The organism is Mesorhizobium comanense, assembly GCF_005503535.1.
Taxonomy (GTDB): domain Bacteria; phylum Pseudomonadota; class Alphaproteobacteria; order Rhizobiales; family Rhizobiaceae; genus Mesorhizobium; species Mesorhizobium comanense.
Map to the genome: position 1 here is coordinate 624,239 of NZ_SCNN01000001.1, position 57,671 is coordinate 681,909.

Consider the following 57,671-nt stretch of genomic DNA (forward strand, 5'->3'; position numbering starts at 1 on the left):
AAAGCCTCGACCAGATGCTGGCCCGCATGGACATCATCTCGGTCAACTGCCCGTCGACGCCCGCCACCTTCCATCTTCTGTCGGCGCGGCGGCTGGCGCTGTTGCAGCCCACGGCCTATGTCGTCAACACGGCGCGCGGCGACATCATCGATGAGGAAGCGCTGGTCAAGCTGATCCAGGACGGCAAGATCGCTGGCGCCGGCCTCGACGTCTACGAGCACGAGCCGGCGCTGAACGGCAAGCTGCTCAAGCTCGCCGCCAGGAACAAGGTCGTGCTGCTTCCGCATATGGGGTCGGCCACGCTCGAGGGCCGCATCGACATGGGCGAAAAGGTCATCATCAACATCAGGGCTTTCGTGGATGGCCATAGGCCGCCCGATCGCGTCCTGCCGCTCCGAACCTGACGGTCCAAGAAGGTAAGTGGAAACTTACGAAATGGACTTGCGCATGGTTATCGAGGTCGGCTTGTCGTAGCCTTCATGCGCCGTCCTACCGGTTTCCTGAAAGCCGAGCCGGGCAAAGGTGGCGTGATTGGTGACAAGCTCGATGCGCGTCTCGAGTTCCAGTGCCGGCTTGCCGCGACCGGATGCGAGAACTTCGGCCGCCCGCATCAGTTTTCGACCGATACCTCGGCCATGTCGATCCGGGGCTACGGCAAGCTTGCCGACATAAAAGTCGTCAGCCCTCTCAAGAGCAAACAGGCAACCGACGATCCGGCCTTTGTCGAGCGCGAGGAAGCCTGTTTCCCGATCGGCCTTCATGCGCAATGTATCGACGCTCAGGCGGTGGGCCGACGACGGCGGATCGATGACGCCGTCCATGAAGGCGAAAGCCTCCAGGATCAGGGCAAGCACCTCGTCCCAACGCGCGAAGCCGGCCGGTATCCTCGTGATCGAGACACTAGACCGTCCTGACATCAGCGTCTCTTGTAGCGGATCGTTTCGAAGCGCGCGGCGAGCGCATCATAGAGCAGCAGACGGCCAATCAGCGGCTCGCCGATGCCGGTGATCAGCTTGATCGCCTCCATCGCCTGCAGCGTGCCGACAACGCCGGTCAGCGCGCCAAGCACGCCGGCTTCGGCGCAGGACGGCACAAGACCCGGCGGCGGGGCTTCAGGAAAAAGGTCGCGGTAACCCGGGTTCGGTTTGCCGTCCTTGTCTCTTTCGAACGGCTTCAACACCGTCAGCGAACCATCGAAGCGCCCCACCGCCCCATGCACCAGGGGCTTGTGTTCGCTCTCGCACGCATCGGCCACCGCATAACGGGTCTCGAAATTGTCGGAACCGTCGACCACGAGGTCATAGCGGGCGACGAGGGCAGGGGCATTGTCCTCGGTCAGCCGGAACATATGTGTTTCGACGCCTGTGCCGGGATTGATGCGGGCGATAGTCGCCCTGGCGCTCTCGGTCTTCGGCATGCCGATACTGTCGGTGCCGTGAATGACCTGGCGCTGCAGATTGGACAGCGACACGGTGTCGTCATCGACAATGCCGAGCGTGCCGACGCCGGCGGCGGCAAGATATTCGAGCACCGGCGCGCCCAACCCGCCAGCGCCTATCACCAGCACCCGCGCCTGTTTGAGCTTCTGCTGGCCGGCACCGCCGACTTCCGGCAGCACGATATGGCGGGCATAACGTTCGATCTCGTCGGCGGTGAGCGTGGTGGTCATGTCTGGACAATATCGCGGCTGAAAAACCTTGTCATTGGCGCTTGGAGATGCGGGTCGACATACGTACCGCCCATCAGGCCGTCGGCCCGACCATGCCGTGGTCGACCGTCAGGAACTGGGCGCGGCCGGCCAGGCTGGAGAACAGCGCCGCGTCGGTTCCCGTCATGAAGGCCTGGCAGTTCAACTCCTCCAGGATCGAAAACAGCGCTGCGCGCCTTCCGCCGTCGAGATGAGCGGCGATTTCGTCAAGCAGCAGGATTGGCGTCATGCCCGACATCTCGCCGGTCAGCCGTGCATGCGACAGCACGATGCCGACCAGCAATGCCTTCTGCTCGCCAGTCGAGCAGAGTTCGGCCGGCATCGCCTTGGGCCGGTGCCTGACCACGAGATCGGAGCGGTGCGGGCCTTCGAGCGTGCGCCCTGCGGCGCGGTCGCGGTCACGGCCGGCCGCGAGCGCCCGCCGGAACCGTTCCTCGACATCGACCGCCGGCGCATTGGCGATTTCCGCCTCCAGATCGCCCGAGAGGCCGATGTCGGCCTGCGGAAACGGCCCGGAACCGGGGAGCCTGTCGATCATGGCGGCCAGCAGGCGCACCATTTCGGCGCGCGCCGCGGCGATCGCCACGCCTGTTTCGGCCATCTGGCTCTCGATCGCCTCGAACCAGCTGGTATCGCGCGAGCCTTCCGTCAGCAAGCGGTTACGGCCGCGCATGGCCTTTTCGTAGTCGAGCGCACGCTGGCCGTGGCCAGGGTCGATCGACAGCACCAGCCGGTCCAGGAAGCGCCGGCGATCGCCGGCCGGTCCGGTGAACAAGGCATCCATGGCCGGCGTCAACCACATCACGCGCAGCCATTCCAGCATGTCTTCGGCCGAGCGCGCGGTGGCGCCGTTGATGCGCACCCGCCGGCCGCCCTCGCTTTCGCTGCCGGAAATGCCCGTGCCGATCTCGATCTGGCCGCCAGGTCCGTCGAGCCGGGCATGCAGTGCGAACCCGCCGTCGCCACCTTCGCGGGCCACGTCCCCGTAAGGCGCGCGGCGTAGGCCGCGCCCGGGTGTCAGAAAGGAAATCGCTTCGAGAAGATTGGTCTTGCCGGCACCGTTGTCGCCGGAAAACACTACGGCGCCAGGGGCGAGATCGATCGCCAGTGTCGCGTAGTTGCGAAAATTCGTAAGCGTCAGCTTACTTATATGGGTTTGTTCCGGCAACCGCTATCCGCCTGTAGAAGTCGCCGCGGCCAGAGCTTGTCGCCGCGAGGCCAACGCCGCGCGGGCTATACGCGCATCGGCATCAGCACGTAAAGTGCGGTCTCGTCGGCCATGTCGTGGATCAGCGTCGGTGAACCGGCGTCGGCCAGCATGAATTTGGCCTCGGTGCCGGTCAGCTGCGCGGCGACGTCGAGCAGATATTTGGCGTTGAAGCCGATTTCGATCGGGTCGGCGGAATAGTCGGCCGCCAGTTCCTCGGTGGCGCTGCCGGAATCCGGATTGTTGACCGCGAGCATCACCTGACCCTCGCTGATCGAAAGCTTCACGGCGCGGCCGCGTTCGGAAGAAATGGTCGAGACGCGATCGACCGCCGCCGCGAAGCTCTGGCGGTCGAGGATCAGCTTCTTGTCGTTGCCGGTCGGAATGACGCGCTGATAGTCCGGGAAGGTGCCGTCGATCAGCTTCGAGGTCAGGACGACGCTGCCGATGGTGAAGCGGATCTTGGTGTCCGACAGTTCGGTGGTCACGGCGACATCCGGATCGTCGACCAGCTTCTGCAACTCGCTCACCGTCTTGCGCGGGATGATGATGCCCGGCATGCCTTCCGAACCCGCCGGCGCGTCGATCTCGGCGCGGGCCAGGCGGTGGCCGTCGGTTGCCACGGAACGCAGCTTGAGCTTGCCGCCAACCTCGTGCGTGTGCAGGTAAATGCCGTTGAGATAATAGCGCGTCTCTTCCGTGGAGATGGCGAACTGCGTCTTCTCGATCAGGCCCTTGAGGGCGAGCGAGTCGATGCGGAAGATATGCGAGAAGGATCCGGCGGAAAGCTCGGGGAAATCGGATTGCGGCAGGCACTGTAGACGGAAGCTCGAGCGGCCCGACGTCACCGTCATGGCGTTGCCGTCCTCGTCCGTCTTCAGCATCACCTCGGCGCCGTCCGAGAGCTTGCGCACGATGTCGTAGAGCAGATGTGCCGGAACCGTCGTCGCCCCGCCGCGTTCGACCTTGGCGGGCGTGGCTTCCGTCACCTCCAGATCGAGGTCGGTGGCCTTCATTTCGAGGCTGGCGCCCTCCGCGCTGAGCAGCACGTTGGACAGGATCGGTATGGTGTTGCGCCGTTCGACCACGCGGTGGACGTGGTTGAGCGACTTGAGGAGATTTGACCGTTCCAGAATAACACGCATGACGAAACAGGCTCGCTTGAATGGATGAACGGGTCTCCGGCTGGCGGCGCCCCGCGAAACGTCTGAACTGACTTCAGAATCTGCGTAAACTGACAGGAAAAAGCCAGCAAACGCAAGCCCGCGCCACCGGTTCGGGCCGGCGACGCGGGCTTTCTGGGGATAAAGCCGGCGACACGCGCCGCCTGGCGTTTTCGAACCCGCTCAAGCCTGGTCGTTGATCAGCCGCCGCAGCAGCTCGAGTTCCTGCGCCAGCGTGTTGTCGGCACCGGAAAGGTCCTCGATCTTGCGCACCGCGTGCAGCACCGTGGTGTGGTCGCGGCCGCCGAAGCGGCGTCCGATTTCAGGCAGCGAACGCGGCGTCATCACCTTCGACAGATACATGGCGACCTGCCGCGGCTTGACGATGGTGCGCGTACGCCGGTTCGACAGAAGTTCCGTCTTCGACACGTTGTAGTGGCGCGCCACGATGCGCTGGATGTCCTCGATGCGGACCCGCTTCGGCTCGCCTGTGCGGTAGATGTGGCCGAGGATCTCGTCGATACGGTCGATGGTGATCTGCGGCTCGAACGACTGGCGAAACAGGAGCTGATTGAAGGCGCCTTCCAGTTCGCGTCCGCTGCCGGTCACCGTGCGGGCGACGTGATTGAGAATTTCGTCTGAAATGTCGAGCGACGCGTCGTCGTGCCTCGCGGTCGCCAGCCGCAGCTTGAGCATGCCGAGACGCATGGCGAAGTCGGGTGCCGACATTTCGAGCGCCACGCCGCCGTTCAGGCGCGAACGAACGCGCGGCTCGAGCGATTCCAGTTCCGACGGCGGCCTGTCGGCGGCGACGACGACCTGCTTGGCGCTGTCGAGCAACATGTTGATCAAGTGGCAGAATTCATGCTGGATCGACTTGCCCTGCAGGAACTGCATGTCGTCGATGATCAAAAGGTCGATGTCGCGCAGTTGCTCCTTCAGCGTCAGCGCGTTGTTGTCGCGGATCGCGGTGGCGAAGCGCCACATGAAATACTCCGCCGTCAGGTAGACGACGCGTGACTTGGGATTCTGCTTCAGCGATTCCGCCGCGATGGCCTGCAGCAGGTGCGTCTTGCCGAGCCCGACGGTCGCGTGCAGGAAAAGCGGATTGAAGCGCACGGCGCTCGACTGCGATTCCGCCACCGCCTTGGCGGCGGCGAAGGCCACCCGGTTCGACGGGCCTTCGATGAAGGAGCCGAACGTGTAGCGCGGGTCGAGCGGCGATCCGAGCACGTTGTGGCGGAATTCGCCCTCGGCCGCGACGCCCGGACGCGGCGCGGCTGCCCGCTCCACCCTGCCTGGGCTCGCCGTGCCGGCGGCAAGTGCTGTCTGGGTCTGACGCGTCATCTTGCGCGCGGGCGCCAGCTCCGGCTCGGCGTTGCCGCGACCCTGGCGGGTGGCGGTGCGCACGACGATCTCGATCTTGAGGAGGTCGGCATCCTCCTGCTTCCAGAGTTCGGAAATCAGGTCCAGATAGTGGCCGTTGATCCATGAGCGCAGGAAAGCGGTGGGCACCGAGATGCGGACAATGCCCTTCGAGGCCTCCGCGACCTTCATGCGGCCGAACCAGCTCGAATAGACCTCGGTTCCCAGGCGTGCCTTCAGTTGGGCCTTGACCCGGTCGAACTTCTGCTCCGCGTCGCTGGAGACCGCCATCTCGCTCGCTCCGATCAGATTTCCTGGAAATGGGATATCATTTGTATGCTCCCTTTCGACGCCGCTCTGCATGATCGAGTTCCTTGTCTTTGTACCTGTTTTTCCGCTGGGGATGCGCCTCCTGCATCCGTGCTCCAGCGACTGTCATTTGCTACGATGCCCGCTGCCGCCGCTGGCAGATGAACGTCGCCCACTATCTCAGGGAACCGGTGCCGGCCCATGGAAGCCAGTCCGCGTTGGGTATGTCAGGCAACACGATACCGTCCGGCGAAAACGCCGGCGCGCCATCGACCTGCCATGTTCTAGTTTACGCCAGTCCCCTACCGTATCGAAAAAGACCAAACAACCCCATCCACGGACTTGATCCGCGTTGCAAATCCCGCCAATTTAAGCTGGCCGATTGAGGCTGGGTTAAGGGCCAGAGCCCGTCCCTTTCGATGGATGGACATTACCGAAATCGCTGTGGATAGGGCAAGGCCACGTCTAACCGATTTTTAAGGAATCTGGTTACTTCGGGCGAGCCGGCGCCGCATGCCCCTACGGCATATTTTGACAAAGCCATTGTGAATCAAAACCTTTTCCGGCGAATATGAAAAAGCCGGGCCGTCCTGAAATTTTCTGAAATAATTCGCTTGACAGCCAGTTGTCCTACCGTCCCCTTGGCACGGTGTGGACAGGCTGTGGACGACCATGGATAAGCAATTGGAAAATATAGCTTATTTCTGATGATTAAGAATCTTTGGGGCGCCGTTTTTCAAGCGCGTCAACCATCAGCAGGCATGCATGTGCCGGCAAAACATTTCGAAGCTCGACATCCGCCCGGGACGCCGTTTCCGGGCGTTCTTTTTAAGTACTTGCCGGCAAACGAAAAAACCCGGCGTGATCGCCGGGTTTCAAGAAAGATCAGCCTAGTGGGGCGATCTCAGGCCGACAGCACCTTCAGGCGCTGAGCCAGACGCGACACCTTGCGGGACGCGGTGTTCTTGTGGATGACGCCCTTGGTCGCGGCACGCATCAATTCCGGCTCGGCAGCCTTGAAAGCGGCCTGAGCGGCGGCCTTGTCGCCCGAGGCAAGCGCCTCCTCGACCTGGCGGACATAGGTGCGGACGCGCGAGCGGCGGTTCTTGTTGATCGCCGCGCGGCGGGCGATCTTGCGCGTTGCCTTTTTGGCCGAGGATGTGTTGGCCATGATGCCTCTCTTCTGATCTGGTCGGCGCATGCGGCGTGCCGCAGGGCGCAAAAAACAAACGGGCAGCCACGGGGCCGCCTCGGTTGGTGCGGCTTATAGTTCAGCTTTTCCGGCGCGTCAACGCCGGCTGGCGTTCTTTTTGGTCGACGCCACGGCTTTCGCGCGCCGGCCGGCTCCGTCTCACCGGTTGGTGAAATTCGGCTTCCGTTTTTCGGCGAAGGCCGCCATGCCTTCCTTCTGGTCGTCGAGCGCGAAAAGCGAGTGGAACAGGCGGCGTTCGAAGCGCAATCCCTCCGTCAGCGTCGTCTCATAGGCACGGTTGACGGCCTCCTTCGCCATCATCACCGAGGGCAGCGAGAAAGCCGCGATCTTGGCGGCCGCCTTGACGGCCTCCTCGATGAGTTCCCCCGCCGGCACGACCCGCGACACCAGGCCTGAGCGCTCGGCTTCCGCAGCGTCCATCATCCGCCCGGTCAGGCACATGTCCATTGCTTTCGACTTGCCGACAAACCGGGTGAGGCGCTGCGACCCGCCCATGCCGGGAATGACGCCGAGCGTGATCTCGGGCTGACCGAACCTGGCCGTGTCGGCGGCGATGATGAAATCGCACATCATCGCCAGTTCGCAGCCGCCGCCCAGCGCGTAGCCGGCGACAGCGGCAATGATGGGCTTTCGCGCCCGCGTGAACTCCTCCCAGCCGGCGAAGAAGTCCTGCGTGTAGGCGTCCACATAGGAGATGGACTGCATCTCCTTGATGTCGGCTCCTGCGGCAAAGGCCTTGTCGGAGCCGGTTATGACCATGGCGCCGATGCCGGCATCGGCGCCGAAACCGTTCACCGCCGTGACCAGTTCGGCCAGGATCTGCGAATTCAGCGCGTTGAGCGCCTGCGGCCGGTTCAGAGTGATCAGCCCGACCTTGCCGCGCGTCTCGGTGATGATCGTTTCATAGGCCATGCCTGCTTCTCCTTGCTTGGGCCGATCTACTCTTCTGTTCGACGCAATTCTCGGGGGAAAACGCTGCGCGTCTTCCCGGGCTCTAACTCAGCTCTGACATGTCCGGCAATAGAAGGTCGACCGTCCGCTCTGCACGATGCGCTCGATGTGGCCGTCACAACCCGGCTTCGGGCAAGGGGCGCCCTCGCGGTCGTAGACGGCGAAGGAATGCTGGAAATAGCCTAGCGACCCGTCGGTGTGCATGTAGTCGCGCAAGGACGACCCGCCGGCGGCGATGGCGTCCGATATGACCGAGCGGATTGCCTGCGCGAGGCGCTCGCTCTGTTCTTTGGCCTTCTTGCCCGGTTTGGCGATCGTGCCCGCCTCGCGCAAGGGCGACAGGCCGGCCCGCCACAGCGCCTCCGCTACATATATATTGCCAAGCCCCGCGATCAGTCTCTGGTCGAGAAGCGCCGCCTTCAGCGGCGACCTGCGGCCCTTGAGCAGCGACGCCAGCAACGCGCCATCCAGTGTATTGCCCGTGGGCTCGACGCCGAGGCCGGCCAGCATCGGATGCGTCTCCGGCGGCGCCTCAGCGAACAGCATGAAACCGAACCGGCGCGGATCGTTGAAGATCACGCGCGAATGTGTTCCTGCGGGCGACTCGACATGGAACACGACATGGTCGTGCGCCTCGCTTTTCGAGCGTTCATGGTGGAACACGCCCGGGGTCTCGTTGCCGTCGCCGGTTTCGATGCGGAAGGAGCCGGACATGCCCAGATGGCAGATCAGCACCGGGCCGTCCTGGATGTGCATGGTCAGATATTTGGCCCGGCGGCCAAGCGCCGTGACCGTCTTGCCGGTGAGCCTTTGCGAAAACTTCTCGGGAAACGGAAAGCGCAGATCGGGGCGGCGCGCCTCGACCTTGGCGAGGCGGGCGCCTTCCAGGACGGGCTGCAGCCCGCGCCGTACCGTTTCGACTTCGGGCAATTCAGGCATGGTTGACTATCGTCTTGTGGAATGACGTGCCGTGGCGGCCGCGCGCCAACCGCAGATGCTCGGCAACGGTTTCGCCGATATCGGCGAATGTCGTGCGCAACCCGATGTCGCCGCCTTTGAGGCCGGGGCCGGTGCCGATCACCGGAATGCGTTCTCGCGTGTGATCGGTGCCGCGCCAGGTCGGATCGTTGCCGTGATCGGCCGTCAATATGAGAAGATCGCCCTCTTTCAGCCTCGCCAATGCCTCCGGCAGCCGCCGGTCGAAGGCCTCGAGCGCGGCGGCGTAGCCGGCGACGTCGCGGCGGTGTCCGAATTCGGTATCGAAATCGACGAAATTGGCAAAGACCAGGTCGCCGTCGCCCGCATCGTCCATCGCGCCGAGCGCCTGGTCGAACATGGCCATGTTGCCGGGAGCCTTGCGCACATGCGAAATTCCGCGATGGGCGAAGATGTCGCCGATCTTGCCGACGGCCAGGACACGGCTTCCGCGCGCCGTCAGCCGGTCGAGCAAGGTCGGCTCCGGTGGCGGCACGGCGTAGTCATGCCTGTTGTAGGTCCGTTCGAAGGTGGCGGTGGTTTCGCCGACGAACGGCCGTGCGATCACCCGCCCGATGCGCAAGGGATCGACCAGCCGGCGCACCACCTTGCAGAATTCATACAGCCGCTCGAGGCCGAAATGGACCTCGTGCGCGGCAATCTGCAGAACCGAATCGACCGACGTGTAGCAGATCGGCTTGCCGGTGCGGATGTGCTCCTCGCCGAACCGCTCTATGACCTCGGTACCCGGCGCATGGCAATTGCCGAGAATGCCAGGCACCTTGCCCTCGCGGATCATCGCTTCGGTCAGGTCGGCCGGAAAGGCGGGAACCGTGTCCGGGAAATAGCCCCAGTCGAATCGCACCGGCAGGCCGGCGATCTCCCAGTGGCCGGAAGGCGTGTCCTTGCCGCTCGAAACTTCCTGCGCCGCGCCATGGAAGGCATTGGCGAGCAGATCCGTCCCGAAATGGGCAAACTCCAATCCCGTCGCCGTCCCGGCCGCCTTGCCAAGTCCGAGCGACGCCATATGGGGGACGAAAAGCGGCCCTTGGCGAAGTCCCTCGCGATCGGCGCGCCCTTCCGCGCAGGCCTCGGCGATGTGCGCGAGCGTGTTGGCGCCGGTGTCGCCGTAGCGCTCGGCATCGGCCGCGCCGCCTATGCCGAAGGAATCCAGGACGAAAAGGAAAGCACGCGCCATCGGGTCATTGTTGCCAGTGTAGACGACCAGACATAGGGTTCCCCGGCAGCGTTGGCAATTCGGAAACCAAACGGCAACGGCTTGGCGCGATAGTCGGGGATCAGCCGAACGCCGCGGATCGAAGAACAGATGACGGTGTTTTCATGAAAGTCGCGTGGGCAGCCCTCATGATTGTCCAGGTCGTCGTCTGGTCCGGACCGGCGCGCGCCGACTGGCGTGACGACATCGGCACGTTTCGCATCGGCGTCGTTGCCGAGCCCGGCCGCGGCAATACCGTTCCAGGTCTGGCGCAGTTGACGGAGGCCTTCACCAACGCCCTTGGCATGAAAGTGGAGTTCTTCGTCGCCCGTGACTACGCCGCGCTGATCGAGGCGCAGGCCAATGCCAGGATCGAGTACGCCATCTATTCATCGACAGCCTATGCCACGGCGCTGCAGCGCTGCGGATGCATCGAGCCGCTCGTGGCTCCGGTCGATTCGGATGGCGCGGCCGGCATACGCTCCGTGTTGCTGACCAGGGACGGCCAGTTGCCCGGCCTTGCGGCCATGGCAAGCCATCGGATCGCGATGGCGCCCCCCGACAGCGTCGGCGGCGCGCTTTTGCCGCTGGCCGGACTGGCCGCCGAACATGTCGACATCGCCCAGAATGCAGCCTTTCTGATCCATGCGGATTCGGCATCCGCCGCTGAAAAGATGTTCTTCGACCGCCAGGCCGACGCCTTGTTCGGCTGGGTGAGGGCGTCGGCTGACGGGCAGCCGCTCCTGTCCGGTGGCACGCAGGCAAGGCTCGAGGCGTCAGGCCTTTCGGCGTCGGCTCTCCAGGTCGTATGGACGTCGGCCTTGCTCAGATACGGTCCCCATGCCGTGCGCAGCGATCTCGATCCGGAGGCCAAGCGCCGGCTGACCGTGTTTCTTACCAATCTGAAGTCCACGACGCCGGATATCTACGATCTCCTGGAGGCGAAACATTCCGGTGGGTTCCTCACCGTCGCGCCCAGGGATTACGCCACGGCGCAAGACATTGTCCGCCTGGTGTCGGCCGGTGGCGGGCAGCAGTAACCGTTTCAGCAGTCGCTGCAGGGGATCGTCAGGCTTCTGCGCGGGCGCAGATAATATGTCTCGCCCATGCCGATCGTGGTGGTCAGGGACTGGGTCAATCCGAGCTTCTGCTGGGTGTCCGTCGTCCAGGTGATGATCGGCGCATAGCTGAGATTGCTCTGGACGCGGATGAGGAAGGTGCCGGCCACCCTAAGCGTCGTCGGAACCGTGGTGGTCGCGGGCAGGCTGGTGGCGATGCTGGCGACGCCGTTGACCATCTTGCGTGACCAGACGACGTTGACCCTCGGCGGCGTATCGGTGGTGACCTGTATAGCCGTGATCGTGATGCTCGGCGTCGAGCGGTTGTAGGGCTGGATGGTCGAGGTGCCGATCTGCATGATGGCGTCGAGATCCGCCTTGACGATGGTCGGCTGCTGCGTGACGAGGTCGGCGACCATGCTGCCGATACGGCTGACCTTCTTGCTGGTCTCGATGGCCTGCGAAGCCTCCATGGTCATGAAGTAGAGGACCAGCAGGATCGGCACGATAAGAGCGAATTCGACCGCCGCGACGCCGCGCCGGTTGGACCAGAATCCGGCCGTCTTTTTCCTGATCCCCGCAATTCCCAGATGTGCCCCCGCACGCATCATAGCCGCTGCCTTTTTTCTTGTTGTGTGTTCGTGCCCGCAAGATCAGTTGTCGAACGGTTCGTTCTGCCAGGTCACGGACGCGAAGTGCAGCGTCCTGCCGCCGCTCAGATTGGCCATCGACTTGGCCATCAGGTCGGTCATCACGGGCCATTTGTAGAAGACCCGCAGCATGTTCTTCGATTCCGCCAGGCCAGGCGAGTTCGCGAAAGTCTGTGAGCTGGTGCCCTGCATCAGCACGACATCGCCGTTCTGGATCTGGAAGCCCGCCTGGGCCGCGTCGGCGAAAGTCGTATACTGGCGAAGATCGACCAGAAGCTGCTGCGGGCAATCCGTCGAAACGATGATTTCCAGCCTGTCGCAGATCAGGTTCGTCAACTTGTTTCCCGCGACGTCGGCCGGCCTCAGTTGCCCGGTGCGCAACTGGCGCGCGACATCGTCGGTGATGTTGGCCATCACTTCCTGGCCGGCAAATGAGATGCAGCTTTCGAGGATGGCGAATACCAGCATGGCGAATGGCAATGCGAGCAGCGCGAACTCCAGCGCTGTGCTGCCGCGCCGGTCGCGAACGAAGCGCCTGAAGAAACTGGTGCGCTCCATCTTGCGCTGATCCGTCGAGCCGAATTCCTTGCCCATGCCCTGTTCCTGCCATCCCTGGACGGTGCTGACAGGTGTATTAGCGCAAACCAATTGAGGTCCGGTTTGAATGATCGTTAAAGTCGCCGCGGCTTTCTTAACCGGCTGGTAATCTGTACGGCCCGGGTCTTACTTGCTGACGCTCATTTCGGCTTCGGAGGACTTCTCCGCCTCGCTCTTGTAGGAACTTTCGCAATAGGGCGTGCACGACATGGTCTGGACCTCGGCACGCCGGTAGATGCGAACCGACGAGGCTGCCTGCCTCACCACGGTAACCTGCGCGTCGACGATCGGGCTGCCTTCCTGGTCGAGAACGACGAGATTGGTGACCCCGAAACCCTTGCCGGTGAGCACGATCGTCGAGGCGTCCTGGACGGAGGCGTCGGCGATCGCCGGGTTGCCGACGACGATGGTATCGGCCGGACGCGACAGCTTCACGATCTTGGCCTGGTTCATGGTGACCTCGATGCCGGCGCCTGCTTTCGCGGGCGCGCTGAAGCTCATGGCGGCCAGAAGCACGGCAATCAGGATTGACGATCTCGACTCGGCCATCAAGGCGCTCCACGCAGGCGGACTGTTCAACGGAACATGAACGAGATTGGTGAACCAACGGTTAAGCGGGCTTGCCGCCCCCGGCCATTGCGGTAAGTCTGTCGGCTCGCATCATCATATCCGCGTGAAGCCTGCAAACCTTCCCCGGCCCTTGCCATTTGCGGCATTGACCCGGGAGACCGAACTTTAGCCGACGCTTAGGAGGCAGTTAACCACGCAATGTCTTCAGACCGGGAAAGGAATCGGTAAGGCTGTTTATTAAGCCGATCGAAAGAGCTTCTCCCTAGATTGCCAGCATCCGATCAACCACCACAGAAGTTGACGGAAGTGCTGTAAACACCACGTGGAGTAGGAGCTCTCGAATGTCTAATCTCATTGCACGTTTCGTGAAGGACGAATCCGGCGCGACCGCCATCGAATATGGTCTGATCGCCGCTCTCATCGCGCTCGCCATCATCACCGGCGCCGGCGCGCTCGGCAATGCCATCAACGGCAAGTTCACCTCGATCGGCACCACCCTGAACAGCAGCGGCGGCTGATCCGCTTACTGCTGAACGCTGGGGTTACGTTCCTGACAGGGGCCGCCATCTGGCGGCCCCTGTTCTATTGCGCCCGTCCGCTTGCTCGACGGGACTGCGAAACACAATCGCCTTTTCCCGTTGAACCTCATCAATCGTTAATCGAACCGGCCTAGATTAGGCCCCTGTGCACAATAGGCATGAGCGCCGATGCTTGAAGCCCTGATCTTCGTCGTCTTCCCGTTCTGCATGCTGTTTGCCGCGATCTCCGACATGCTGTCGATGACGATCGCAAACCGCGTGCCGGTGCTGCTTGTCGTCGTCTTCGCGCTGGTCGCGCCGCTGACGGGCATGGAATGGGCTGCCTACGGCTGGCACTTCGCCGCCGGCGCCATCGTGCTGGCCGTGACGTTCGGTCTCTTTGCCATGGGCGGCATGGGCGGCGGCGACGCCAAGCTTCTGGCCGCCACGGCCGTGTGGATGGGGTTCAACATCAACTTGGTCGAATATCTGGTCGTCTCGACATTCATCGGCGGTCTTCTGACCGTAGCCATTCTGGTCTACCGCAAGTCGCCGCTGGCGGTCGTTACCGGCCGCAATCCTTTCCTGCGCCATTTCGCGGACGAGAAGACCGGCATTCCCTATGGGATCGCGCTTGGCCTGGGCGGTTTGATGACCTACCCGGATTCACCCCTGGTGGTGTGGGCGCTGGCACAGCTGGCAGGCTGAACGAATTCCATCCTTTACCGATCGCGTTCTCACCGGCTGCGAAGGCAGCCGGTGACGTGCTTTGGGCTGAAGGCGGCACGATCCTTCTAATTTATGTAAACCTTAAATTAATCACGATCGTAAGCATTGCATTAACCTTGTTTTGACGATTGCCGCTGCAAAGTCCGGCCTGGCTACGTGGTTTGCCAAGGGCGAGGGTTCGGACAGATGCCAGCATCCCGATTGATTATTCTGAGCGTGGCGGTGGCCGCGGCGGGCGGTGCTGGTTATGTCGCCAAGAACATGGTCGCCGCGCCGCCGCCCCAGATCGTCGTCGATTCAGGTCCCAAGGCTCCCGAGGTGCCTCTGCAGGATGTGCTTGTGCTGTCGGGCGATGTCGGCATGGGCAGCCAGCTCGAGAACAACATCACCTGGCAGTCCTGGCCGGCCGACGGCATCAACGCCAATTTCATCACCAAGGCCAATGCGCCCGACGCGCTGGAGAAGCTGAAGGGGTCGACTGCCCGTGTGGCGATGTATGCGGGCGAGCCGGTGCGGCGCTCCAAGCTGATCGGCGAGGGGCAAAGCTTCATGTCGTCCATCCTGCCTTCGGGGATGAGGGCAGTCGCCACGACCATCTCGGCCGACACGTCGGCCGGCGGCTTCATTCTTCCGAACGACTTCGTCGACGTCATCATGACCCGCAGGGCGGACGCTGCCAGCGGCACCACCGGCTTCAACACCGAAACCATTCTCAAGAACATCCGCGTCCTGGCGATCGACCAGACCATCCAGGAAGACGAGGAAGGCAAGAAGACCAGGGTGGGCCAGACCGCCACGCTGGAGCTGACCCCTCGCCAGGCGGAAATCATCACGGTCGCCCAGCAGATGGCGGATCGCCTGACGCTTGCGCTGCGGGCGATCACGGACACCCAGGAAAAGAATCTGGGCGAGGCCGACTATCTCGTTTCCGGCAATGGCCGCAGGGGAACGGTGAGGCTCATCAAGTCGGGTGAAGTTTCCGAAGTAGGGGCAAGGAAATGAGGCTAAGCGCTAAACTGCCGGCAATCATGGCCACGACGCTCAGCCTGCTGCTTGCTGGCACGAACATTCAGGGTGTCGTCCAGGCCAAGAGCACGCAGGTGACGGCCACGACGGCCAACCAGCGCGTCAAGCTAGGCCTCAACAAGTCCGTCGTCATAGACTTGCCCAGCGACGCCTATGACATTCTCGTCGCCAACCCGTCAGTTGCCGATGCGGTGACCCGCACGGCAAGGCGCATCTACCTCTTCGGCAAGGCTGTCGGCGAAACCAACATCTTTGTCTTCGGTCCGAACGGCGAACAGATTGCCAGCCTCGATCTTGCCGTCGAACGCGACGTCGCCGGCCTCGAGGATTACATCAAGCGCTTCCTGCCGACCTCGGCCATCAAGGTCGAGTTGCTGAACGACAACGTCATCCTGACCGGCACCGTCGACACGCCGCTGGACGCCAAGCGTGCGGTCGACCTGGCGACGATCTTCGTGTCAGGCGGTGAAGCGACGACGGGACAATATTCGCAGACCGCCGCCGGCGGCTCGGCCCAGAGCGGCGTCGACATCAACAACCCGGACCAGGAACGCCGTACCTCCAAGATCGTCAACCTGCTTCAGATCATCGGCGACGATCAGGTCACCCTTAAGGTGACCGTCGCGGAAGTCAGCCGATCGGTGATGAAACAGCTCGGCGTCAACATGATCGGCAACGGCGGCAGCAACGGCATCAGCTATGGCGCGATCAGCGACAACTTCACGGGCCTCGGCAAGCAGCTGTCGAATTCGGGCTTCAGCATCGGCAACTCGGCGCTGATGGCCTACATCAACGCCATGGAGGAGTCGGGCGTCATGAAGACGCTCGCCGAGCCGACCTTGACCGCGGTGTCGGGCGAGAAGGCGACCTTCAAGGTCGGTGGCGAATACAATATGGTGAGCGGCGTCTCCCAGAACGTCTCCACCGACAACCAGACGGGCCTCAAGACCTACACGATCGACAAGATCGAGTATGGCATCGGCCTGGAATTCCAGCCGGTTGTGCTGTCCCCGGGCCGCATCAGCCTCAAGGTCAGGACGTCGGTTTCCGAGCCGACGACCGAAGGGTCGGTGTCGTTGTCGTCGGGGGTTACCAGCCCCGGCATGAATGCCCTGTCGCTGCGCAAGCGCCTTGCCGACACAACGGTGGAGTTGCCTTCCGGCGGATCCATGATGATTGCCGGCCTTGTCCGCGACGACGTCAGGCAGTCGGTCAACGGGCTGCCCGGGCTGACGAAGATTCCGGTGCTCGGCGCGCTCTTCCGCAGCAGGGACTTCGTGCGCAACGAGAGCGAACTCGTCATCATCATCACGCCGTATCTGGCGCGGCCGGTGGCACGCAACGATCTCGCCAAGCCGGACGACAATTTCAATCCAGCCAGCGATGGCGCCGGCATGTTCCTGGGCAAGGTAAATCGCGTCTACGGCACCATGCAGACCGACAAGCCCAACGGCCGGTATCACGGCGTTGTCGGCTACATCTACAAGTGAATGGGGAAGCGGACATGTCTCAGTCAGCCTTGAAGGCACGGACCATCGCCATGGCGATCCGCTCCGGCCGTTCGCGCAGCTACCGGCGGGCCCTACCGGTTCTGGCGATGGCGGTGACGGCCCTGCTGGCCGGTTGCGCGCAACGCGACAGCATCACTGTCGGCGCCATTCCGGACGATTATCGCACCAACCATCCCATCGTCATCGCGGAGAAGAACCAGAAGATCGACCTTCCGGTCGGCGCCGGCGACCGTGGCATGACCGGGTCGCAGCGCGACACGCTTCTTGGCTTCCTCGACAGCTATGACAAAAGCGCTGCACCGACACTGACGATCCAGATTCCCCGCGGCTCGGCCAATGAGGTTGCCGCGACGGCGGCCGGCCGCGATTTCGCCCGGCTGGCGGTCGCCAGCGGCGTCAAGCGCAACCGGATCGTCGTCGTGCCCTATCAGGCCGGCTCGAGTGAGGCATCCGCCCCTATTCGCGTCTCCTACATCGCTGTGAGGGCACAGACCGACAAATGCGGACGCTGGCCCGATGACCTCGCCGATACATCGGAAAACAAGCATTACGCCGACTTCGGCTGCTCCTATCAGAACAATCTTGCCGCCCAGATGGCCAACCCCGCCGATCTGCTTGGGCCGCGCAAGTCCACCACGATCGACGCGGAAAACCGCGGCGCGGTGATCGACGTCTATCGGGCCAGGGGCATTTCGACCGAATTCCTCGGCAATTCGGAAGTGACTTACTGAGCCGCGCCCCGGAGAAAGACTTGGGCAAGTGAAGCCAGGCGAAGAACAGGCCACGGAAAGAGCATGACGATGAGCAACCTTGCCTATGACGCCACCGTGGACGGCGGCGATATCTCGCCGCAGGACATCGCCGCGATGCAGGCGTTACGGCCGGTTCCGCGAATCTCGATCCAGGCGTTCTGCGAGACCGAGGGCGTTGCCAATCCAGTCGAGCGCGCCGGCGAGGACCGCCGCATGACCAAGGCCCATCTCAAGGTCCACATGGGTGGCGTTCCCACCGCGATCGAATTCTACCAATCGGCGCCAACGCCGAACCTGATCCTGCTGGAATCACGCGCCGAGCCCAAGCAATTGCTGGAGCAGCTCGCGCAGCTTTCGGAATATTGCGATCCATCCTCGAAGGTGGTGGTGATCGGCCACTACAATGATGTCGGTCTCTATCGCGAACTCATTCGCTCGGGCATTTCCGAATACGTCATCGCGCCGGTGTCGATGGCCGACATCGTCAGCGTCGTGTCCTCGATTTTCGTCGATCCGGAGGCCGAGCCGCTCGGCCGCTCGGTTGCTTTCGTTGGCGCCAAGGGTGGTGTCGGTTCTTCCACCATCGCCCACAATGTCGCCTGGGCGATGTCCTCCCTGTTCAAATCCGAAGTCGTCGTTGCCGATCTGGATCTCGCCTTCGGCACGGCCAACATCAATTTCGACCAGGATCCGGCGCAGGGCATCGCCGAAGCGGTGTTTTCGCCCGAACGCATCGACGAGGTCTATCTCGACAGGCTGCTGACCCAGTGTGCCGAGCACCTGTCACTGCTGGCGGCACCTTCGACACTGGAGCGCGTCTACGACTTCGATCCCGATGCCTTCGCACAGCTCGTCGATACCGCGCAGCGCAGCGTGCCGCTGCTGGTGCTCGACGTTCCCCATGTCTGGACCGGATGGGCCAAGAACACGCTGGTCAAGGCCGACGAGGTCGTCATCACGGCAACGCCGGAACTGGCCAATCTGCGCAACACCAAGAACCTCGTCGACATGTTCAAGCGGCTGCGTCCCAACGATCCGCCGCCGAAGCTGATCATCAACCAGGCAGGCGTGCCGAAGCGTCCGGAAATATCGCCCTCCGACTTCGCCGAGCCGCTTGGCCTGACGCCGATGTCGGTCATCGGCTTCGATCCGGTCCTGTTCGGCAATGCAGCCAACAATGGGCGCATGCTCGGCGAGATGGATGCCAAGAACCCGGTCGTTGCCACGATCAACGAGATCGCCCATGTGCTGACCGGCCGCAGCGAACTGAAGGCGAAGAAGAAGCCTGGCCTGGGCAGCCTGCTCGGCAAGCTCTCGCGCAACAAGAAATAATGCAGTGGGATCGGTAGTCGATCATGTTCGGTAAAAGAGGCAACGACGACGGCAACCGGTTCAAACCGGAATTTCGCCAGCCCGCACCGGCACCGGCGGCAGTGCCGGCCGCACCGGCTGCCGCCGATACGGCCGTTCTTGCCCGTCCTCCGGCAGCGCAGCCGAGCGCACCAGCCGCACCGCCGGTCCGCCGCGCGGTAGAGGCTCCGCCCATGGCGCCGGAGCCCAAGCGGGGCCGCGAGAAGAGCGAAACCTACTACGACACCAAGAGCCAGGTTTTTTCGGCGCTCATCGACACGATCGATCTGTCGCAGCTCGCCAAGCTCGACCCCGAAAGCGCGCGCGAGGAAATCCGCGACATCGTCAACGACATCATCGCGATCAAGAACTTCGCGATGTCGATCTCCGAGCAGGAGGAACTGCTCGAGGACATCTGCAACGACGTACTTGGCTATGGTCCGCTCGAACCGTTGCTGGCCCGCGACGACATCGCCGACATCATGGTCAACGGCTCGAAGAACGTCTACATCGAAGTCAACGGCAAGGTCGAGCAGACCAGCATCCGCTTTCGCGACAACCAGCAGCTTCTCAACATCTGCCAGCGCATCGTCAGCCAGGTCGGACGCCGCGTAGACGAGTCCAGCCCGATCTGCGATGCCCGTCTTCCCGACGGCTCGCGCGTCAACGTCATCGCCCCGCCACTCGCCATCGACGGCACCGCACTCACCATCCGCAAATTCAAAAAGGACAAGCTGACGCTCGATCAGCTGGTCAAGTTCGGCGCCATCTCGCCGCAGGGCGCCGAAGTCCTCAAGATCATCGGCCGCGTCCGCTGCAACATCGTCATCTCGGGAGGCACTGGCTCGGGCAAGACCACGCTGCTCAACTGCCTGACGAACTACATCGACCGCGAGGAACGCGTCATCACCTGCGAGGACTCGGCGGAACTGCAGCTGCAGCAGCCGCATGTCGTGCGCCTTGAAACCCGTCCGCCCAATCTCGAAGGCGAGGGCGAGGTGACGATGCGCGACCTGGTCAAGAACTGCCTGCGCATGCGGCCCGAACGCATCATCGTCGGCGAAGTGCGCGGACCCGAGGTGTTCGACCTCCTGCAGGCGATGAACACCGGCCATGACGGCTCGATGGGAACGATCCACTCGAACAGCCCGCGCGAATGCCTGAACCGTATCGAATCGATGATCGCCATGGGCGGCTATTCGCTGCCGCAAAAGACGGTGCGTGAAATCGTCGTCGGCTCCGTCGACGTGATCATCCAGGCGGCGCGCCTGCGCGACGGCTCGCGCCGCATCACCCACATCACCGAGGTGATCGGGATGGAAGGCGACGTCATCATCACGCAGGACATCGTCCTCTACAACATCAAGGGCGAGGACGCTAACGGCAGGTTGCTGGGAGAGCATGTGTCGACCGGCATCGGTCGCCCGCATTTCTGGGACCGGGCCCGTTATTATGGCGAGGAACAGCGCCTCGCCACCGCGCTCGAGGCGATGGAGAAGCGCGCTGACTGACGCATCCGCAGGCGTGAAGGTTCTGGTCGATGTTTGGAATTGACGGCACTGTATTGGCGTTTGTCGTGCTCGCCGGCTTCAGCGCCGGCGCGATCGCTTATGCATTGCTGTTCAACCAGATCAGCAACGAGAAGCAGACCGGCAAGCGGCTTGAGACGATCAAGTCGGCCGAAACGGACCGCTCCATCGTCAAGGCCACGCGAGACCGCGCCGCGGACGCCGCCAAGCGCCGCAAGTCGGTCCAGGATTCGCTGAAGGAGCTCGACGAGAAGCAGAAAACCAAGGACAGCGCGATCAAGAAGCCGCCGCTGAAAGCGCAGCTTCGGCAGGCCGGCATGAAGGTTTCGATCGAGCGCTTCTATATCTATTCCGCCATATGCGGCCTTGCGCTGACGGTTGTCGCGTTCGTGGCGGGAACGCCCCTGCTGGTCTTGCCCGGGGTGCTGGTGGCTGGCGGACTCGGCCTGCCGCGCTGGTTCGTCTCGTTTCGCCGCACCCGGCGCGTCAAGGCATTCCTCAACGAATTCCCGAACGCGCTCGATATCATCGTGCGCGCGGTCAAGTCCGGTCTGCCGCTGAACGATGCGGTGCGTCTGATCGCCAACGAATCCCCCGAGCCGGTGAAGACCGAATTCCGCCGCATCGTCGATTCGCAGCAGATGGGACTGTCGATCCCTGACGCGACCTTGCGCATGCCCGAAACCATGCCCTGCACCGAGGCCAGTTTCTTCGGCATCGTCATCCAGATCCAGTCGCAGGCCGGCGGCAATCTATCCGAGGCGCTGGGCAACCTGTCGCGCGTGCTTCGTGACCGCAAGAAGATGAAGGCCAAGGTCCAGGCCCTGTCCATGGAAGCCAAGGCGTCCGCCGCCATCATCGGCGCTCTGCCCTTCATCGTCGCCTTCCTGGTCTATCTTTCAAGCCCGAACTACATGCTGCCGCTGTTCACCACCAGCGTCGGCAATCTGATCCTCGGCGTCGCGGGCGTCTGGATGTCGATCGGCATCTTCGTGATGCGCAAGATGATGAACTTCGAAGTCTAGGGCCGCGGCATGAGCGAGCAAGTCATCAAGTCACTGACCGATCCCGGCCTGCTGATCGCGATGCTGGTCGCGATCGCCGTGTTCGCCACCGTCTTCACGCTGCTGCCGGCTCTTGGCGGCAACCAGCTGAAGTCCCGCATGAAATCGGTGGCGCTGGAGCGGGACGAACTGCGCGCCAAGCAGCGCGCCAGGCTCGCGACCGAGGCCGACCGCCGCCGCAAGGGCCTGCGCGAACAGCAGTCGGTCGGCATGCGCAACATCGTCGACCGGCTCGATCTGCGGCGCGCCCTGGCCGACGAGGCCACCCTGCAGAAGCTCAAGGTTGCCGGCTTTCGCGGGCAGAATCCGCTGACCCGGTTCCTCTTCTTCCGCCTTGTCCTGCCTTTCGTCGGCTTCGCGCTGGCCCTGGTTTACATCTTCGTGCTCGGCGGATTGCCTGACAAGCCGCTGGTCATCCGGCTGTTCGTCTGCGTCCTCGTCGCCTATGGCGGCTTCTACGCACCGGTGCTCTACGTCAACAACCGAGCCACCAAGCGCAAGCAGTCGATCCAGATGGCATGGCCGGATGCGCTCGACCTGATGCTCATCTGCGTGGAATCGGGCATGTCGGTGGAAGCCGCGTTGCGCAAGGTCGCCGACGAAATCGGCGCGCAGTCGGTGGCTCTGGCAGAAGAATTCATCCTGACCAACGCAGAGCTTTCCTATCTGCAGGAACGCAAGCAGGCCTATGAAAACCTGGCCAGCCGTACCGGTCTGGAATCGGTCAAATCGGTCTCGCAGGCGCTCGTCCAGGCCGAGCGCTACGGCACGCCGGTGGCGCACGCGCTGCGCGTGCTGGCCAGCGAGAGCCGGGACATGCGCATGAACGCCGCCGAGAAGAAGGCAGCCGCCCTGCCGCCCAAGCTCACCGTGCCGATGATCCTGTTCTTCCTGCCGGTGCTCTTCGCCATCATTCTTGGCCCCGCCGGCATCCAGGTCAGCCAGCGCGGCATTTTCGGCGATCATCACTCCACGAGCGCCCAGTAGAGCCAATCGGCACGATCCGGATGAGAAAAGCCGCGCAACGGATGTTGCACGGCTCTCATGTCTGACGCGATCGGGTATGGCGCTACGCGATCAGTTGGTCGCGGCCTTCTTCGTCTTGTCCTGATCCTTGAGCTGGCTCCAGGCATTCTGCTGGGCCAGCATCTGCCTGAGATAGGCGACGTTGGCCTGCGCCTGCTCGGGCGAAAGCTCTTGCGAGGCGATCTTCTCGGCTTCGTCGAAACGACCCTGCAGACCGACGACCAGCGCAAGGTTCTGTCGCACCCGGCTATCGGCGTTGGGCTGCTGGGCGGCCGAGCGCAGATAGGTCTCGGCGGTACGCAGATCTCCCTCCAGCACATAGGACATGCCGAGGTTGGACAGCACCGAGGGTTCGTTCGGCTTGAGTTCGAGGGCCTTTCGGTAAAGCTGGCGCGCCTGGTCCTTCTGGCCAAGCTGATCGAGGATGGCCGCCTCCGCCGACACCAGCTTCCAGTCGGGATACTCCGGTGTCTGCGCGCGGCGCACGGCGTCGAGCGCGGCCTCGAACTGGCCATTGGCAGCCAGCGCCTTGCCATAGGCGGCGAGCACGTCGCGGTCCTTGGGATAGGCGATCGCCAGCTTGCGCATCACGGCGAGCGACTGGTCGGCGTCGCCGTCCATCTGCAGCGCGGCGGCGAAATTGGTCGCTATGCGCTTGTCGTTGGGGTTCTTCGCATAGGACTGGCCGAGCGCGGCGGTGGCATTGTGCAATTCGCTCGCCGACATCGTCTCCAGTGGCTTGCCGCTGGTGCGCCCGATCGAGCCGGTGCTCATCCTGTCGGTTCCGCAGCCGGCGACACCGGCGGCGAGCGCGAGCACGAAAGCCGTGGTGACGAGCCGCTTTCCCTTGACGGTCATCGTGCGGTTGATCGGCATGGGCATTGGCCTCCATTCCTGCGCGTGGCCATTGCACGGCCATCTTCCCTCCCGCAGAAATATTCTGTTAACCCTAACGGATGGTTAAAAGCGCCGACTCGTGAAGCCTCGGCCCGGAGAAGATTGAATGCCTTTCGAATTTGCCGAGAAGAAATTGCAGGGTGCGTTGCCGGTACACCTGATCGCCAGGGACGGACTGGAAGCAGCGGGCCTCGCGCCCTCCACGATCGCCTGGGCAAAGGCCAACGGCTTCTCCGGTGAAGCGGGCCGCACGCTGGTCCTGCCCGGCGAAAACGGCGCGCTGGCGGGCGCCTTGCACGGCATCGGCGATGGCGAGGGCACGCTTGGCCTTGGCTTGCTTTCGAAAGCCCTTCCGGAAGGCGATTGGCATCTTGCCTCGGTGCCTGCCGAGCCGGAACTGGCGGCAATCGCCCTGGCGCTCGGCTCCTATGTCTTTACCCGGTACGGCAAGAAGCCCGGCAAGGCCCTGCGTTTCGAACTGCCGGCCGGGGCTGATGCCGGCCGGGTCCGGCGGGTCGCCGATGGCGTCTTCCTGGCGCGCGACCTGGTCAACACGCCGACCAGCGACATGGGGCCGGACGATCTGGAAGCAGCGGTACGAAACCTCGCCACGATCCACAAGGCCGAGGTGTCGGTGATCAAGGGCGACGATCTCATCGAGCAGAATTTTCCCATGATCCATGCCGTCGGCCGCGCCTCCTCGAGCGCGCCGCGTTTGATCGACATGGTCTGGGGACGGCAGGACACCCCCAAGGTGACGCTGGTCGGCAAGGGGGTCTGCTTCGACACGGGTGGCCTCGACATCAAGCCGTCATCGGGCATGCTGCTGATGAAGAAGGATATGGGCGGCGCCGCCAACGTGCTGGGTCTCGCCTCGATGATCATGGCCGCGGGCCTCAATGTGAGATTGCGCGTGCTGATCCCGGCCGTCGAGAACTCGATCGCAGGCAATGCTTTCCGGCCCGGCGATGTGCTGGCGAGCCGCAAGGGCATCACGGTTGAGATCGGCAACACCGATGCCGAGGGGCGGCTGGTGCTCGCGGACGCGCTGGCGCTGGCCGACGGCGAGGAGCCCCAACTGCTTGTCGACATGGCGACGCTGACCGGCGCTGCCCGCGTCGCGCTCGGCCCGGACTTGCCGCCCTTCTACACCGATGACGAAACGCTCGCCTCCGACCTTGCCGGCGCCTCATTGGCGCTCGAGGATCCGCTGTGGCGCATGCCGCTATGGCGGCCTTACGATGCGAAACTGTCGTCGAAGATCGCCGACATCAACAACGTGACCACGGACGGCTTCGCCGGGTCGATCACGGCGGCGTTGTTCCTCAAGCGCTTCGTGGAGAAGACGTCGTGCTGGGCGCATTTCGACATCTTCGCCTGGAATCCCGCGGATAGGCCCTATGGTCCGGCCGGCGGCGAGGCTCAGGGCATCCGGGCGCTGGAGCACGTGATTTCGAGCCGTTTCGGCTGATTGCCGCAAGCCGGCAAATTGCAGAAACTGAAACGGAACCGAAACAATTTGCCGTCATGCTGGCGCGATGTCGATTGCGATGCGCCCGAGCCAGGCCTTGCGACTGTGGCAGCAGGTGATGCTGTCGCAGGTGCGCGAGGACGCGCCCGACCTCACCATGCGCCAGACGGCGATCCTTTTTACCATCTATCTCGATCCGCCGCCGCACACGGTGCGCGGGCTCGCCGCGCGCCTCAACGTCACCAAGCCGGTGATCACCCGCGCGCTCGATACGATGGGCGCATTGAAGCTGGTGTCGCGCCACCGCGACGAACTCGACAAGCGCAATGTCTTGATCAAGCGCACCGTCGAGGGTGCGCTCTTTGTCGAGCGCTTCGGCGATGGTATCATCGCCAAGGCCCACGAATTACCGATGTAGAGCATGGCCCCGAAAAGTGGGAACCGGTTTTCGGATAAGCTCACGCTCCTTCAAAAAACGACTGGATTGCCGATTTGACCGCCAGGGATGCCCGCCTTCACGCCTTCCGTGCCGACCTTGCCGATGCGCGCCTGAAAGGCGAGGTCGAAGCGGACCGTTTCGTCGCCGGCCGGCCGGCGCGGATAACCGTGCCGGTGGCCGATCTGCGCAAGGCGCCCCGCGCGGATGCCGGCATCAACACGCAATTCCTGTCCGGCGACGATGTGCTGGTCTTCGAGGACAGCCAGGGCTGGGCCTGGGTTCAGGGCGAACGCGACGGCTATGTCGGCTATGTCGCCGCTGCGGAACTTGGCGAACGCGGGCAGGCGCCGACGCATATTGTCTCTGCACCGCGCACCTTTGTGTATCCGGGCGCTGATCTGCGGTTTCCGATCGCCGGCAGACTGTCCATGGGATCGACCGTGACTGTCACGGGCGCAGCCGAAACGCGCGGCACGCACTATGCGCTGCTGCCGTCCGGCGAAGCCTTGATAGAAGGGCACCTGCGGCCGCTCGGGGCGATCGAGGCGGACTATGTGTCCGTGGCAGAGATGTTTGTCGGCACGCCCTATCTCTGGGGCGGCGTCTCCGGCTTCGGCATCGATTGCTCCGGCCTGGTGCAGCTGGCGATGCGGATGGCGGGCAGGGATGTCCTGCGCGATTCCGACATGCAGGCGCAAAGCGTCGGCGAACCCTTCGAGCCCGGCCCGGATTACTCCGGCCTACGGCGCGGCGACCTGGTGTTCTGGAAAGGTCACGTCGCCATCATGACCGACGCCGAGGCTATGATCCACGCCAACGGCCACACCATGCTGGTGTCGCGCGAGGGGCTCAGGGATGCCGTGGCTCGCATCGGCTACCTCTATGGTGGCCCGACAGGATTTCGGCGGCCATAAGTTTCTTCCCTTCTCCCCGTAAACGGGGCGAGGAACGCTGCGATCCCCTTTTGTTCCGATTTTTCTTGGCGATTGACCGCCGCCGCGCTACCTCTGGCGGGTGACAGTTGAGCCGCGCCTTGCCGACCAGAATGCCGCAGTAGCCCTGCCCGAGCCGTTCGTCAGATGGTTCGGAGAAAAAGGCTGGTCGCCGCGCGCCCATCAGATCGAATTGCTGGCGAGGGCTCAGGCCGGACAATCGGTACTGCTGATCGCGCCAACCGGCGCGGGCAAGACGCTCGCCGGCTTCCTGCCGTCGTTGACCGAACTGGCCGTCCGGCCCAAGCGAAAGCCCGGGCAAGCGCATCGCGGCATCCACACACTCTACATCTCGCCCTTGAAAGCGCTGGCCGTCGACATCGAGCGTAATCTCGGCAAACCGGTCGAGGAGATCGGCCTGCCGATCTCGATCGAGACGCGCACCGGCGATACGCCCTCCCACAAGCGGCAGCGGCAGAAGCTGGTGCCGCCAGACATCCTGCTCACCACACCGGAGCAACTGGCGCTGCTGATCGCCGCCCCGGACGCCAGGCGGTTCTTCGAAGATCTGCGCTATGTCGTGCTCGACGAACTGCATTCGCTGGTGACATCCAAGCGCGGCCATCTGCTTGCGCTCGGTCTGGCGCGCCTGCGCAACTATGTGCCGGATCTGCAGACGATCGGCCTCTCGGCGACGGTCGCCGAACCGGACGAATTGCGGCGCTGGCTGGTCAGCCAGAATGCGCCCAAGGGCCTGGCATGGCCTGACATGGCCGGGCTGATCACCGTGGCCGGTGGCGCGAAGCCGGATATTTCGGTCCTCGATTCACGCGAACGCGTGCCGTGGTCTGGGCACTCGGCCCGCTACGCCATTCCCGAAATCTACGAGGCGATCAAGCGCCATCGCACGACGATCCTGTTCGTCAACACGCGCAGCCAGGCCGAGATGCTGTTCCAGGAACTGTGGCGCGCCAACGAGGATTCGTTGCCGATCGCGCTGCATCATGGCTCGCTCGATGTCGGCCAGCGCCGGCGCGTCGAGAAGGCGATGGGCGAGAATGCGCTGCGCGCCATCGTCGCCACCTCGACGCTCGATCTCGGCATCGATTGGGGCGACGTCGACCTCGTCGTGCATGTCGGCGCGCCAAAGGGCGCCAGCCGTCTGGCGCAGCGCATCGGCCGCGCCAATCACCGCATGGATGAGCCATCCAAGGCCATCCTCATTCCAGCCAACCGTTTCGAGGTGCTGGAATGCCGCGCCGCGCTCGATGCGAACTATCTCGGTGCGCAGGACACGCCGCCATTGATCAAAGGCGCGCTCGACGTCCTGTCGCAGCATGTGCTGGGCGTTGCCTGCGGCGGGCCGTTCGACGCCGATCTTCTGTTCGAGGAAATCCGCGGTGCGGCCCCCTATGCCGCGCTTGAACGCGAGACCTTCGATCGGGTGATCGATTTCGTCGCCACCGGCGGCTATGCGCTGCAGAACTACGAGCGCTACGCCCGTATCCGCAAGACCAAGGATGGGCTCTGGCGTGTCTCCAATCCGCGCGTCGCACAGCAATACCGGCTGAACGTCGGCACCATCGTCGAGATGCCGGAGCTCAATGTCCGCTATGTCAGGCAGGGCCGGGGCATGGCCGGGCGCGGCGGGCCGGTGTTGGGCAAGATCGAGGAATATTTCGCCGAGACGCTTCGGCCCGGCGACAATTTCCTCTTCGCCGGCAAAGTACTGCGTTTCGAAGGCATCCGCGAGAACGAATGCGTCGTCTCCAACGGCGCGGGCGCCAACATCATCGTGCCCTCCTATGCCGGCGGCAAGTTTCCGCTGTCGACCTATCTCGCCGACCAGGTGCGCGGCATGCTTGCCGATCCCGATCGCTGGCAGGCCTTGCCCGAACAGGTCGCCGACTGGCTGCGGATCCAGAAGGAGAAATCGGTGCTGCCCAAACGCGGCGACCTTCTGGTGGAGACCTTTCCGCGCGGCAACCGCCACTACATGGTCGCCTATCCCTTCGAGGGTCGGCTCGCGCACCAGACGCTCGGCATGCTTTTGACACGGCGGCTGGAGCGGGCCAATGCAAGGCCGCTCGGCTTCGTCGCCACCGACTATTCGCTGGCCGTCTGGGCGCTCGACGACATGGCGGCTCTGTTCAAGGCCGGGCAGCCATCGCTCGGCCAATTGTTCGACGAGGACATGCTGGGCGACGATCTCGAGGCCTGGCTGAACGACAGCTGGATGCTGAAGCGCACCTTCCGCAATTGCGCTGTCATCGCCGGTCTGATCGAGAAGCGCTTTCCAGGCCAGGAGAAGAGCGGCCGCCAGGTCACGGTCTCGGCCGACCTGATCTACGATGTGCTGCGCAGCCACGAGCCGGACCATATCCTGCTGCAGGCGACGCGCACCGACGCCTCGGCCGGATTGCTCGATGTCAGTAGACTTGCCGACATGCTCTCGCGTGTCCGCGGTCGAATCATGCATAAGCACCTCGAACAGATTTCGCCGCTGGCGGTGCCGGTGATGCTGGAAATCGGCAAGGAATCGGTCAATGGCGGCGCCAACGAGACGCTTCTGATGGAAGCCGCCGATCTGGTCGAGGAAGCCATGGGCCAGGGCATGGTTCGGGCCGGGAAGGTTTGATTTGAGATGAATTTCTCGCTGGCGCGCACATCGCTGATCGCCGATGCCGACATGATAGGCATCGCTGGCGAACGCGCCGTCTGCGATCCGCGCGGCGTGCTCTATTTTCCCGAACTCAAGCTGCTGGCGGTGTCCGACCTGCATCTCGAAAAAGGCTCGTCCTTTGCCCGGCGCGGCGCGCTGATCCCGCCCTATGACACCGGCGCGACCCTGCTCCGATTGCAGGCCGTCATTTCGGACTATCAGCCGTCGATCGTCATCAGCCTCGGCGATTCCTTCCACGATGGCGGCGGCGCCGAACGCATGCATGCGAGCTTCCGTGAGCGGCTGGAAGCGCTGATGGCCGGGCGTCAATGGTTCTGGGTCGCCGGCAATCACGATCCGGAAGCGCCGGCGGACCTTCCTGGAGAGACCGTGCGAGAGTTGGCCATAGGCTCGCTGCTGTTCCGGCACGAGCCGTCGAAGGTTCGCGTCGAGGGCGAGATCGCGGGCCATCTGCATCCCTGCGCCCGCATCGTCCAGCGCGGCCGCTCGGTACGCCGCCGCTGCTTTGCCGGCGATGGCGGCCGCATGATCATGCCGGCCTTCGGCGCTTATACCGGCTCGCTCAACGTGCTCGACCGCGCCTATGCCGGCCTGTTCCGGCTGGAGACGCTGATGGCCTACATGCTCGGCAGCGACCGCATCTTCGCCATTTCCCGCCCGATGCTGCGGCCGGGCTGAGATCTACCTGCCGTAATAGAGCGTGACCGTGTGCTTCGCCTCGGCGAAGAACAGCCAGCGTTCGACCAGCAACCCCGCGAACTGGGCGATAGCGGCAAGCGCGGACGACATTGCTGAGAGGGGCCACGGCAGGACGAGGGCGGTAATCAGCAGCAGGATTGGCAGGCCGAAGGCCAGAGCCTGCGTGATCCGGCGCAGCTTGGCTGCATGCTTGCGCGCGATGCGGAAGCCCATTTCCTTGAGCAGGTAATTTTCCTCGGTATGTGGCCACTCCAGCGACCGTACCGTGCCGCCGGCAAGTCCCGTCGCGGTGTTGGCGGTGGTCGGGATTTCAAGGCGGTCGTTGTAGCGCCAGGTCGCCAGCTTCCAGCTCCAGCCGAGCAGGGTGAGCAACGCTGAGGCTACCGACAATATGGCCGAACCGAGCGCAAACCCTTGCAGAAGCGCGTCGAGAAGGACACCGCCGCTCATCGCGGAAAAGATGAGATAGCCGGGAAAGGTGTAGGGACTGTGCCACTGGGCGATGGGTTTTAGCGAGGCATAGATCATGCCGGTCATGCAGACCGTGGAGACCGCCCCGATGGCGGCCAGAAGCCCGGCGGCGGACACCCAGCCGTCGAGGCGGCCGAGAATGATCCAGCCGATGCCGAACAGTCCGGCCGGAACGAAGGTAAGCACTGAGGAAACGCCCTCGCGCGACAGCCAGGAACTGCGCCATTGCGAAAAGGCCCGCCATGCCCGCTCCGGTCGGCCGAGATGGCCCGTCGACGACAACAGGCCGGCACTGATAAGCCCGAGTGCCAGCCCCACACCTGCCAGGCCGAGCCAGAAATCCGGCTCGATGAAACCTGCCGCACCAAGCACGCCGAGCAATGCCAACAGGCCGTAGCCGGCGCCGGTGGCGGTGGTGAAGAAAACGACGGAAAAGGCGGGATGCATGGTTAGCTCGAAAGCATGCGGTCGACCCAGCCGAGAAAGCCGCCCTCGGCCTTGACCGGCTCCAGCGCCTTCGCCGGGACTGAGGCCGCGCGTTGCGTGTGGGCGCGTGGCGGCAGGTATTTGTTGGTAGGGCGATAACCCATCTCGGGCATCAGGTCGACGCCACCGCGCTCCGCCGCCAGTTGCGAGACGGCCGACATCGGGTCGCCGAGGTCGCCGAAATGCCGTGCGCTGGTCGGGCAGGCGGCTACGCAGGCCGGCACGCGGTCTTCTTCAGCCAGATTGTCGTTGTAGATGCGGTCGACGCAGAGCGTGCATTTCTTCATCACGCCGACATCGGTGTCGAATTCGCGTGCGCCATAGGGACACGCCCAGCTGCACAATTTGCAGCCGATGCACTTATCTTCGTCGATCAGCACGATGCCATCCGAGGCCCGCTTGTAGGAGGCGCCGGTCGGGCAGACGGTGACACAGGCGGGCTGCTCGCAATGCAGGCAGGAGCGCGGGAAGTTCACGGTTCGCCCGCCCATTTCGGTAATGTGCTCGTAGCTGTGCACGCGGTTGAACCAGACGCCGTCGACATGGCCGCCATAGGGGTCGATGTCGGTCAGCGGCGCCATATGGCCACCGGTGTTCCATTCCTTGCAGGCGGTGACGCAGGCCTGGCAGCCGACGCAGGTGTCGAGATCGATGACGAGGCCAAGCCTTTTGTCGGTATGGGCAGGCAGGCAGGTCATTCGGCGGCTTCCCTCTCGTGGCGGAATTCGGCGCCGAACCGCAATATGTCGGGCGAAGGCTCGGTATGCGGCGGCTGGTGAAATCGCTCGAACTGCGGTTCGGTAAAGCCGGCTTCCTCGTCAGTGCATTTGACGATGCGCACGCGCAAGTCGAACCATGCCGCTTGGCCGGTTACCGGATCGGAATTCGAATAGCGCTTGCCCTGCGCGTCGGCCGACGTCTGGTCGCCTATAATGTGGTTGAGCAGGAAGCCGCGATTGCTCTCGGCTGCATCGTCCTTCAGTCCCCAACTGCCGCGTCTTTTGCCGATCGCATTCCAGGTCCAGACCGTGCTCTCGTTCACGCCATCGATCAGCTTGATCTGCCCCTTGACCCGGCCGTTGATGCTCTCGATCCACACCCAGTCATCGTCAACGAGCCCGAAGGCGGCTGCGGTCCGGTGATGCACGAACAGCCGGTTCTGGCTGGTGATTTGCCTGAGCCACGCATTCTGCGAACCCCAGGAGTGGTACATGTGCATCGGCCGCTGCGTCAGCGCATGCAGCGAATATTTCTCGAGATCCACGGCGGCTTCCTCGAATGGCATGTACCAGATGGGCAGCGGGTCCATGTACGTCTCGATGCGCTTGCGCTCCGTCTCCGGCGGCAGCACCCGGCCATGGCCGCGCGCGGCGAGGCGGAAGCGCTGCATCGGTTCGGAATAGAGCTGGAAGACGATCGGCTCGGCCTTGGGAATGAAACCCATCTGGACCGCGAAATCGAGATAGGAGCGGTTGGCCATCTTGTAGTAGCGCTGGTCGTCGGCAAAATCGTGGTGCCAGAAGCCGCCATTGTCGATGTAGCGCTGCAACTGGTCCGGATTGGGTTCGCCCTTGCCGATCGCGGCGCCATCCTTGCCGCGCCAGCCGGCCAGCGGTCCGATGCCCGGCGTGCGTTCATGGTTGACGATGTAGTCGGCGTAGTCGGCATATTTGGCCGAACCATCGTCCTTGACGAAACCGGGCAGGGCGAGCCGCGCGCCGAGTTCGATCAGCACCGACTGGAACGGCCTGACGTCGCGATCCGGCTCGACCACGGGATGACGGATCGCGTCGCCCGGCCCATCCGCATGGCTGATCGGCCGGTCGAGCAGGCTGATGCAGTCGTGGCGTTCCAGATAGGTCGTGTCCGGCAGCACGAGATCGGCGAAGGGCACGGTCTCGGAATAATAGGCGTCGGAATAGATGATGAAGGGAATCTTGTAGTCGCCCGCTTCGTTGCTGTCGGTCAGCATGGCAATGGTCTCGACCGTGTTCATCGAGGAATTCCACGCCATGTTCGACATGTACATCATCAGCGTGTCGATCTTGTATGGATCGCCAGCCCAGGCATTGCGGATGACGGTGTGCATCAGGCCGTGCGCCGCGAGCGGCGCATCCCAGGAATAGGCCTTGTCGATACGAAGCGGTGTTCCAGCGTCATCGACCAGCAGGTCGTCTGGACCGCAGACGAAGCCGAGCGGCATGCCGTCGAGCGGCGTCATCGGCTTGACGGTCTTGCCTGAAGGTTTCGGGCCCGGCGGCGCCGATTTGGGGTAGGGCGGCTTGAAGCGGAATCCGCCCGGCACATCGACTGTGCCCAGCAACACCTGCAACAGATGGATGGCGCGGCAGGTATGGAATCCATTGGAATGGGCGGAGATGCCGCGCATGGCATGCATGGCCACCGGCCGGCCCTTGATCGTTTCGTGCCTGCGTCCGGCCCAGTCGGTCCACGCCACCGGAAGTTCGATCGTCTGCTCGAAGGCGACATGGGCGAGTTCGGCGGCGATCCGCCGGATCGTCGCCGCCGCGATGCCGCAGCGTCCGGCGACGGCCTCGGGCGAATAGCCGTGCTCCATGTAGCGGTCGGCGATTAGCTGGAACACCGGAACGCAGCGTCGGCCATCGACCTCATAGCTGCCGGTCAGGGCCGGGTTGGCGTCGGCATCGATGGCGCTGACCGGGCGCTTCGCCACCCTGTCCCAAGCCAGCGGATTGCCGTCGTCACCGCGGGCGAACAGCCCGTCATGGGCAGCGCTTGGCTCCTGGATGACCAGCGTGTGTGCGTTGGTGTAGCGCAGGAGATAGTCGAGATCGACGCGGCCCGCCTTGAGCAGTTCATGGATGAGGGCAAAGACGAACAGTCCGTCGGTGCCGGGCCGTATGCCGATCCAGTCGTCGGCAATGGCGTTGTAGCCGGTGCGGCACGGATTGATCGAAACGACCTTGGCGCCACGCGCCTTGAGCTTGCCCAGCCCGATCTTGATCGGGTTGGAATCATGGTCCTCGGCGACACCGAACAGCATGAAGTATTTCGTATTGTCCCAGTCGGGCTCGCCGAATTCCCAGAACGAGCCGCCGATCGAATAGAGCCCGCCTGCCGCCATGTTGACCGAGCAGAAACCGCCATGGGCGGCGAAATTCGGCGTGCCGAACCTCGACGCCCACCAGCCCGTCAGAGATTGCGACTGGTCGCGCCCGGTGAAAAAGGCGAGTTTCTTTGGGTCGGTGCGGCGAATGGCCGAAAGCCTTTCGGTGGCAATCGAAAGCGCTTCTTCCCACTCGATTTCGCGGAACTCGCCCGAGCCGCGCGGGCCGGTGCGCAGCAAGGGCTTCTTCAGCCGGGCAGGGCTGTAATGCTGCATGATGCCGGAACTGCCCTTGCCGCAGATCACGCCACGATTGACCGGATGGTCCTTGTTGCCGTTGATGTAGCGGACCTTGCCGTCCTTGACATGCACCTCGATGCCGCAGCGGCAGGCGCACATGTAGCAGGTGGTTTTGGCGATGCGGTCGGAAACATCAGGCGAGGTGTCGACGCCGTCGCCCTCGGCAGGGGCGCGCGTATCGGCCAGGGGGCGTTGAGAAGGTGCCGAATTCGCGCCGCGCGGCTGTCGGTGAGTCATGAATCGAGGGTACCGGCACGGCTGGCGGATTTGGCTCGCGTCTTCGGTCCGGGACCGCGCATATAGTGCTCCTCGGGATGATAGCGATCGCCAGCCAGCCGGCGTCGCACGACCCGGGTCAATTGGGCTAGCAGGGCTCTAAACCACCCGATCATTTTAATTCACGCGATCCGATGGCGAATTTTTTCTAACTTCGGCTGAAAATGTAGAATGAACGTATTGATGCGTCTAATCAGTTGTTCTTGTAAATTCGATCGATATTGGTTCTTAATGCGCGCATGACCCTGGAACAGTTGCGCATCTTCGTCGCCGTTGCCGAGCGCGGCCACATGACCAAGGCGGCGGAGCTGCTGGGCATCTCCCAGTCGGCCGCGTCGGCAGCCATTCGCGCGCTCGAGGAGCAGCATGGCGTCCATCTGTTCAACCGTGTCGGCCGCAACATCGAATTGGCCCAGACAGGCCGCCGCTTTCTGCCCGAGGCCAAGGCCGTGCTTGAACGCGCCGCCGCCGCGCGCAATGTGCTCGAACATGTTTCGCAGACGGTCGCCGGCAGCCTGTCCATCGCCGCCAGCCTGACCATCGCCAGTTACTGGCTGCCGCGCCGGCTGGCGTCTTTCCACGAAGCCTATCCGGCGGTGAGGCTGAGCGTGACCATCGGCAACACCAGGCAGGTCGAGGCCAGCGTGCTGGATGGAACCGCCGACCTCGGCCTCGTCGAGGGGCGTACCGAGTCCGACATATTGCGCCGTGCCAAGGTCGATATCGACCGGCTGATGCTGGTTGTCGCGGCTTCCCATCCCGAGATCGCCGAAACCGCGCCGGGCCATCCCGATATTACGGGCTTGCGCTGGATCATCCGCGAGGGCGGTTCAGGCACGCGCGAAGTGCTGGAGGATCTGGCGCGCCGCGAAGGGATTTCGCTCGCCGACCTGCAGGTTTTCCTGGTGCTGCCCAGCAACGAGGCGGTTCGCCAGGCGGTCGAGGCCGGCGCCGGCGCGACCATCATTTCGGAACTCGTCGTCGGACGTGCCGTCGCCGAAGGCAGCCTGAGGGCCGTGCCCATCGAGCTGCCGAGGCGCGACTTCGCCATGATCACGCATCGCGATCGCCAGGCAAGTCTGGCGCAGATGGCGCTCAAGGCCCATCTCGGCGCCAGCCCGGACGAAGCAGCCTCAAGCCTTTCCTGAATTCGGTCGGCCGGCTCAGCCGAATTTGCGCTGCGCGTCGAGCGCCAGGCCAAGCCCGACCGAACCGAACATGTCGCCCTCGATGACGGAGGCCTGCGGCACCAGCGACAGGATTTCCCGTTTCGCCAGCGGGATCGCGGTCGAGCCGCCGGTCAGGAACACGGCGGTGATGTCGGATGGTTTGACCTGGGCGTCGCGGATGGTCTGTTTCACCGTTTCGGCGACCCGTCCGATGTCCCTGGCGATCGTGGTCTCCAGACCATCGCGCGTGATGGCGGCGGCGAACGCCGCGTCCGGCAGTTTTACCGCGACTTCCGTCGACGATCTGTCGGTCAGTTCGATCTTGGCCTTCTCGACCAGTGCCGCCAGCGCATGCCCGTAGCGATGCTCGACGACATGGATGAAGCGGTCGACCAGGTCGGCGCGCGCGGCTTCGTAGCGGATCTGGCGCAGATGGGTCATCGCCCTGGCGGTGTAGACCAGGTTGATGCGCTGCCATGTCGCGAGATCGATGAAGTAGCTGGCCGGCAGGTTGCGCTTGCCGTCTTTGGTCGGCGAGAGGTAGCCGAGTTCCGGCATGACATGGGCGATGCTGAGCAGCCGGTCGAAGTCGGTGCCGCCGATATGGATGCCGCGGCTGGCCAGGATGTCTTCCTTGCGATCGCCCGCGCGGGCGCGCTCCGGTGAGACGCGCACGATCGAGAAGTCCGACGTGCCGCCGCCCATGTCGATGATCAACGCCAGTTCCTCGCGCGTCACCTTCTGCTCATAGTCGAGCGCCGCCGCGATCGGTTCGAACTGGAAGGCGATATGCTTGAAGCCCTGGGCGCGAGCGGCCTTTTCAAGCTCGCTTTGTGCCTGGGCATCGGCCGCCTCGTCATCGTCGACGAATTGCACCGGCCGGCCAAGCACCACGTTTTCCACGGGGCCGCCGGCGTCCTCTTCCAGCCGCGTCCGCAAATGACCGATGAAGAGGCCGATAATGTCGATGAAACCGATCTGGCGCGCCTTGATGCGCGTCTTCTCATGGGCGAGCGAACTGCCGAGCACGCTTTTGAGGGAGCGCATGAGCCGGCCTTCGATGCTGTCGGTATAGTCGCCGATCGCCCGGCGGCCGAAATAGGTGTAGCCGTCCTCGAAGTTGAAGAACACCGCGCTTGGCAGGGTGGGCTGTTCGCCCTCCAGGGCCACCAGCCGCGCCTTGCCGTTCCGGATCACGCCCACCGTGGAATTGGACGTGCCGAAATCGATGCCGCCGAATGCCTGGTGCATTGCAGCCTCCTGTCGTTGGTTCGCAGCGGCATGGCGACGGCGCGTCGCGCTGTCAGCCAATGGCCGGACCGCTTTTCAAGATTGTATGTGCGTGTTGTCCCCGGGCAGGGAGGCGGCGGTTTATCGCATGGGAAGGAAAAGGGAAACCCCTGTTTTCCCCCGAGGCATCAATCCTTGCGGAAGACCAGCCGCCCGAGCCAGCCCGTGACCATGGCCAGCGAGATCGCGAACACGCCGTAGAGGAAGGAATAATCGTGGGCGACGCGGAAGATCGATTGCTCGAAACCGGATTTGCGGATTTCGAGCTGCGCCGAGCTCTCCTTGATGAACAGGCCGCTCTTGAACAGGAAGGCGCGCGCCTTGTGCGTGCCGACCGGCACGTTCGGCGCAAGCCTGACGGTGGCGCGGAACAGGTTCTGCGACAGGAACTGCACGCCGCCGACATTCTCGCTGTAGAGGCCGGCGGCTGCCTTGCGCTCGCGCAGCGCGGCGGTGAATTCCTCGATCGTGGCCGGGCTTTCGCCGGCGTCGGCGGGCTGCATGTAAAGGTTGGAGGCGCCGAGCGACAGCTGCTTGTAGCTGTTCGGTTCGGTGATGTCCTGCAGCGGCCGCGTCGTCGCCACCGAATAGGAGACCGGGACGTTCTCGAACGTCTCCGATTCAAGATTGATCCAGACGCCGAGCACACGGTCCTTGCGACGCACCACCACCGGCTTGGGCGGCCCTTCGAGCACGACGATGACATCGTAGCGACCCTGGCGTGCGACGAGCGGGTCGGGATTCTCAAGCGAACCGAAGATGGTCAGGTCGGCGCCGGAGAAACCGGCGGTGATCGAGACATTGTCGGTGGAGAGCCCGATCTGGATGCCTTCCGGCAGCGGCGTCTGCGCCCGCGCTGGCACCGCGGCCGCGAGCAGGGACAGGAAGATGGCCGCTGCGAAGCTTCCCGGGCCCTTCATCAGTTGAGGCCCGCGCCGGACAGCGAATAAAGGTTGGGCGGCGTGACGAAAAGGTCGATGGCAAGCCTTATCGCCACCGCCAGCACCAGCAGCGCCAGCAACGCCCTGAGCTGCTCGCCGCGCAGCCGCTGGCCCGCCTTGGCGCCATACTGGGCGCCGGCGACGCCGCCGGCCATCAGCAGGAAGGCCAGCATCACATCGACGGTCTGGTTGGTGGTGGCATGAACCAGCGTCGTATAGGCGGAGGTGAAGATGATCTGGAACAGCGAGGTGCCGATAACGACGTTGGTTGGCACCTTGAGCAGATAGATCAGCGCCGGCACCATGATGAAGCCGCCGCCGACACCCATGATCGACGACAGGAAGCCGATGCCGGCGCCCAGGCCAAGCACCGGGATGACGCTGACGAAAAGCTTCGAGGCCCGGAAGCGCATCTTCAGCGGCAGGCGGTGGATCCAGTTGTGCTGGCCGGATTTCTTCAGCACCGGCGCGGCGCCGCTGCGCGTGGCGCGCAGCGCATTGACGCTCTCGACCAGCATCAGCCCGCCGACCGTGCCGAGCAGCACGACGTAGAGCAGCGAGATGAACAGGTCGAGTTGGCCGAGCCGGCGCAGGAAGCCGAACACGAAAATGCCGCCGGTCGAGCCGACGATGCCGCCGGCCAGGAGCACGCCGCCGAGCTTGAAGTCGAGCGTCCCCCGTTTCATGTGCGAGAGCGCGCCGGAGAAGGAGGATGCGATGACCTGGTTGGCGCCGGTGGCGACAGCGATCGCCGGGGGAATGTTGTAGAAGATCAGCAGCGGCGTGATGAGAAAACCACCGCCGACCCCGAACATGCCCGACAGGAAGCCCACCGCCGCGCCCATGGCCAGCAGCACGAAGACGTTGACGGAAATTTCCGCGATCGGGAGATAGATGCCCACCCGTCAGTCTCGATCAGTTCGCCTGTCGGCCAATACAGCCCTTGTCGGCAGTCTCGCACCGAAAAGCCAATTTTTTCTTGCGCCGACGCGGCAGCAGGGTCAAACCCCGCCACCGCGCCGAAACAAAAAATATCTCAATCAGTTAACAGGCAAATGTGTGGCAAGGGCGTCGTGGAAACGACGCATCTGCCGTTATTTGCGCGCCAGCAGCGCCTTAACCAGTTTTTCGTCCACCGCGCCGGTTGCCGGCAACTTGTTGTCGGTCTGGAAGGCAATGATCGCGTTCTTGGTCTTGTCGCCCATGACGCCGTCAGCTCCGCCGGCGTCGTAGCCGTTCTTGTTGAGGATGAGCTGGATGTTCTTGACCGCCTTCTTCATGTCTATGCCGGCGGTGGTCTGCGGCGTGCCTTCCTGCCAGGATTCGGGAATGTCGGCCGAATTGGCCGCCGCATTGAGCGGCTTGGCCTTCCACAGTTCGGTCGCGGCGCGCGCCCGCTCGAGCTGTTCGGGCCGCAGCGCGTTGGCGATCTCGTCGCGCTTGGTGGCCGCGTCCTTGTCGCCGGTCTTGGCGACCAGCGCGAACCATTTGTAGGATTCCTCCAGGTTCTGCTTCATGCCGACGCCCTTGGCGGCGAGGATGCCAAGATTGAACTGGCTGTCCTTGACGCCCAGATCGGCCGCCTCCTGGAACCAGTGCGCGGCCGATTCATTGTCAGTCACGCCGTCCGCGGCCATGGCGAACAGCACGGCCAGATTGTGCATGGCGCTGGCGTTGCCCTGTTCGGCGGCAAGCTGATACCAGGTCTTCGACTTCTTGATATCGCGCGCGACGCCAATGCCCTTCTCGTAGAAATTGCCGATGCGGTATTCGGCCGGCGCGAAGCCGAGTTCGGCTGATTTCTCGTACCATTTGGCAGCGGCGGCCATGTCTTCCTTGACGCCGCGAGATTCGGCGTAGCGCGAGCCGACCTCGAACAGCGCCTTGGCATCGCCATTGGCGGCGGCGTCGCGCAGGGCGACCGGGCCTGCATCGGCCGGAATGTCGAATTTCGCCGTGGCTGTCGCCGGAGACGTTTGGGCCAGCGCAACGGCGCCGGTCGTGTCGCTGGCCGTTGCCGGGGCCGCCGCTGTAGGCTGCTCAATGGCGGTCGTCTGGCTGCCGGCAGCGGGCGGTGCGGAGGCGGTTGAGGTTGCGGCCGGAGCTGCGAACATAGGAGCAACAGGCGCCGGCGTAGCCGAAGCCATGGGCTCGGGCGCGGCGGCCTGCGCACCGGAAGAAGGCGCTGCCGAAGCCGCTGGCACTGGCGCGGGTTGGGCGGCAGGCGCCGCATCCACCATCGCGTCGGTGTCCGAAGGCATCGCCATGGCGGTCTGGGGCGCCATGTCGTCCTTGCTTGCAGGCGCGGACTGTTCCGCCTGCCTGACGGTCCGCGCCGGCGCGTTGTCTGTCATCGCCGGCGGAACCTCCGCAGTCGGCTGGGTCGTCGTGTCGATCGACGCCGTCTGCACGGGCTGCGCGGCCACGATCGGCGCGGTATCGTTGGTCGCCACCTGGGGATCCGAGAGGAACGCCTTGCCAAGCTGCAGCCCGGCCAGCGCCAGCATGATCGCGGCTGCCGCCATCAGGATCGGCTTGCGCCGGGCCTTGAGCAGGTCGCCGATCCTGAGCGCCTTCACGGGCCCCTTCATCGTCGACTGGCGCTTCAATGCGTCCGCCTCGGCGGCGGCCGCCTGCGCGGCGCGCCGCGCGGCGGCGATGAAATCGGATTTCGCGGCGTCGCCGTCGTTCGGCTTTGCCGGTTGTCCGCGCTCGTCGCGCACCCGCTTCATGATAGCGTTGAGGTCGGGCGCGCCGGAGCCGGGCTCCAGCGGGCGGTTGGCCACCTTCGGGTCGAGCGGCTCGTCGAGATCGACGCTGGGTATGTCGACGCTCGGCGCGGAGCCGGCCAGCGGCGGGGCCTCTGCCGCCTTCTTGCCCTTGAAGGCGCGTGCCAGTCCGCCGAACATCGACTTGCGGCCGGCCGGCTGGTCTTTCTCCACGATCGTATCCGAACCGAGCGCGGCCATTGCGGCAGCGGCAGCCGCTTCCGCCGGCGTGCGGGTGCCCAATCCACGGGGCAGGTTGGCTTCGGCACTCACCGCCGGCTGGCTGGCAGGCTCGGCACGCAGTATGGCGGCGGCGCGCCCGTCGAGATCGGCCATGTCGCCGGTCAGCGGCAACGGCTCGTCAATGTTGAGCGACGGCGCATTCACGGTCATCTTGGGCCGTCTTGCGTCGCGCCAGCTGCTCTGCTCGGCCGCACCTGTCTCCAGCAGTTCGCTCACCGCATCCGAGGGTTCGCTGGTTTCCAGCGAACCCAACCTGTCGACGATCTTGAGCAGCGTGTCGTGGATGGCCTCGAAGGTCCGCGAATTGCGCTCGTCGGAACGCCGTGTCAGCGTCTCCAGCGTCTTCAGGTCCTGCGCAAGGCCGGAAACGGCACTTGTGTTGGCGTTCGAACCGGCCAGCGAGCGCACCGCGTTCTCGGCCGCCTCGCGGGCCGCGCCGAGGATCGAATCGCGCGTGCCGGCCAGCGCCTTCTCGATTTCGTTGAGGCGCGGGCTGATGTCCTCGAATTCCGGCAGTGGGGTGCTGGGCTTGGAAAGATGGGCCGACAGGCCGGCCACCTGGCCCTCCAGGCTGCGGATCAGTTCCGGGTCGATGCCGGCCACCTGGGCCGCGGATGCATCGAGCCGGCTCGAAATATCCTCGAGCCGGCTTTCCAGGCCGCGGATGGCAGCTTCGCCCGCCGGATCGGGAGCGCGCGTTTCGATGCGCTTGGCAAGAGCGGTGAAGCGGGCGTCGATGGCTTCCATGATGCCGGCGCTGTCGACCTGCGGCATGCGCTGGTCCAGCCGGTCGGCAACCTCGTCCAGCCGGCGCTCGAGATCGCGAAACAACATGTTGCCCTGCTCGATGGCGTCGCCCTGGCGGCGTTCCATCATGCCGGACAGCACGTCGAAGCGCTGCTCGAGCCCCTGGAAAATATAGTCGGCGTCGGGCATGGCCGGCGCCTGGTCGATCTTGTCGGCGATGTGCGCGATCTGCTTGGCCAGCCGCTCCATCGCCTGTTCGGGCAGGTTGGCGCGACCCGCGAGGTCGTCGACCCGGCTCGACAGGGAGCTCAGCCGATCCATGACGGCGTTGCCGGGATGGTCCTGCGCCACTTCCTCGATCTGCCTTGCCAGCGAGTCGATACGCTTCTCGATGCGTTCAAACGCCTCGTGGTCTACCGAATTCGCCTGCGCGGCGACAGTGGAGGCGACGATGGCTCGGGAAATCTCGTCCAGGCGCTCATCGATCATGGTAAGCGTCTCGCCGCCGCTTCTGTCCTGCTGGCTGGCGAAGTGATCGACGGCGCCGGCCAAGGTACGGACCTTTTCCTCAAGCGAGCGCAGCGAAAGCGATTCCGGCAGGTTGTTGACGGCGTTGCTGATCTGCTCGAGCCGATCGGTCAGGGCGGCAAGCGCCGGATCGTCGGTGCGCTTGCGCTGGTCGGCATCGACGCGGTCCTCGAAGGCCGTCCAGCGGCGGTCGAAATCGTCCCAGCGGCGGTCGACCTTCTGCACGCTCTCCTCGCGCGCCAGCGTGTCGAGCGCGCCCTTGACCTGCTCCAGTTCCAGCCGCAGCAGGTTGACGCTTCTGTCGTCGCTCTTCTCCGATAGCGATTTGATGGCGCCCGAAAGCCGCTCGAATTCCAGGCCGAGCTCGGCGCTGCCCTTGCCCTGGGTCTTGGACTGGAAGGCGCGGTCTATGTCCTTGCGCAGCGCATCGAACTCGCGCTGCAGTCCTGATGTCATCTGGTGGCGCAGTTCCTCGCGCATGCCGCGCAATTCGCCGGCGATCTTGCCGACCATGGCGACGCTGTCTTCCTGGCCGCGCACGCGGTCGATGTCGCGGGCGATGGTCTGATAGTTCTGGTCGAAGGCAGGTGCCGGCGCCGGAGCCTGCGGGCGCGGCGCCGGTTGCGGATCCTCGTACCAGCGCTGCTGGCCGGTCGGCTGGGCGGCGGGATAGCGCGGGCTGGCGGCGGGATAGCGTGGATCGGCGGCAGGGTAGCGCGGATCGTCGCCATACTGGCGCGAAGCGGGACGTGCCATCGCATCCTCGCGCGTCTGCCCCAGGCGCTGTTCCAGCGTCTCCAGCGAGCGGTTCAGTTGCTCGAGCGTGGTCTGTGGCCTGCGCTGCCTGCCAGCGTTGAGTGTATCGAGATAGGACCGCTTGCTGTTCATCGGTGCGTCCGTCTTTCAGATTGGCCAGCGTGTGGCCAGCTCCCCAAGTCCCTGCCGGAACGAGGCGACCGCGCTTCCATGCCACGGTGGAAGACAAGCTTCCCGGGGGTTTCACCCGCGCTCCGAAAAACCGTGAAAAATTCGATACAGGATAAACACGGGTAGCCGACGCGCCCACATTTCCCCCAACGTGGTAAACAAGGCGTTAACCAAGCTTAAGAAGTTGCGAGGAAGTTGGTGTTGGGCCTGTTTGGTGCGGCATAAAGCACCGTTTGGAGAACGCCCTTGCGTCATGAGGCGGCTATCGGTATAGAATTGACGTAAACGTAAAAGGCGCATTTTGTGTGCCGTTTGCGATTTTGTTTGTCGAAACCACGGCTGGAAGCACGCCCCCGCTTCCAGTCAGGCGACGCAGGTCCAGGACCGCGATGCCATCAGACGGGGAAAGCCAGTGACCATGAAGCTTATCTCGGCCGGCGAGACCGCGGCCAATACCAACAATATACCTGTCGAAGCCGGCGAGGATCTCGCCCGCATCGGCGAAATGGCCAAGAAATACGGCGTGACGCTGCGCACGCTGCGTTTCTACGAAGACAAGGGCCTGCTGAACCCGCAGCGTGACGGCTCGACCCGTCTCTACACGCGCCGCGACAAGGCCCGGCTCAAGCTGATCCTGCTCGGCCGCAAGGTCGGGTTCTCACTGCGCGACGTCAAGCAGATGATGGACCTTTATGACCCGACTGGTTCCAACACCAAGCAGTTGCGGCTGGCGTTGGACAAGTCGGAGAAGCAGCTTGCCCGCCTGCAGAAGCAGCGTGCGCTGATCGACGACGCCATCAACGAGCTGAGCGGTTCGATGTCGGCCGTGCGCCAGATGCTCATCGAGCGTACGACCGCGCCGGCCAGCGCCGCCAGCTGAACGGATCGGCCGGATTTCCGACAGTCAAAGCCGCGTGGCCATGTCACGCGGCTTTTTCAATTGATCAGGGTGAGTGCTGTGGGCCCCGCCTCAGGATGATGCCTGCGCTTGCGAGGTACTGATCCGCAAGCCGGTTGTGCCCGCGGCCTCAAGAAGGGCAAGTAAACTCCAGAATGCGTCGGGAGATGCTGTCCCGAAGTCCACGCTCAGCGCCCTGGGCCGGATGGAGAGAGAGTGGACGATGTTGCCGAGTTCGGCGCCCTCCACGTAACGCTCATCATCGGGGTCGAACCAGTGTTGGAACCAGGCATCTATCTGGTCGAGTGGAGGGGCCGCGAGCGTGTGATGGATCATGACATCGTTCCATTGGAGCTGGTCGATCAGAAAGTCGGCGTGCCCGAGCCGGCCCGATATCGGCTCGAAGGCCATGAAATCCGGCTGAAGCTCCGCAGGTTCGACCTCTCCATCATTTTTCACAAAGTCGACGCAGCAAAGACCCCGAAAGAGCCCACTCTCTTCGCCGATCTGGAATTTTACTTCTGCCGATCCCTGAACGCAGTTTTGCCGTTGCTCTTCGACGAACGTCCGGAATTGATCCAGATAGCGGCTCTGGATGCTGATTATGAATGCCGTAGGGTTCATTCCGCGAAATTGCCTCGTCTAGAACGCGCCGACAAGCGGCCTTTGCGAAGTCTGATCGGACCAGACGGTGTCAAAAATTTTTGCGACACAGAGAATTGACGTTTACGCAAACGTCAATATTTGCTATTGCGGCATCAACATTGGCTCGCTTGCCGTGCACGGCTTGATTTCGGGGCCAAATCCGCAGGGTGGAGAAAAAGCATGCCGACATACAGGGCTCCGGTCCAGGATACGCTGTTCGTCCTCAACGAGGTGCTGGGCTATCAGCGCTATTCGAACCTCCCCGGATTTTCCGACGCCACGCCCGACGTGCTTGAGGCGATCCTCGCCGAAGGCGCCAAGCTCGCCGAAAACGTCATGCATCCGCTCAACCGTGTCGGCGACATGGAAGGCTGCGTGCGCCACGAGGACGGCTCGGTGACGACGCCGAAAGGGTTCAAGGAAGCTTTCGACCAGTATCGCGAAGGCGGCTGGATGGGGCTCGCCGCGCCGGCCGAGTTCGGTGGCCAGGGGCTGCCCTACATGGTGCACCAGGCGGTCTCCGAATACATGGTCTCGGCCAACATGGCGCTGATGATGTATCCGGGCCTGACACAGGGCGCGATCGCGGCGATCATCACCCACGGCACCGATGAGCAGAAGGCGACATGGCTGCCGAGGCTGGTCGAGGGCGCCTGGACCGGCACCATGAACCTGACCGAGCCGCATTGCGGCACCGATCTTGGCCTGCTGCGCACCAAGGCTGTCCCCAACGGCGACGGCACCTACAGGATTTCAGGCCAGAAGATCTTCATCTCGGCCGGCGAGCACGACATGTCGGACAACATCATCCATCTGGTGCTGGCCCGCATCGAAGGCGCACCGGACGGCGTGAAGGGTATTTCGCTGTTCATCGTGCCCAAGCTCAAGCTCGATGCTTCAGGCAATCCCGGCGAGAAGAACACGCTCTCCTGCGGTTCGATCGAGGAGAAGATGGGCATCCACGCCAATTCGACCTGCGTCATGAACTACGACGAGGCAGAAGGCACGCTGCTCGGCGAGGCCAATGGCGGCCTGAAGGCCATGTTCACGATGATGAACGAGGCGCGGCTCGGTGTTGCCCTGCAGGGGCTGTCGCTGTCCGAGATCGCCTACCAGAACGCCGTTTCCTACGCCAGGGATCGCCTGCAGGGCCGTTCGCTGTCGGGGCCGAAGGCGCCGGACAAGAAGGCCGACCCCATCATCGTCCATCCCGACATCCGCCGCAGCCTGATGACCATGAAGGCGTTCAACGAGGCCGGCCGCGCGCTGGCACTGTGGACGGCGATCAAGTCCGACATCGCGCACCGCTCCCCCGACGACAAGGACCGGCAGGCCGCGGAGGACTACACCGGCCTGATGACCCCGGTGGTCAAGGGCGTGTTCACCGACAAGGGTTTCGACCATGCCGTCATGGCCCAGCAGGTGTTCGGCGGTCACGGCTACATCGAAGAGCACGGCATGAGTCAGTTCGTGCGCGATGCCCGCATCGCCATGATCTATGAAGGCGCCAACGGCATCCAGGCGCTCGACCTCGTCGGCCGCAAGCTTGGCCTCAATGGCGGCCGCGCCGTGCAGGCCTTCTTCAAGGAGGTCGGCGAGTTCTGCGAGGAGAACCGCGCCGACGAGAAGATGGCGCCGTTCACCAAGGGTCTGAAGAAGGGCCTCAACGACCTGCAGGCGGCGACCATGTGGCTGGTGCAGAACGGCATGGCCAAGCCCGACAATGCCGGCGCCGCCTCGACCGACTACATGCATCTCTTCGGCCTCGTGGCGCTGGGCTACATGTGGGCGCAGATGGTCAAGGTCGCGCTTGGCAAGACCGGCGCCAACGGCTCCCAATCTTTGCACGAAAATAAAGGGGCGTTCTACGACAACAAGGTCGTGACGGCGCGCTTCTTCATGGAGCGCATCATGCCGGAGACCTCGGCGCACCTCGCTCGCATTTCGAGTGGTGCGGACACGCTAATGGCTCTTCCAGCGGAAGCGTTCTAGGGTTGACTGGCGTCCTCCTCCCCCTTGAGGGGAGGGCGGCCCGAAGGGCCGGGAGGGGTCCGGCGTGCAGTGCGCCAACGTCCCCTGAACTGATGTGCCCTGGCAGGGGCGCTGGCGTAGCGGAGGAAACGGCATGACCAACCCAGCAGAGATCCTTGGCCTTCCCAAGCCCGCCTGGGCTGCGGACGAGGTCGGCATGCTCTACGACATGGCAAGCCGCTTCATGGCGGAGGAAATTGCGCCGCGTTACGACGAGTTCGAGAAGAACGAGATGGTCGACCGCGAGAGCTGGCGCAAGGCCGGCGCCGCCGGCCTGCTCTGCGCCTCCATGCCGGAAGAGTATGGCGGCTCGGGCGGCACGTTCGCTCACGAGAGCGCCATCATCGAGGCCATCGGCCATGTCGGCGTCGACGGATTCGGCATCGGCCTGCACAATTCGATCGTCGCGCCCTACATCCTCCACTACGGCTCGCAGGAGCAGAAGAAGAAGTGGTTGCCCAGGCTCGCCACCGGCGAACTGATCGGCGCCATCGCCATGACCGAGCCGGGCGCCGGCTCCGACCTGCAGGGCGTCAAGACGCGCGCCGAGAAGGACGGCAACCAGTACAAGATCAACGGCTCCAAGACCTTCATCACCAACGGCCAGCTTGCCAACCTCATTATCGTCGTCACCAAGACCGATCCGGAAAAGGGCGCCAAGGGCACCTCGCTGATCGTCGTCGAAACCGACGAGGTCGAAGGTTTTGAACGCGGCCGCAACCTCGACAAGATCGGCCTCAAGGCCAACGATACGTCGGAACTGTTCTTCAACGACGTGCGCGTGCCCACCTCCAACCTGCTCGGCCATGAGGAAGGGCAGGGCTTCATCCAGCTGATGCAGCAATTGCCGCAGGAGCGGCTCCAGATCGGCACTGGCGCCATCGCCATGATCGAGCGAGCGCTGGCGCTGACCATCGACTACGTCAAGGAGCGCAAGGCCTTCGGCAAGGCGATCATCGACTTCCAGAACACCCAGTTCAAGCTGGCCGAGCTCAAGACCGAGGCGACCGTCGGCCGCGTCTTCTACAATGACTGCGTCACCCGCCACATCAATGGCGGTCTCGACCCGGTCACCGCCTCGATGGCCAAGTACTGGCTCTCCGACCTGCAGGGCAAAGTCGTCGACGAATGCCTTCAATTGCATGGCGGCTATGGCTACATGAATGAATATCCGATCGCCCGCATGTTCCGCGACGCTCGCGTCCAGCGCATCTACGGCGGCACCAACGAGATCATGAAATTGCTGATCGGCCGCTCTCTCTGAGCATCGACCGGCAAACCCAAGGAGCAGGAAAATGGCCGAAGCTTATGTCTATGACGCCGTTCGCACGCCGCGCGGCAAGGGCAAGAAGGACGGATCGCTGCACGAAGTGCCGGCGGTGCGCCTTGCCGCCAAGACGCTGGAAGCGCTGCGCGACCGCAACGGGCTCGATACCGGCACGGTCGACGACATCATCTTCGGCTGCGTCGATCCCGTCGGCGAGGCGGGTTCGGTCATTCCGCGCGCCGCCGCTTTCGAGGCCGGCTACGACACCAAGGCGCCCGGCATGCAGATTTCGCGCTTCTGCGCCTCGGGCCTCGACGCCATCAATTTCGGCGCCGCCAAGATCGCGCAGGGCGCCGACGAGATCGTCATTGCCGGTGGCGTCGAATCCATGTCGCGCGTCGGCATGGGGGCTTCCGGCGGCGCCTGGTTCATGGATCCCTCGGTCGGCCTTCCCGGCTGGTTCGTGCCGCAGGGCATCTCGGCCGACCTGATCGCCACCAAATACGGCTTTTCCCGCGACGATGTCGACGCATACGCCGTCGAGAGCCAGAAGCGGGCCGCCAAATCCTGGGCCGACGGCCGCTTCAAGAATTCGGTCATTCCGATCAAGGACCAGAACGGCCTGACCATCCTCGACCATGACGAGCATATGCGGCCTTCGACCGACATGCAGTCGCTGGCCTCGCTCAACCCGTCCTTCGTCATGCCCGGCGAAATGGGCGGCTTCGACGCGGTTGCCGTGCAGAAGCATCCCGAGGTGGAAGAGGTCAACCACGTCCACCACGCCGGCAATTCCTCGGGCATCGTCGATGGCGCCGCCGCCGTGCTGCTCGGTTCGAAGAAGGCCGGCAAGGCGATGGGCCTGAAGCCGCGCGCCCGCATCCGCACCTTCGCCAACATCGGCTCCGAGCCGGTGCTGATGCTGACCGGTCCGGTCGACGTCACCGAGAAGCTTCTGAGGCGCGCCAAGATGAAGCTGTCGGATATCGACCTGTTCGAGCTCAACGAAGCCTTTGCTTCCGTCGTGCTGCGCTACATGCAGGCATTCGAGATCCCGCATGACAAGATCAACGTCAATGGCGGCGCCATCGCCATGGGCCATCCGCTCGGCGCCACCGGCGCCATGATCTTCGGCACCGTGCTCGACGAACTGGAGCGCCGCGACCTCAACACCGCGCTGGTGACGCTGTGCATCGGTGCCGGCATGGGCACCGCCACGATCATCGAGAGGGTCTGAGCGATGGCGGAACTCACCCGACGCGCGCTGCTGACATTGATCGGCGCCACAGCCCTTGTCGCCGGCGGCGCCGACGCCGCCAGCGCCGCGCGCGGCCGGGCCAGCATTCGCCTGCGCGGCGTTGTTCGCTACGCCGCCAGCGGCCCGCTGCCTCCCGGCAGGCTCACCATTCGCCTTGAGGAGCAGGGCGTCATGGACAAGGCCGCCCGGCGCATCGCCGTGGCCACGGCGCGCAGCACCGGACGCAGCCGGACCGTTTCGTTCGAGATGGATGTGCCGCGCGCGGCACTGGAACGGGCGGTCGACCCCGGCTTTACGGTGCGCCTGGAGCGCGGCGGCCGGCTGATCGCCATCAACACGTCAAAGCAAAGCTACCGGGGCCACCGCGCGGTGTCCCTGACAATCGAACCCATCCTGTATTGAGGGGGACAAAGATCATGGCAAGCTATACGAATTTCACGCTCGACACCGACGCCGACGGCATCGTGCTGGTCACCTGGAACATGCCGGACCGCTCGATGAACGTGTTCACCGAGGAGGTGATGCGTGAACTGAACGCCATCGTCGATCACGTCGCGGGCGATGCCGCCGTCAAGGGCGTCGTCATCACCTCCGGCAAGGACACGTTCTCCGGCGGCGCCGACATCACCATGCTGCAGAAGATGCTGGCTACTTTCGCGGCCGAAAAGGGCAAGGACGTCGAAAAGGCGACCAAGGCGCTGTTCGAGAATGCCGGCTATATGACCGGCCTGTTTCGCAAGATCGAGACGTCGGGCAAGCCCTGGGTGTCGGCGATCAACGGCACCTGCATGGGCGGCGCGTTCGAGATGTCGCTGGCTTGCCACGGCCGTGTCGCGGCCGATAGCGACAAGGTGAAGATGGCGCTTCCTGAAGTGAAGATCGGCATCTTCCCTGGCGCCGGCGGCACCCAGCGCGTGCCGCGGCTGACCGACCAGCAGCAGGCGTTGCAGATGCTGACGTCGGGCCAGAACCTGTCGCCGCAGAAGGCCAAGGCCATGGGACTGATCCATGAGGTCGCTGAGCCGGCCAAGCTGGTCGAGACCGCCAAGGCGATGATCAGGAACGGCCTGAAGCCGGTGGCGCCGTGGGACGAGAAGGGCTTCAAGCTGCCCGGCGGCCAGATCTATTCGCCTGCGGGTTTCAATCTGTGGCCGCCGGCCATCGCCATCCTGCGCCGCGAAACCTACGGCAATTATCCAGCCGCGGCCGCGATCCTGAAATGCGTCTACGAAGGCCTGCTGGTGCCGTTCGACACCGCGCTCAGGATCGAGCAGCGCTATTTCACCGAGATCATGCAGACGAAGGAGGCGGCGGCCATGATCCGCTCGCTCTTCGTGTCGCTGCAAGAGTTGAACAAGGGCGCCCGCCGCCCGGCTGGCGTGGCTGAAACCAAGTTCAAGAAGATCGGCATCCTCGGCGCCGGCTTCATGGGCGCCGGCATCGCCTATGTCACCGCCAAGGCCGGCATCCCGGTGGTGCTGCTCGACAGAGACACGGAGTCGGCTCAGAAGGGCAAGGCCCATTCCGACAACCTGGTTTCGGATCAGGTGAAGAAAGGCCGCGCCAAACCCGAGGAGAGGGACAAGCTGCTGTCGCTGATCACGCCGACCGCAGACTATGCCGATCTCGCCGGCTGCGACCTCGTGGTCGAGGCGGTGTTCGAGGATTCGGGCGTCAAGAAGGCCGCCACCGAACAGGCCGAGGCAGTGCTGAAATCGTCGGCGATCTTCGCCTCCAACACCTCGACCATCCCGATCACCGGCCTGGCGAAGAATTCGGCGCGGCCGAAAAATTTCATCGGCATCCATTTCTTCTCGCCGGTCGACAAGATGATGCTGGTCGAGATCATCCTCGGCAAGAAGACCGGTGACAAGGCGCTCGCGGTCGCGATCGATTTCGTGCGCGCCATCAAGAAGACGCCGATCGTCGTCAACGACACGCGCGGCTTCTACGTCAACCGCTGCGTGCTGCGCTACATGTCGGAAGCCTACAAGATGCTGATCGAGGGCGTTCCGGCGCCGATGATCGAGAATGCGGCTAAGGCCGCCGGCATGCCGGTCGGCCCGCTGGCGCTGACCGACGAGACCGCGATCGACCTTGCCCAGAAGATCATGAAGCAGACCATCAGGGATCTCGGCGACAAGGCCGTCGATCCCCGCCAGATGGCGCTGATCAACACCATGGTCGACGACCACGGCCGCTTCGGCCGCAAGAATGGCAAGGGCTTTTACGACTACCCGGCCAAGCCCGCCAAGAAGAAGCTGTGGCCCGGCCTCAAGGATCTCTATCCGCAGCAGAAGGCCGATAAGGTCGATTATGAGGAATTGCAGCAGCGCCTGCTCGTCACCATCGCGCTGGAAGCGGCGCGGGTGATGGAAGAGGGCATCGTCACCGATCCGCGCGAGGCCGATGTCGGCTCGATCCTGGCCTTCGGCTTCGCGCCCTACACGGGTGGCGCTCTGTCCTACATCGACGGCATCGGTGCGAAGCGCTTCGTCAAGATCGCCAAGGGCCTGCAGAAGAAATACGGCGCCGAATTCAAGGCGCCCAAGCTTTTGCTCGACATGGCGGAGAAGGGCGAGACCTTCTACCAGCGCTTCGACCCCTATCAGAAGGGCGAGGTCAAGCAGGCCGCCTGACGGGCGAAGGAAATGTATGTCTGGGCGCGCATGGCGCGCATGCTGGCCACGACGCGAAGCCGTGGTCCCTATGTGATGGGTGCGGAAGGGCGGCTGGCTTTTCGCTGCCTGCCGACCGATATCGATTTCAACATCCATCTCAACAATGCGCGCTACATGATGCTGGCCGATCTCGGCCGTATCGACCTGTTCGTCCGTGCCGGCCTCATCCGGCTGGCGCGCAAGAACGGCTGGGCACCGATGATGGGTGGGCTGCAGGCGGTCTACGCGCGCGAGATTCGGCTGTGGCGCTGCTTCGAAGTGGTGTCTTCGATCGAGACCTGGGAAGGCAGCCAGGTCATAGGCAAGCACCGTTTCGTCCTCGACAATGGCGAGACGGCCGCGCTGATCCTGACGACGGCCGGTGTCTACGACCGCAAGGCACGTAGCTTCATCGACATCGACGAGGTCGTGGCGGCGCTTGGCCGTGCTGCCGCGCCGCGCCCACCCACGGAAACCGAGCGCGCCTTCATCGCCTCGCACCGGAACCTGCGCGAACAGGCCAAGCGAAGCTGATCGGGCGGGCTCGATGGCCGGCCCGACCGCGCCCGGCCGGTTCAGGTTCGGCTGCGTCAGTCCGGCGTTCCAAGCAGGAAGTCGGTTACCTCGTCCGAAAAGACCATCACCGTGTCGTCGAAGGCGACGGCCCGCCTGCCTTGCGGGTCGGGCCGGCCGGCCGGCATGCCGTGCGCCACGAGCGCCTCGGCGCAGCCAACCCAGTCGCCGGCGCTTTCGGGCTCGTTGACGGACGCCCATCCGAGCGTCCCGCGCACATCGCCGCCGAAGCCGTGCCGTTCCTTCCAGTCGGCGCCGTGCTCCAGCAGGAACCGCGTGAGGCCGGCATCGCCGCGAAACACCGCGTGGTTCAGCGCCGAGGCGTCCCAGTCGCCGCCGCGCGTCGCGATTGGCCAGCCGAGTCTGACCATTGTTTTCACCGCCTCGTCGCAACCTTGCGCGGCAAGCTCGGGCAGGAGCCTCAACTGCTGGTCCGACAGTGCGCCTGGCAAGTCGGGCCTGCGGGCTTTGATTGCGCGCGCCGCCGCTTCGTCGCCTTCTGCGCAGGCGGCGATGAACCGTTCCTCGTCGGGAAGCGGTTCGTCATCGCCCGGCTGCCGCAACAGCGCCGCGACATCCGGCAAGCCGAAGCGCAGCGCGACCTGATAGGCGCTCAAGCCTCCGGGGGTTCGCACCGATGGGTCGGCGCCCGCCGCGAGCAGCGCCTGGATATGGGCTGGAGAGCGCCGCCGCCGGATCGCCCATAAAAGCGGCCTTCCCCAATCGGCGGTCGGTTGACTGCCTGCAGGCTCATTCGGGTTGGCATCCGGTGCTGCAAGCAGCAATTGCAGGGCTTCCAGGCTGTCGAGATCGAGAACCCTGTAAAGCGCGTTCGAGCCGGTGACACGGGCGCCGGCTTCGAGCAGAAGCCGCGTGCAGGCCGGGTTCTCGAGTGAATGATAAAGCGATTCCCCATCGTTCGGATCAGCGCCGGCATCGAGCAGCAGCTTCGTCATCACCGGATCGTGGTTCTGGCCGGCGGCCCCATAGAGCGCCGAGAGCGGATACTCCTGCGACGGCTTTTCCAGCGAGGCGGGCGGCCAGCGGCTGCCCACCGCCTGGTTCGGGTCGGCGCCTGCCTCAAGCAGGAGCCCGGCGGCGGCATGAAGAGCGTCACGGTAGCGCGGCAGCCGCGCCAGGCTCGAATGGGTCACGGCCATCAGCGGCGGCAGGGCGAGGGGGCCGCCCGCACGATTGACCCAGCCGGCATCTTGCCTGACAGCGCTGCGCAGCATCGCCCCGTCGCCAACCGCGCAGGCGAAGTACGCATCTCCCCCGACGAGATCCGGGCGGTCTTCGATCGCGCGGGCCGCGGCAGCCGGGCTCGCCCTGTTGGTGCTGCCGCTGATGTCACCGGCATAGATGAGCCCGGCCAGGGCGCGGATCGCGGAGGCCCGGTCGGCGCCAGACGCACGCTGCGCGACGACGAAGCTGCTCAGATCGCGCCATGAGGGAAATTCGTATTCGCGCGCCAGGCAGGACTGGGCGTCGTGCAGGCGCAGGCCGAGCGCGAGGATCGCCTTGTCTTCCAGGCCCGCCGCAGCCGGTAGCGCTTCGCGAAAGCGCGCAAGGGCGCCCGCTTCGCCGCGCCGATAGGCCACGAGCAGTTCCTTGGCCTGCTTCTTCAGCAGGTCGAGATCGGGACGGTTGGGGAGTCGTTTCATGAAAACCTCCGTGCGTTCTTCGCCGAAGGTCCGCAAATCCGGCTGCACAAAGGTTTGGGTGTCAGCTCATCGATGCAAGTGGGTTCAACCCTTCCCGCGGACCCGGATGCGGCCTGCACCGCGGCTTGACCATAGGGTCATTCCGCGACCGGGGTCAATCCGGCAGCATCGGCGCCAGCTTGATCACACCTTTGCAGTCAGGCCGCGCAGGCTCTTTTGCAGCCGGTTGAAACGGTATATTAGTCATAGATAATATACATAGGAGGGCAGTTATCATGCGCATGATGCTGAAAGTCACCGTTCCAACCGTCGAAGGCAACAAGGCGCTCAAGGACGGAAGCATGGAAAAGTTCATCGGGCACAGCCTGTCCGAGCTGAAGCCGGAAGCCGCCTATTTCACCGTGGAAAAGGGACAGCGCACGGCCTATTTGTTCGTCGACATGAAAGACAGCTCCGACATGCCCTATTATGGCGAGCGCTTCTTTCTTGCTTTCAATGCCGCCCTTGATTTCGTGCCGGTCATGAACGCCGAGGAGCTCAAGAAGGGGCTGCCCAAGGCTATGGCCGGGGTTGCATAGCCTGCAACCGGACGCTGAGGCCGCGCAGATTTCTCGACGTTCCACCGGCGCGCCGATGGACAAGGGGGTGGTCGCGCGCTAGACAGGGAGAGGCATTTTTTCCTGTTCTGAAGGAGAGCGAGATTGCTCTCACACGACCGCGTATGGGCCGCAATCGACGCTCTCGCCGAGCGCTATTCGCTCTCGGCTTCGGGCCTTGCGAGGCGCGCCGGGCTCGACTCGACCGCTTTCAACAAGTCGAAGCGGCTTTCATCCGACGGCCGGCCGCGTTGGCCGTCGACCGAATCGCTGGCCAAGATCATCGAGGCAACGGGGGCTTCCCTCGACGAGTTCACCGGACTGATCGAGGGCCGTAGCGTCCCCGGGGCTGTACCCGCCCGACGGCGCTCCGTACCGCTGCTTGGCTTTGCCCAGGCCGGCGCCGGCGGCTTCTTCGACGATGCCGGCTTTCCGGCGGGGCAGGGCTGGGACCTGGTGGAACTTCCGGCGCAATCGACCGAAAGCGCCTATGCGCTGCAGGTGCAGGGCGATTCCATGCTGCCGCTCTACCGCAATGGCGACGTGCTCATCGTCGAGCCGGGCGCGGCCACCCGCAAGGGCGACCGCGTCGTCGTCAAGACCACGTCGGGCGAAGTGATGGCCAAGGTGCTCGAGCGCCAGACCGTCAAGTCGATCGCCCTGGTCTCCCTCAATCCCGATCACCCTGACCGCGATATCGCCATGCGCGATGTCGAGTGGGTGGCGCGGATCGTGTGGGCGAGCCAGTAGGTCTGCGTGGTGCGGCTCCCTCATCTTGCCCTGGCGGTTTTGATGGTCCCGGTGATGGCCGGACTGGTCATTGTCGGCGGCCACAGGCTGAAAGGCCCTGAAAGCACTGTCGCGGTGGACCAGATCGATCCTGGCGCCGACATGGGGGCCGGGGCAGGCACCGAGGCGACGTCAGGGGAAAGCGCCACATCGGCAATCCCGGCACCCGGGCAAACACCGAAGCCGGCGGTGCATTCCAGGGCCATCGATCCGCAATTGGTCGCGCCGCCTGAACTACCTGCCGGCGATTTGGAGCGCATCGAGCCACGCGAGCCGCTGAGCAAGCTGGCGCTCGCCCCGCCGCCCAAGCCGAAGATGCCGGACGACTGGAACGGTACCAAGCTGTTTCAGCCGGTCGCGCCGGCCGCCGGCCTGATCGACGCCAAAGGCTACTCTGTCGCCGTTTCCGGCATCGACATCCTCAAGCCGGACGAGACATGCACCACCGACGGCAAATCCTGGCCATGCGGCATCCGCGCACGAACGGCATTCCGCGGCTTCCTGCGTGGCCGCGCGGTGGTTTGCACGGTGCCGCCCGAAGGCGGGCGCGACCTGATCGCCGCCGAGTGCCGGATCGGCAAGCTGGATGTAGGCCAGTGGCTGGTTGAAAATGGCTGGGCGCGCGCCGCCAGCGACGGACCCTATGTCGAGGCCGGCGACAAGGCGCAAAAGGCCAAGGTGGGTATTTTCGGATCGGCGCCGAACCTTGCCGGCATGCCCGCGGCGCCCGCCGCAGCCGCCCCGGCGCCCGAGGCGCCGGGTTCGATCCTGGAAGAGGACGGCGGCGTCCTCAAACCAGCTGGCCAGCCAGCGCCTTCCGAATGAGCTCGCGCGTTTCGGCGACGCCGTAGAGCGCGGCGAAGGAGCCGAAGCGCGGACCGCGCTCCTGGCCGATCAGCACCTGGTAGATCATCTGGAAGAAGGCGCCTGAAACGCCGGGCCCGCCCTCGGGGCTCTGCTTGGAATGGTCCTGGTAACGCTCGATCTTTCGCGCCACGTTGAGCGAGGCGTTCTGGATCGCTTCGCCGCTCGCACCCTCCGGCAGGTCGCCGAGCGCCTTTTCCAGAATTTGAAGCGCTTCGCGTTCGACGTCGTCGGCCGGGCGAAACGTTTTCGTCGGCTTCACGAAGTCGTCGAAATAACGGATCGCATAGCCTGTCAGCCTGTCGAGCTCGGGATGGGTGGCCGGCGTCACGCCCGGGGCGTGGCGCGAGATGAAGCCCCACAGCACATCCTTGTTCTGCGCATTGGAGGCGCTGACAAGATTGAGCAGCAGCGAGAACGGCACCGGCATATCGATGGCGGGCGGGTTGCCGTCATGCATATGCCAGACCGGGTTGCCTAGCCGCTCCTTCCAATCCTGCCGAGGGTAGGCGGCGAGGAAGGTGTAATACTCGTCCACCGCCCTCGGAATGACGTCGAAATAGAGTTTCTTCGCCTGCCGTGGCCGCTGGTACATGTAGAGGCCGAGGCTCTCGGTCGGCGCATAGGTCAGCCATTCGTCGATGGTCAGGCCATTGCCCTTCGACTTCGAGATCTTCTGGCCGTTCTCGTCCAGGAACAGTTCGTAGACGAAATGCTCCGGCGCACGTCCGCCCAGTATGTTGCAGATGCGGTCATAGACCACCGCATTGGTCTGATGGTCCTTGCCGAACATCTCGAAATCGACGCCGAGTGCCGCCCAGCGCATGCCGAAGTCCGGCTTCCACTGCAGCTTCACCTTGCCGCCGGTGATCGAAAGCGTGGTCTCGGTGCCCTCGTCGTCGAAGGTGATGGTGCCGGCCTTGGCGTCGACATGCTTCATGGGGACATAAAGCACGCGGCCGCTCCTGGGCGAAATCGGCAGGAACGGGCTGTAGGTCGCCTGCCGCTCCGGCCCGAGCGTCGGCAGCATCACGGCCATGATCTGGTCGTAGCGTTCGGCCGCGCGAATGAGCATCGCGTCGAAGCGGCCGGACTTGTAGTACTGCGTTGCGCTGGCGAACTCGTAGTCGAAGCCGAACGTGTCGAGGAAGCGGCAGAGCATCGCGTTGTTGTGGTCGGCGAAACTCGCATAATCGCCGCCGAACGGATTGGGCACCGAAGACAGCGGCTTGTGCAGATACGGCTCGAGCGCGGCGCGGTCCGGGACGTTGTCGGGGATCTTGCGCATGCCGTCCATGTCGTCGGAAAAGCACAGGAGCTTGGTCGCGACCTTGTCCTGCGTCAGGATGCGGAAGGCGTGGCGCACCATGGATGTGCGCGCCACCTCGCCGAATGTGCCGATATGCGGCAGGCCCGACGGCCCGTAGCCGGTCTCGAACAGGACCGTTGCGGGAAAATCACCGCCTTTGTAGCGCTCGATGATCTTTTTGGCTTCCTCGAACGGCCATGCCTTGCTCTCGGCCGCTGCCACCAGCAGTTCGGGGTTGAGATCGATGATGTTTGATCCCGCCATAATCGTGTTTT

The 57,671-nt window shown here is 64.0% G+C and carries 50 protein-coding genes (1 of these 50 cut by a window edge); 27 read left to right on the forward strand and 23 right to left on the reverse strand.

Annotated features, from left to right (window positions below; translation table 11 throughout):
- On the forward strand, positions 1-404 hold the end of the coding sequence (locus tag FFS37_RS02955; RefSeq protein ID WP_137929429.1) for a 2-hydroxyacid dehydrogenase. 598 nt of this gene lie to the left of the window's left edge; 404 of the gene's 1,002 nt are visible here — the last part of the coding sequence; its start codon lies beyond the left edge, outside the window; its stop codon occupies positions 402-404.
- A 24-nt stretch (positions 405-428) separates the two neighbouring features.
- Here the strand turns inward: FFS37_RS02955 and FFS37_RS02960 are convergent, their stop codons facing one another.
- The 9 genes from FFS37_RS02960 to FFS37_RS03000 form a co-directional block, all read right to left on the reverse strand.
- Entirely contained in the window at positions 429-917 is a 489-nt protein-coding gene (locus FFS37_RS02960; RefSeq protein ID WP_137929430.1) for a GNAT family N-acetyltransferase, read from the reverse strand.
- Positions 917-1,669 (reverse strand): molybdopterin-synthase adenylyltransferase MoeB, encoded by a 753-nt coding sequence (locus FFS37_RS02965; RefSeq protein WP_137929431.1) that lies wholly within the window; start codon positions 1,667-1,669, stop codon positions 917-919. The genes FFS37_RS02960 and FFS37_RS02965 overlap by 1 nt, the downstream gene beginning before the upstream one ends.
- 73 nt (positions 1,670-1,742) lie before the next feature.
- The gene (gene recF / locus FFS37_RS02970; protein WP_137929432.1) at positions 1,743-2,876 is read right to left on the reverse strand and encodes a DNA replication/repair protein RecF; all 1,134 of its coding nucleotides are present in this window, start codon (positions 2,874-2,876) and stop codon (positions 1,743-1,745) included.
- Between the two features lie 65 nt (positions 2,877-2,941).
- Positions 2,942-4,060, reverse strand: coding sequence for a DNA polymerase III subunit beta (gene dnaN / locus FFS37_RS02975; protein ID WP_137929433.1), 1,119 nt, complete (start codon positions 4,058-4,060; stop codon positions 2,942-2,944).
- 201 nt (positions 4,061-4,261) lie between these two features.
- The gene (dnaA, locus tag FFS37_RS02980) at positions 4,262-5,734 is read right to left on the reverse strand and encodes a chromosomal replication initiator protein DnaA (protein ID WP_408631423.1); all 1,473 of its coding nucleotides are present in this window, start codon (positions 5,732-5,734) and stop codon (positions 4,262-4,264) included.
- 922 nt (positions 5,735-6,656) lie between these two features.
- Positions 6,657-6,923 carry a 30S ribosomal protein S20 gene (rpsT, locus tag FFS37_RS02985; protein ID WP_027026587.1) on the reverse strand — a complete coding sequence of 89 codons (267 nt, stop codon included), beginning with the start codon at positions 6,921-6,923 and terminating at the stop codon, positions 6,657-6,659.
- 180 nt (positions 6,924-7,103) lie between these two features.
- The gene (locus FFS37_RS02990; RefSeq protein WP_137929435.1) at positions 7,104-7,877 is read right to left on the reverse strand and encodes an enoyl-CoA hydratase; all 774 of its coding nucleotides are present in this window, start codon (positions 7,875-7,877) and stop codon (positions 7,104-7,106) included.
- A gap of 87 nt (positions 7,878-7,964) precedes the next feature.
- Positions 7,965-8,855: a bifunctional DNA-formamidopyrimidine glycosylase/DNA-(apurinic or apyrimidinic site) lyase gene (gene mutM / locus FFS37_RS02995; RefSeq protein WP_137929436.1), complete on the reverse strand. Its 891-nt coding sequence runs from the start codon at positions 8,853-8,855 to the stop codon at positions 7,965-7,967.
- Entirely contained in the window at positions 8,848-10,089 is a 1,242-nt protein-coding gene (locus FFS37_RS03000; protein WP_137929437.1) for a phosphopentomutase, read from the reverse strand. Before FFS37_RS03000 ends, mutM begins: the two co-directional genes overlap by 8 nt.
- A 143-nt stretch (positions 10,090-10,232) precedes the next feature.
- Between FFS37_RS03000 and FFS37_RS03005 the strand changes: the two genes are divergently transcribed.
- Positions 10,233-11,147 carry a phosphate/phosphite/phosphonate ABC transporter substrate-binding protein gene (locus FFS37_RS03005; protein ID WP_137929438.1) on the forward strand — a complete coding sequence of 305 codons (915 nt, stop codon included), beginning with the start codon at positions 10,233-10,235 and terminating at the stop codon, positions 11,145-11,147.
- 5 nt (positions 11,148-11,152) lie between these two features.
- Here the strand turns inward: FFS37_RS03005 and FFS37_RS03010 are convergent, their stop codons facing one another.
- The 3 genes from FFS37_RS03010 to FFS37_RS03020 form a co-directional block, all read right to left on the reverse strand.
- Positions 11,153-11,776, reverse strand: coding sequence for a TadE/TadG family type IV pilus assembly protein (locus FFS37_RS03010; protein WP_137929439.1), 624 nt, complete (start codon positions 11,774-11,776; stop codon positions 11,153-11,155).
- Positions 11,777-11,818: 42 nt separating this feature from the next.
- On the reverse strand, positions 11,819-12,409 hold the full coding sequence (locus FFS37_RS03015) for a TadE/TadG family type IV pilus assembly protein (protein WP_137929440.1): 591 nt from the start codon (positions 12,407-12,409) through the stop codon (positions 11,819-11,821).
- 129 nt (positions 12,410-12,538) lie between these two features.
- Positions 12,539-12,961 carry a pilus assembly protein N-terminal domain-containing protein gene (locus FFS37_RS03020; protein ID WP_137929441.1) on the reverse strand — a complete coding sequence of 141 codons (423 nt, stop codon included), beginning with the start codon at positions 12,959-12,961 and terminating at the stop codon, positions 12,539-12,541.
- Positions 12,962-13,323: 362 nt separating this feature from the next.
- Between FFS37_RS03020 and FFS37_RS03025 the strand changes: the two genes are divergently transcribed.
- The 9 genes from FFS37_RS03025 (at position 13,324) to FFS37_RS03065 (ending at position 22,448) form a co-directional block, all read left to right on the forward strand.
- A complete protein-coding gene (locus FFS37_RS03025; protein WP_137929442.1) occupies positions 13,324-13,500 on the forward strand; it encodes a Flp family type IVb pilin in 177 nt (58 codons plus the stop codon).
- Positions 13,501-13,689: 189 nt separating this feature from the next.
- A complete protein-coding gene (locus FFS37_RS03030; protein WP_137929443.1) occupies positions 13,690-14,208 on the forward strand; it encodes an A24 family peptidase in 519 nt (172 codons plus the stop codon).
- 207 nt (positions 14,209-14,415) lie between these two features.
- Positions 14,416-15,231 carry a Flp pilus assembly protein CpaB gene (gene cpaB, locus FFS37_RS03035; RefSeq protein WP_137929444.1) on the forward strand — a complete coding sequence of 272 codons (816 nt, stop codon included), beginning with the start codon at positions 14,416-14,418 and terminating at the stop codon, positions 15,229-15,231.
- A complete protein-coding gene (locus FFS37_RS03040) occupies positions 15,228-16,745 on the forward strand; it encodes a type II and III secretion system protein family protein (RefSeq protein ID WP_137929445.1) in 1,518 nt (505 codons plus the stop codon). The genes cpaB and FFS37_RS03040 overlap by 4 nt, the downstream gene beginning before the upstream one ends.
- A 14-nt stretch (positions 16,746-16,759) precedes the next feature.
- Complete coding sequence (locus FFS37_RS03045) at positions 16,760-17,497, forward strand: CpaD family pilus assembly protein (RefSeq protein WP_137929446.1); 738 nt, start codon at positions 16,760-16,762, stop codon at positions 17,495-17,497.
- 63 nt (positions 17,498-17,560) lie between these two features.
- Entirely contained in the window at positions 17,561-18,850 is a 1,290-nt protein-coding gene (locus FFS37_RS03050; protein ID WP_137929447.1) for an AAA family ATPase, read from the forward strand.
- A gap of 23 nt (positions 18,851-18,873) precedes the next feature.
- Entirely contained in the window at positions 18,874-20,379 is a 1,506-nt protein-coding gene (locus FFS37_RS03055; RefSeq protein WP_137929448.1) for a CpaF family protein, read from the forward strand.
- 29 nt (positions 20,380-20,408) lie between these two features.
- Complete coding sequence (locus tag FFS37_RS03060) at positions 20,409-21,422, forward strand: type II secretion system F family protein (RefSeq protein ID WP_137929449.1); 1,014 nt, start codon at positions 20,409-20,411, stop codon at positions 21,420-21,422.
- A gap of 9 nt (positions 21,423-21,431) precedes the next feature.
- A complete protein-coding gene (locus FFS37_RS03065) occupies positions 21,432-22,448 on the forward strand; it encodes a type II secretion system F family protein (protein ID WP_137929450.1) in 1,017 nt (338 codons plus the stop codon).
- Between the two features lie 90 nt (positions 22,449-22,538).
- Here the strand turns inward: FFS37_RS03065 and FFS37_RS03070 are convergent, their stop codons facing one another.
- A complete protein-coding gene (locus tag FFS37_RS03070) occupies positions 22,539-23,369 on the reverse strand; it encodes a tetratricopeptide repeat protein (protein WP_171026145.1) in 831 nt (276 codons plus the stop codon).
- A gap of 121 nt (positions 23,370-23,490) precedes the next feature.
- On the opposite strand from FFS37_RS03070, the gene FFS37_RS03075 reads away from it, so the two are divergent.
- From FFS37_RS03075 to pdeM, 5 genes are all read left to right on the forward strand, one after another.
- Positions 23,491-24,855 (forward strand): leucyl aminopeptidase family protein, encoded by a 1,365-nt coding sequence (locus tag FFS37_RS03075; protein ID WP_137929451.1) that lies wholly within the window; start codon positions 23,491-23,493, stop codon positions 24,853-24,855.
- Between the two features lie 67 nt (positions 24,856-24,922).
- The gene (locus FFS37_RS03080) at positions 24,923-25,273 is read left to right on the forward strand and encodes a MarR family winged helix-turn-helix transcriptional regulator (RefSeq protein ID WP_023773016.1); all 351 of its coding nucleotides are present in this window, start codon (positions 24,923-24,925) and stop codon (positions 25,271-25,273) included.
- A gap of 74 nt (positions 25,274-25,347) precedes the next feature.
- On the forward strand, positions 25,348-26,208 hold the full coding sequence (locus FFS37_RS03085) for a C40 family peptidase (protein WP_137929452.1): 861 nt from the start codon (positions 25,348-25,350) through the stop codon (positions 26,206-26,208).
- Positions 26,209-26,308: 100 nt separating this feature from the next.
- On the forward strand, positions 26,309-28,864 hold the full coding sequence (locus tag FFS37_RS03090) for a ligase-associated DNA damage response DEXH box helicase (RefSeq protein WP_137929453.1): 2,556 nt from the start codon (positions 26,309-26,311) through the stop codon (positions 28,862-28,864).
- A gap of 6 nt (positions 28,865-28,870) precedes the next feature.
- Complete coding sequence (gene pdeM, locus FFS37_RS03095; protein ID WP_137929454.1) at positions 28,871-29,587, forward strand: ligase-associated DNA damage response endonuclease PdeM; 717 nt, start codon at positions 28,871-28,873, stop codon at positions 29,585-29,587.
- A gap of 3 nt (positions 29,588-29,590) precedes the next feature.
- Here pdeM and FFS37_RS03100 read toward each other — a convergent pair whose 3' ends face one another.
- From FFS37_RS03100 to FFS37_RS03110, 3 genes are read right to left on the reverse strand one after another with little or no spacing between them, the layout of a single operon-like run.
- Complete coding sequence (locus FFS37_RS03100; RefSeq protein WP_137929455.1) at positions 29,591-30,526, reverse strand: dimethyl sulfoxide reductase anchor subunit family protein; 936 nt, start codon at positions 30,524-30,526, stop codon at positions 29,591-29,593.
- 2 nt (positions 30,527-30,528) lie between these two features.
- On the reverse strand, positions 30,529-31,263 hold the full coding sequence (locus FFS37_RS03105) for a 4Fe-4S dicluster domain-containing protein (protein ID WP_137929456.1): 735 nt from the start codon (positions 31,261-31,263) through the stop codon (positions 30,529-30,531).
- Positions 31,260-34,190: a molybdopterin oxidoreductase family protein gene (locus tag FFS37_RS03110; protein ID WP_137929457.1), complete on the reverse strand. Its 2,931-nt coding sequence runs from the start codon at positions 34,188-34,190 to the stop codon at positions 31,260-31,262. The genes FFS37_RS03105 and FFS37_RS03110 overlap by 4 nt, the downstream gene beginning before the upstream one ends.
- Positions 34,191-34,468: 278 nt before the next feature.
- On the opposite strand from FFS37_RS03110, the gene FFS37_RS03115 reads away from it, so the two are divergent.
- Complete coding sequence (locus tag FFS37_RS03115) at positions 34,469-35,377, forward strand: LysR family transcriptional regulator (RefSeq protein WP_137929458.1); 909 nt, start codon at positions 34,469-34,471, stop codon at positions 35,375-35,377.
- A gap of 15 nt (positions 35,378-35,392) precedes the next feature.
- Here FFS37_RS03115 and FFS37_RS03120 read toward each other — a convergent pair whose 3' ends face one another.
- From FFS37_RS03120 to FFS37_RS03135, 4 genes are all read right to left on the reverse strand, one after another.
- Entirely contained in the window at positions 35,393-36,649 is a 1,257-nt protein-coding gene (locus FFS37_RS03120; protein ID WP_137929459.1) for an Hsp70 family protein, read from the reverse strand.
- A 167-nt stretch (positions 36,650-36,816) separates the two neighbouring features.
- The gene (locus FFS37_RS03125; RefSeq protein ID WP_137929460.1) at positions 36,817-37,608 is read right to left on the reverse strand and encodes a TIGR02186 family protein; all 792 of its coding nucleotides are present in this window, start codon (positions 37,606-37,608) and stop codon (positions 36,817-36,819) included.
- Positions 37,608-38,531 carry a sulfite exporter TauE/SafE family protein gene (locus FFS37_RS03130; protein WP_137929461.1) on the reverse strand — a complete coding sequence of 308 codons (924 nt, stop codon included), beginning with the start codon at positions 38,529-38,531 and terminating at the stop codon, positions 37,608-37,610. The genes FFS37_RS03125 and FFS37_RS03130 overlap by 1 nt, the downstream gene beginning before the upstream one ends.
- A 192-nt stretch (positions 38,532-38,723) precedes the next feature.
- Entirely contained in the window at positions 38,724-42,803 is a 4,080-nt protein-coding gene (locus FFS37_RS03135) for a peptidoglycan-binding protein (RefSeq protein ID WP_137929462.1), read from the reverse strand.
- Between the two features lie 457 nt (positions 42,804-43,260).
- Here FFS37_RS03135 and FFS37_RS03140 point away from each other — a divergent pair, with 457 nt between their 5' ends.
- Positions 43,261-43,722, forward strand: a complete 462-nt coding sequence (locus FFS37_RS03140; RefSeq protein ID WP_137929714.1) for a MerR family transcriptional regulator — start codon at positions 43,261-43,263, stop codon at positions 43,720-43,722.
- 90 nt (positions 43,723-43,812) lie between these two features.
- Here the strand turns inward: FFS37_RS03140 and FFS37_RS03145 are convergent, their stop codons facing one another.
- The gene (locus tag FFS37_RS03145; protein WP_137929463.1) at positions 43,813-44,364 is read right to left on the reverse strand and encodes a hypothetical protein; all 552 of its coding nucleotides are present in this window, start codon (positions 44,362-44,364) and stop codon (positions 43,813-43,815) included.
- A gap of 201 nt (positions 44,365-44,565) precedes the next feature.
- On the opposite strand from FFS37_RS03145, the gene FFS37_RS03150 reads away from it, so the two are divergent.
- From FFS37_RS03150 to FFS37_RS03175, 6 genes are all read left to right on the forward strand, one after another.
- Positions 44,566-46,377 carry an acyl-CoA dehydrogenase gene (locus FFS37_RS03150; RefSeq protein ID WP_137929464.1) on the forward strand — a complete coding sequence of 604 codons (1,812 nt, stop codon included), beginning with the start codon at positions 44,566-44,568 and terminating at the stop codon, positions 46,375-46,377.
- 133 nt (positions 46,378-46,510) lie between these two features.
- A complete protein-coding gene (locus tag FFS37_RS03155) occupies positions 46,511-47,680 on the forward strand; it encodes an acyl-CoA dehydrogenase family protein (RefSeq protein ID WP_137929465.1) in 1,170 nt (389 codons plus the stop codon).
- Between the two features lie 31 nt (positions 47,681-47,711).
- Positions 47,712-48,920, forward strand: coding sequence for an acetyl-CoA C-acetyltransferase (locus FFS37_RS03160; protein WP_137929466.1), 1,209 nt, complete (start codon positions 47,712-47,714; stop codon positions 48,918-48,920).
- A gap of 3 nt (positions 48,921-48,923) precedes the next feature.
- The gene (locus FFS37_RS03165) at positions 48,924-49,343 is read left to right on the forward strand and encodes a YbaY family lipoprotein (protein ID WP_137929467.1); all 420 of its coding nucleotides are present in this window, start codon (positions 48,924-48,926) and stop codon (positions 49,341-49,343) included.
- Between the two features lie 14 nt (positions 49,344-49,357).
- A complete protein-coding gene (locus FFS37_RS03170; protein WP_137929468.1) occupies positions 49,358-51,580 on the forward strand; it encodes a 3-hydroxyacyl-CoA dehydrogenase NAD-binding domain-containing protein in 2,223 nt (740 codons plus the stop codon).
- 12 nt (positions 51,581-51,592) lie between these two features.
- Positions 51,593-52,135, forward strand: coding sequence for a thioesterase family protein (locus FFS37_RS03175; protein ID WP_137929469.1), 543 nt, complete (start codon positions 51,593-51,595; stop codon positions 52,133-52,135).
- Between the two features lie 56 nt (positions 52,136-52,191).
- Here FFS37_RS03175 and FFS37_RS03180 read toward each other — a convergent pair whose 3' ends face one another.
- Positions 52,192-53,838, reverse strand: a complete 1,647-nt coding sequence (locus tag FFS37_RS03180) for an ankyrin repeat domain-containing protein (protein ID WP_137929470.1) — start codon at positions 53,836-53,838, stop codon at positions 52,192-52,194.
- Positions 53,839-54,113: 275 nt separating this feature from the next.
- Between FFS37_RS03180 and FFS37_RS03185 the strand changes: the two genes are divergently transcribed.
- From FFS37_RS03185 to FFS37_RS03195, 3 genes are all read left to right on the forward strand, one after another.
- On the forward strand, positions 54,114-54,416 hold the full coding sequence (locus tag FFS37_RS03185) for a hypothetical protein (RefSeq protein ID WP_137929471.1): 303 nt from the start codon (positions 54,114-54,116) through the stop codon (positions 54,414-54,416).
- Positions 54,417-54,539: 123 nt separating this feature from the next.
- Positions 54,540-55,184 carry a S24 family peptidase gene (locus FFS37_RS03190; protein WP_137929472.1) on the forward strand — a complete coding sequence of 215 codons (645 nt, stop codon included), beginning with the start codon at positions 54,540-54,542 and terminating at the stop codon, positions 55,182-55,184.
- A 9-nt stretch (positions 55,185-55,193) separates the two neighbouring features.
- Positions 55,194-56,048, forward strand: coding sequence for a thermonuclease family protein (locus FFS37_RS03195; RefSeq protein ID WP_408631427.1), 855 nt, complete (start codon positions 55,194-55,196; stop codon positions 56,046-56,048).
- Here the strand turns inward: FFS37_RS03195 and FFS37_RS03200 are convergent.
- On the reverse strand, positions 56,014-57,660 hold the full coding sequence (locus FFS37_RS03200; RefSeq protein ID WP_137929474.1) for a lysine--tRNA ligase: 1,647 nt from the start codon (positions 57,658-57,660) through the stop codon (positions 56,014-56,016). The genes FFS37_RS03195 and FFS37_RS03200 overlap by 35 nt on opposite strands.
- Between the last annotated feature and the right edge of the window lie 11 nt (positions 57,661-57,671).

Coding starts and splice junctions, on each gene's coding strand:
- FFS37_RS02960 (WP_137929430.1), bottom strand. CDS start 917: ATGTCAGGACGGTCTAGTGTCTCGATCACGAGGATACCGGCCGGCTTC.
- FFS37_RS02965 (WP_137929431.1), bottom strand. CDS start 1,669: ATGACCACCACGCTCACCGCCGACGAGATCGAACGTTATGCCCGCCAT.
- dnaN (WP_137929433.1), bottom strand. CDS start 4,060: ATGCGTGTTATTCTGGAACGGTCAAATCTCCTCAAGTCGCTCAACCAC.
- dnaA (WP_408631423.1), bottom strand. CDS start 5,734: ATGGCGGTCTCCAGCGACGCGGAGCAGAAGTTCGACCGGGTCAAGGCC.
- rpsT (WP_027026587.1), bottom strand. CDS start 6,923: ATGGCCAACACATCCTCGGCCAAAAAGGCAACGCGCAAGATCGCCCGC.
- FFS37_RS02990 (WP_137929435.1), bottom strand. CDS start 7,877: ATGGCCTATGAAACGATCATCACCGAGACGCGCGGCAAGGTCGGGCTG.
- mutM (WP_137929436.1), bottom strand. CDS start 8,855: ATGCCTGAATTGCCCGAAGTCGAAACGGTACGGCGCGGGCTGCAGCCC.
- FFS37_RS03000 (WP_137929437.1), bottom strand. CDS start 10,089: ATGGCGCGTGCTTTCCTTTTCGTCCTGGATTCCTTCGGCATAGGCGGC.
- FFS37_RS03005 (WP_137929438.1), top strand. CDS start 10,233: ATGAAAGTCGCGTGGGCAGCCCTCATGATTGTCCAGGTCGTCGTCTGG.
- FFS37_RS03010 (WP_137929439.1), bottom strand. CDS start 11,776: ATGATGCGTGCGGGGGCACATCTGGGAATTGCGGGGATCAGGAAAAAG.
- FFS37_RS03015 (WP_137929440.1), bottom strand. CDS start 12,409: ATGGGCAAGGAATTCGGCTCGACGGATCAGCGCAAGATGGAGCGCACC.
- FFS37_RS03020 (WP_137929441.1), bottom strand. CDS start 12,961: ATGGCCGAGTCGAGATCGTCAATCCTGATTGCCGTGCTTCTGGCCGCC.
- FFS37_RS03025 (WP_137929442.1), top strand. CDS start 13,324: ATGTCTAATCTCATTGCACGTTTCGTGAAGGACGAATCCGGCGCGACC.
- FFS37_RS03030 (WP_137929443.1), top strand. CDS start 13,690: ATGCTTGAAGCCCTGATCTTCGTCGTCTTCCCGTTCTGCATGCTGTTT.
- cpaB (WP_137929444.1), top strand. CDS start 14,416: ATGCCAGCATCCCGATTGATTATTCTGAGCGTGGCGGTGGCCGCGGCG.
- FFS37_RS03040 (WP_137929445.1), top strand. CDS start 15,228: ATGAGGCTAAGCGCTAAACTGCCGGCAATCATGGCCACGACGCTCAGC.
- FFS37_RS03045 (WP_137929446.1), top strand. CDS start 16,760: ATGTCTCAGTCAGCCTTGAAGGCACGGACCATCGCCATGGCGATCCGC.
- FFS37_RS03050 (WP_137929447.1), top strand. CDS start 17,561: ATGACGATGAGCAACCTTGCCTATGACGCCACCGTGGACGGCGGCGAT.
- FFS37_RS03055 (WP_137929448.1), top strand. CDS start 18,874: ATGTTCGGTAAAAGAGGCAACGACGACGGCAACCGGTTCAAACCGGAA.
- FFS37_RS03060 (WP_137929449.1), top strand. CDS start 20,409: ATGTTTGGAATTGACGGCACTGTATTGGCGTTTGTCGTGCTCGCCGGC.
- FFS37_RS03065 (WP_137929450.1), top strand. CDS start 21,432: ATGAGCGAGCAAGTCATCAAGTCACTGACCGATCCCGGCCTGCTGATC.
- FFS37_RS03070 (WP_171026145.1), bottom strand. CDS start 23,369: ATGCCCATGCCGATCAACCGCACGATGACCGTCAAGGGAAAGCGGCTC.
- FFS37_RS03075 (WP_137929451.1), top strand. CDS start 23,491: ATGCCTTTCGAATTTGCCGAGAAGAAATTGCAGGGTGCGTTGCCGGTA.
- FFS37_RS03080 (WP_023773016.1), top strand. CDS start 24,923: ATGTCGATTGCGATGCGCCCGAGCCAGGCCTTGCGACTGTGGCAGCAG.
- pdeM (WP_137929454.1), top strand. CDS start 28,871: ATGAATTTCTCGCTGGCGCGCACATCGCTGATCGCCGATGCCGACATG.
- FFS37_RS03100 (WP_137929455.1), bottom strand. CDS start 30,526: ATGCATCCCGCCTTTTCCGTCGTTTTCTTCACCACCGCCACCGGCGCC.
- FFS37_RS03105 (WP_137929456.1), bottom strand. CDS start 31,263: ATGACCTGCCTGCCTGCCCATACCGACAAAAGGCTTGGCCTCGTCATC.
- FFS37_RS03110 (WP_137929457.1), bottom strand. CDS start 34,190: ATGACTCACCGACAGCCGCGCGGCGCGAATTCGGCACCTTCTCAACGC.
- FFS37_RS03115 (WP_137929458.1), top strand. CDS start 34,469: ATGACCCTGGAACAGTTGCGCATCTTCGTCGCCGTTGCCGAGCGCGGC.
- FFS37_RS03120 (WP_137929459.1), bottom strand. CDS start 36,649: ATGCACCAGGCATTCGGCGGCATCGATTTCGGCACGTCCAATTCCACG.
- FFS37_RS03125 (WP_137929460.1), bottom strand. CDS start 37,608: ATGAAGGGCCCGGGAAGCTTCGCAGCGGCCATCTTCCTGTCCCTGCTC.
- FFS37_RS03135 (WP_137929462.1), bottom strand. CDS start 42,803: ATGAACAGCAAGCGGTCCTATCTCGATACACTCAACGCTGGCAGGCAG.
- FFS37_RS03140 (WP_137929714.1), top strand. CDS start 43,261: ATGAAGCTTATCTCGGCCGGCGAGACCGCGGCCAATACCAACAATATA.
- FFS37_RS03145 (WP_137929463.1), bottom strand. CDS start 44,364: ATGAACCCTACGGCATTCATAATCAGCATCCAGAGCCGCTATCTGGAT.
- FFS37_RS03150 (WP_137929464.1), top strand. CDS start 44,566: ATGCCGACATACAGGGCTCCGGTCCAGGATACGCTGTTCGTCCTCAAC.
- FFS37_RS03155 (WP_137929465.1), top strand. CDS start 46,511: ATGACCAACCCAGCAGAGATCCTTGGCCTTCCCAAGCCCGCCTGGGCT.
- FFS37_RS03160 (WP_137929466.1), top strand. CDS start 47,712: ATGGCCGAAGCTTATGTCTATGACGCCGTTCGCACGCCGCGCGGCAAG.
- FFS37_RS03165 (WP_137929467.1), top strand. CDS start 48,924: ATGGCGGAACTCACCCGACGCGCGCTGCTGACATTGATCGGCGCCACA.
- FFS37_RS03170 (WP_137929468.1), top strand. CDS start 49,358: ATGGCAAGCTATACGAATTTCACGCTCGACACCGACGCCGACGGCATC.
- FFS37_RS03175 (WP_137929469.1), top strand. CDS start 51,593: ATGTATGTCTGGGCGCGCATGGCGCGCATGCTGGCCACGACGCGAAGC.
- FFS37_RS03180 (WP_137929470.1), bottom strand. CDS start 53,838: ATGAAACGACTCCCCAACCGTCCCGATCTCGACCTGCTGAAGAAGCAG.
- FFS37_RS03185 (WP_137929471.1), top strand. CDS start 54,114: ATGCGCATGATGCTGAAAGTCACCGTTCCAACCGTCGAAGGCAACAAG.
- FFS37_RS03200 (WP_137929474.1), bottom strand. CDS start 57,660: ATGGCGGGATCAAACATCATCGATCTCAACCCCGAACTGCTGGTGGCA.